Annotated in this window: 54 protein-coding genes (1 of these 54 running past the window's edge); 41 read left to right on the top strand and 13 right to left on the bottom strand. The window is 43.7% G+C overall.

Features of this window, described 5'->3' with window-relative positions:
- Window positions 1-1,214, top strand: partial view of a beta-galactosidase gene (locus I579_RS03315; RefSeq protein WP_010754957.1) — the 3' portion only. 826 nt of this gene lie to the left of the window's left edge; 1,214 of the gene's 2,040 nt are visible here — the last part of the coding sequence; its start codon lies off the left edge, out of view; it ends in the stop codon at window positions 1,212-1,214.
- 34 nt (window positions 1,215-1,248) lie between these two features.
- Here the strand turns inward: I579_RS03315 and I579_RS03310 are convergent, their stop codons facing one another.
- Window positions 1,249-1,926: a prepilin peptidase gene (locus I579_RS03310; RefSeq protein ID WP_010754956.1), complete on the bottom strand. Its 678-nt coding sequence runs from the start codon at window positions 1,924-1,926 to the stop codon at window positions 1,249-1,251.
- Between the two features lie 98 nt (window positions 1,927-2,024).
- On the opposite strand from I579_RS03310, the gene I579_RS03305 reads away from it, so the two are divergent.
- On the top strand, window positions 2,025-2,735 hold the full coding sequence (locus tag I579_RS03305) for a DUF5105 domain-containing protein (protein WP_010754955.1): 711 nt from the start codon (window positions 2,025-2,027) through the stop codon (window positions 2,733-2,735).
- Window positions 2,736-2,876: 141 nt separating this feature from the next.
- Window positions 2,877-3,344, top strand: a complete 468-nt coding sequence (locus tag I579_RS03300; protein WP_010754954.1) for a Dps family protein — start codon at window positions 2,877-2,879, stop codon at window positions 3,342-3,344.
- Between the two features lie 50 nt (window positions 3,345-3,394).
- Here the strand turns inward: I579_RS03300 and argH are convergent, their stop codons facing one another.
- Both argH and I579_RS03290 read right to left on the bottom strand, forming a co-directional pair.
- On the bottom strand, window positions 3,395-4,774 hold the full coding sequence (argH, locus tag I579_RS03295; protein ID WP_034810909.1) for an argininosuccinate lyase: 1,380 nt from the start codon (window positions 4,772-4,774) through the stop codon (window positions 3,395-3,397).
- Between the two features lie 150 nt (window positions 4,775-4,924).
- A complete protein-coding gene (locus I579_RS03290) occupies window positions 4,925-6,139 on the bottom strand; it encodes an argininosuccinate synthase (protein WP_010754952.1) in 1,215 nt (404 codons plus the stop codon).
- A 346-nt stretch (window positions 6,140-6,485) separates the two neighbouring features.
- Here I579_RS03290 and rplM point away from each other — a divergent pair, with 346 nt between their 5' ends.
- Window positions 6,486-6,932, top strand: a complete 447-nt coding sequence (gene rplM, locus I579_RS03285) for a 50S ribosomal protein L13 (protein WP_302373343.1) — start codon at window positions 6,486-6,488, stop codon at window positions 6,930-6,932.
- Between the two features lie 15 nt (window positions 6,933-6,947).
- Window positions 6,948-7,340: a 30S ribosomal protein S9 gene (gene rpsI, locus I579_RS03280; protein ID WP_010754950.1), complete on the top strand. Its 393-nt coding sequence runs from the start codon at window positions 6,948-6,950 to the stop codon at window positions 7,338-7,340.
- Window positions 7,341-7,701: 361 nt separating this feature from the next.
- Here rpsI and I579_RS03275 read toward each other — a convergent pair whose 3' ends face one another.
- A complete protein-coding gene (locus tag I579_RS03275) occupies window positions 7,702-8,865 on the bottom strand; it encodes a site-specific integrase (RefSeq protein WP_010754949.1) in 1,164 nt (387 codons plus the stop codon).
- 255 nt (window positions 8,866-9,120) lie between these two features.
- On the opposite strand from I579_RS03275, the gene I579_RS03270 reads away from it, so the two are divergent.
- Window positions 9,121-9,696: a tyrosine-type recombinase/integrase gene (locus I579_RS03270; protein WP_010754948.1), complete on the top strand. Its 576-nt coding sequence runs from the start codon at window positions 9,121-9,123 to the stop codon at window positions 9,694-9,696.
- A 16-nt stretch (window positions 9,697-9,712) separates the two neighbouring features.
- Here I579_RS03270 and I579_RS03265 read toward each other — a convergent pair whose 3' ends face one another.
- From I579_RS03265 to I579_RS03240, 5 genes are all read right to left on the bottom strand, one after another.
- A complete protein-coding gene (locus I579_RS03265) occupies window positions 9,713-10,627 on the bottom strand; it encodes a hypothetical protein (protein ID WP_016249771.1) in 915 nt (304 codons plus the stop codon).
- A gap of 860 nt (window positions 10,628-11,487) precedes the next feature.
- Window positions 11,488-12,306 (bottom strand): IS3 family transposase, encoded by an 819-nt coding sequence (locus tag I579_RS03260; RefSeq protein ID WP_233419256.1) that lies wholly within the window; start codon window positions 12,304-12,306, stop codon window positions 11,488-11,490.
- Between the two features lie 194 nt (window positions 12,307-12,500).
- A protein-coding gene (locus I579_RS03255; RefSeq protein ID WP_129316744.1) for an IS3 family transposase occupies window positions 12,501-13,642 on the bottom strand; the annotation gives its coding sequence in 2 pieces (ribosomal slippage) (window positions 12,501-13,414 and window positions 13,414-13,642; 1,143 coding nt in all).
- 106 nt (window positions 13,643-13,748) lie between these two features.
- Complete coding sequence (locus tag I579_RS03245; RefSeq protein ID WP_010754555.1) at window positions 13,749-14,003, bottom strand: transposase; 255 nt, start codon at window positions 14,001-14,003, stop codon at window positions 13,749-13,751.
- 283 nt (window positions 14,004-14,286) lie between these two features.
- A complete protein-coding gene (locus I579_RS03240; protein WP_010754945.1) occupies window positions 14,287-14,856 on the bottom strand; it encodes a DUF1697 domain-containing protein in 570 nt (189 codons plus the stop codon).
- A gap of 240 nt (window positions 14,857-15,096) precedes the next feature.
- On the opposite strand from I579_RS03240, the gene I579_RS03235 reads away from it, so the two are divergent.
- From I579_RS03235 to I579_RS03230, 3 genes are read left to right on the top strand one after another with little or no spacing between them, the layout of a single operon-like run.
- Window positions 15,097-15,597 carry an ABC transporter ATP-binding protein gene (locus tag I579_RS03235; RefSeq protein WP_272866945.1) on the top strand — a complete coding sequence of 167 codons (501 nt, stop codon included), beginning with the start codon at window positions 15,097-15,099 and terminating at the stop codon, window positions 15,595-15,597.
- A 3-nt stretch (window positions 15,598-15,600) separates the two neighbouring features.
- The gene (locus I579_RS13065) at window positions 15,601-15,792 is read left to right on the top strand and encodes a hypothetical protein (RefSeq protein WP_272866944.1); all 192 of its coding nucleotides are present in this window, start codon (window positions 15,601-15,603) and stop codon (window positions 15,790-15,792) included.
- Window positions 15,785-16,537 carry an ABC transporter permease gene (locus I579_RS03230; RefSeq protein WP_010754943.1) on the top strand — a complete coding sequence of 251 codons (753 nt, stop codon included), beginning with the start codon at window positions 15,785-15,787 and terminating at the stop codon, window positions 16,535-16,537. The genes I579_RS13065 and I579_RS03230 overlap by 8 nt, the downstream gene beginning before the upstream one ends.
- Window positions 16,538-16,613: 76 nt before the next feature.
- Here the strand turns inward: I579_RS03230 and I579_RS03225 are convergent, their stop codons facing one another.
- Complete coding sequence (locus I579_RS03225; protein WP_010754942.1) at window positions 16,614-17,579, bottom strand: aromatic acid exporter family protein; 966 nt, start codon at window positions 17,577-17,579, stop codon at window positions 16,614-16,616.
- Window positions 17,580-17,906: 327 nt separating this feature from the next.
- Between I579_RS03225 and abc-f the strand changes: the two genes are divergently transcribed.
- Window positions 17,907-19,364, top strand: a complete 1,458-nt coding sequence (gene abc-f / locus I579_RS03220) for a ribosomal protection-like ABC-F family protein (RefSeq protein ID WP_010754941.1) — start codon at window positions 17,907-17,909, stop codon at window positions 19,362-19,364.
- A 7-nt stretch (window positions 19,365-19,371) separates the two neighbouring features.
- Here the strand turns inward: abc-f and I579_RS03215 are convergent, their stop codons facing one another.
- Window positions 19,372-19,548 carry a helix-turn-helix domain-containing protein gene (locus tag I579_RS03215; protein ID WP_306452668.1) on the bottom strand — a complete coding sequence of 59 codons (177 nt, stop codon included), beginning with the start codon at window positions 19,546-19,548 and terminating at the stop codon, window positions 19,372-19,374.
- A gap of 15 nt (window positions 19,549-19,563) precedes the next feature.
- Between I579_RS03215 and I579_RS12870 the strand changes: the two genes are divergently transcribed.
- The 18 genes from I579_RS12870 to I579_RS03125 all read left to right on the top strand — a co-directional run bounded on the left by I579_RS12870 (window position 19,564) and on the right by I579_RS03125 (window position 40,927).
- Window positions 19,564-19,734, top strand: a complete 171-nt coding sequence (locus tag I579_RS12870) for a hypothetical protein (protein WP_161999446.1) — start codon at window positions 19,564-19,566, stop codon at window positions 19,732-19,734.
- A gap of 163 nt (window positions 19,735-19,897) precedes the next feature.
- Window positions 19,898-20,851 (top strand): oxygen-dependent tRNA uridine(34) hydroxylase TrhO, encoded by a 954-nt coding sequence (trhO, locus tag I579_RS03205; RefSeq protein WP_010754939.1) that lies wholly within the window; start codon window positions 19,898-19,900, stop codon window positions 20,849-20,851.
- Window positions 20,852-20,987: 136 nt separating this feature from the next.
- The gene (locus I579_RS03200; protein ID WP_010754938.1) at window positions 20,988-22,844 is read left to right on the top strand and encodes a heavy metal translocating P-type ATPase; all 1,857 of its coding nucleotides are present in this window, start codon (window positions 20,988-20,990) and stop codon (window positions 22,842-22,844) included.
- Between the two features lie 124 nt (window positions 22,845-22,968).
- Window positions 22,969-23,256: a hypothetical protein gene (locus I579_RS03195; protein ID WP_010754937.1), complete on the top strand. Its 288-nt coding sequence runs from the start codon at window positions 22,969-22,971 to the stop codon at window positions 23,254-23,256.
- Between the two features lie 15 nt (window positions 23,257-23,271).
- Entirely contained in the window at window positions 23,272-23,508 is a 237-nt protein-coding gene (locus I579_RS03190; RefSeq protein ID WP_010754936.1) for a heavy-metal-associated domain-containing protein, read from the top strand.
- Between the two features lie 52 nt (window positions 23,509-23,560).
- On the top strand, window positions 23,561-24,220 hold the full coding sequence (locus I579_RS03185; protein ID WP_010754935.1) for a Crp/Fnr family transcriptional regulator: 660 nt from the start codon (window positions 23,561-23,563) through the stop codon (window positions 24,218-24,220).
- 477 nt (window positions 24,221-24,697) lie between these two features.
- Window positions 24,698-26,215 carry an extracellular solute-binding protein gene (locus tag I579_RS03180; protein WP_010754934.1) on the top strand — a complete coding sequence of 506 codons (1,518 nt, stop codon included), beginning with the start codon at window positions 24,698-24,700 and terminating at the stop codon, window positions 26,213-26,215.
- A gap of 314 nt (window positions 26,216-26,529) precedes the next feature.
- Window positions 26,530-27,192 (top strand): DUF1961 family protein, encoded by a 663-nt coding sequence (locus I579_RS03175; protein ID WP_010754933.1) that lies wholly within the window; start codon window positions 26,530-26,532, stop codon window positions 27,190-27,192.
- A 2-nt stretch (window positions 27,193-27,194) separates the two neighbouring features.
- On the top strand, window positions 27,195-27,860 hold the full coding sequence (locus I579_RS03170) for a YesL family protein (RefSeq protein ID WP_010754932.1): 666 nt from the start codon (window positions 27,195-27,197) through the stop codon (window positions 27,858-27,860).
- Entirely contained in the window at window positions 27,835-30,330 is a 2,496-nt protein-coding gene (locus I579_RS03165; RefSeq protein WP_010754931.1) for an exo-rhamnogalacturonan lyase family protein, read from the top strand. The genes I579_RS03170 and I579_RS03165 overlap by 26 nt, the downstream gene beginning before the upstream one ends.
- On the top strand, window positions 30,330-31,277 hold the full coding sequence (locus I579_RS03160; RefSeq protein WP_010754930.1) for an ABC transporter permease: 948 nt from the start codon (window positions 30,330-30,332) through the stop codon (window positions 31,275-31,277). Before I579_RS03165 ends, I579_RS03160 begins: the two co-directional genes overlap by 1 nt.
- A 12-nt stretch (window positions 31,278-31,289) precedes the next feature.
- Window positions 31,290-32,168, top strand: coding sequence for a carbohydrate ABC transporter permease (locus I579_RS03155; RefSeq protein ID WP_010754929.1), 879 nt, complete (start codon window positions 31,290-31,292; stop codon window positions 32,166-32,168).
- 22 nt (window positions 32,169-32,190) lie between these two features.
- Window positions 32,191-33,006, top strand: a complete 816-nt coding sequence (locus I579_RS03150) for a polysaccharide deacetylase family protein (protein ID WP_010754928.1) — start codon at window positions 32,191-32,193, stop codon at window positions 33,004-33,006.
- A gap of 13 nt (window positions 33,007-33,019) precedes the next feature.
- A complete protein-coding gene (locus tag I579_RS03145) occupies window positions 33,020-35,227 on the top strand; it encodes a response regulator transcription factor (RefSeq protein WP_010754927.1) in 2,208 nt (735 codons plus the stop codon).
- 72 nt (window positions 35,228-35,299) lie between these two features.
- The gene (locus I579_RS03140; protein WP_010754926.1) at window positions 35,300-37,939 is read left to right on the top strand and encodes a beta-galactosidase; all 2,640 of its coding nucleotides are present in this window, start codon (window positions 35,300-35,302) and stop codon (window positions 37,937-37,939) included.
- A gap of 301 nt (window positions 37,940-38,240) precedes the next feature.
- Complete coding sequence (ahpC, locus tag I579_RS03135) at window positions 38,241-38,804, top strand: alkyl hydroperoxide reductase subunit C (RefSeq protein WP_010754925.1); 564 nt, start codon at window positions 38,241-38,243, stop codon at window positions 38,802-38,804.
- A gap of 9 nt (window positions 38,805-38,813) precedes the next feature.
- Entirely contained in the window at window positions 38,814-40,340 is a 1,527-nt protein-coding gene (gene ahpF, locus I579_RS03130) for an alkyl hydroperoxide reductase subunit F (protein WP_010754924.1), read from the top strand.
- Between the two features lie 131 nt (window positions 40,341-40,471).
- The gene (locus I579_RS03125; protein WP_010754923.1) at window positions 40,472-40,927 is read left to right on the top strand and encodes a hypothetical protein; all 456 of its coding nucleotides are present in this window, start codon (window positions 40,472-40,474) and stop codon (window positions 40,925-40,927) included.
- A gap of 50 nt (window positions 40,928-40,977) precedes the next feature.
- On the opposite strand, the gene I579_RS03120 is transcribed toward I579_RS03125, so the two are convergent.
- Complete coding sequence (locus tag I579_RS03120; protein WP_010754922.1) at window positions 40,978-41,982, bottom strand: acyltransferase family protein; 1,005 nt, start codon at window positions 41,980-41,982, stop codon at window positions 40,978-40,980.
- Between the two features lie 86 nt (window positions 41,983-42,068).
- On the opposite strand from I579_RS03120, the gene I579_RS03115 reads away from it, so the two are divergent.
- The 13 genes from I579_RS03115 to pknB all read left to right on the top strand — a co-directional run bounded on the left by I579_RS03115 (window position 42,069) and on the right by pknB (window position 55,704).
- Window positions 42,069-42,941, top strand: a complete 873-nt coding sequence (locus I579_RS03115) for an alpha/beta hydrolase fold domain-containing protein (RefSeq protein WP_010754921.1) — start codon at window positions 42,069-42,071, stop codon at window positions 42,939-42,941.
- Window positions 42,942-42,961: 20 nt separating this feature from the next.
- Window positions 42,962-44,623, top strand: a complete 1,662-nt coding sequence (locus I579_RS03110; RefSeq protein WP_010754920.1) for a patatin-like phospholipase family protein — start codon at window positions 42,962-42,964, stop codon at window positions 44,621-44,623.
- A gap of 22 nt (window positions 44,624-44,645) precedes the next feature.
- A complete protein-coding gene (locus tag I579_RS03105; RefSeq protein WP_010754919.1) occupies window positions 44,646-44,861 on the top strand; it encodes a YdbC family protein in 216 nt (71 codons plus the stop codon).
- Window positions 44,862-44,878: 17 nt separating this feature from the next.
- The gene (locus tag I579_RS03100) at window positions 44,879-45,763 is read left to right on the top strand and encodes a YicC/YloC family endoribonuclease (RefSeq protein ID WP_034810945.1); all 885 of its coding nucleotides are present in this window, start codon (window positions 44,879-44,881) and stop codon (window positions 45,761-45,763) included.
- A gap of 156 nt (window positions 45,764-45,919) precedes the next feature.
- On the top strand, window positions 45,920-46,201 hold the full coding sequence (locus I579_RS03095) for a hypothetical protein (protein WP_010754917.1): 282 nt from the start codon (window positions 45,920-45,922) through the stop codon (window positions 46,199-46,201).
- A gap of 135 nt (window positions 46,202-46,336) precedes the next feature.
- Window positions 46,337-46,951 carry a guanylate kinase gene (gene gmk / locus I579_RS03090; protein WP_010754916.1) on the top strand — a complete coding sequence of 205 codons (615 nt, stop codon included), beginning with the start codon at window positions 46,337-46,339 and terminating at the stop codon, window positions 46,949-46,951.
- Window positions 46,952-46,955: 4 nt separating this feature from the next.
- Window positions 46,956-47,261 carry a DNA-directed RNA polymerase subunit omega gene (gene rpoZ, locus I579_RS03085; protein WP_010754915.1) on the top strand — a complete coding sequence of 102 codons (306 nt, stop codon included), beginning with the start codon at window positions 46,956-46,958 and terminating at the stop codon, window positions 47,259-47,261.
- Between the two features lie 201 nt (window positions 47,262-47,462).
- A complete protein-coding gene (gene priA, locus I579_RS03080) occupies window positions 47,463-49,877 on the top strand; it encodes a primosomal protein N' (RefSeq protein WP_010754914.1) in 2,415 nt (804 codons plus the stop codon).
- 25 nt (window positions 49,878-49,902) lie between these two features.
- Complete coding sequence (def, locus tag I579_RS03075; RefSeq protein WP_010754913.1) at window positions 49,903-50,394, top strand: peptide deformylase; 492 nt, start codon at window positions 49,903-49,905, stop codon at window positions 50,392-50,394.
- Window positions 50,387-51,340 (top strand): methionyl-tRNA formyltransferase, encoded by a 954-nt coding sequence (fmt, locus tag I579_RS03070; protein WP_010754912.1) that lies wholly within the window; start codon window positions 50,387-50,389, stop codon window positions 51,338-51,340. The genes def and fmt overlap by 8 nt, the downstream gene beginning before the upstream one ends.
- The gene (rsmB, locus tag I579_RS03065; protein WP_010754911.1) at window positions 51,333-52,730 is read left to right on the top strand and encodes a 16S rRNA (cytosine(967)-C(5))-methyltransferase RsmB; all 1,398 of its coding nucleotides are present in this window, start codon (window positions 51,333-51,335) and stop codon (window positions 52,728-52,730) included. Before fmt ends, rsmB begins: the two co-directional genes overlap by 8 nt.
- 17 nt (window positions 52,731-52,747) lie before the next feature.
- On the top strand, window positions 52,748-53,488 hold the full coding sequence (locus I579_RS03060; protein WP_010754910.1) for a Stp1/IreP family PP2C-type Ser/Thr phosphatase: 741 nt from the start codon (window positions 52,748-52,750) through the stop codon (window positions 53,486-53,488).
- Window positions 53,485-55,704 carry a Stk1 family PASTA domain-containing Ser/Thr kinase gene (gene pknB, locus I579_RS03055; RefSeq protein WP_010754909.1) on the top strand — a complete coding sequence of 740 codons (2,220 nt, stop codon included), beginning with the start codon at window positions 53,485-53,487 and terminating at the stop codon, window positions 55,702-55,704. Before I579_RS03060 ends, pknB begins: the two co-directional genes overlap by 4 nt.
- Before the next feature lie 160 nt (window positions 55,705-55,864).
- Here the strand turns inward: pknB and I579_RS03050 are convergent, their stop codons facing one another.
- Complete coding sequence (locus I579_RS03050) at window positions 55,865-57,379, bottom strand: helix-turn-helix domain-containing protein (RefSeq protein ID WP_010754908.1); 1,515 nt, start codon at window positions 57,377-57,379, stop codon at window positions 55,865-55,867.
- Window positions 57,380-57,671: the final 292 nt, after the last annotated feature.

Genomic DNA, 57,671 nt, shown 5'->3' with positions numbered 1-57,671 from the left:
GCTGGGATTGTTATCCGGCATGGCACAATGACTGGGAAACCACGGCGGACTTGGCTAGTAAAGTTGGTTTTATCGACGACTTGTACCGCAGCTTGAAGGATCAACCGTTTTTACTGATGGAATCCACACCGAGTGGGGTCAATTGGCACCCGGTGAACAAGACGAAACGGCCGGGGATGCATTTGTTGTCCTCCATGCAACACATCGCTCACGGTTCAGATAGTAACTTGTACTTCCAAATCCGCAAATCTCGTGGCTCGTCGGAAAAATTCCACGGAGCGGTAATCGACCACGACAATAGCAGTGACAATCGGGTGTTCCAAGACGTGAAAGAAGTCGGCGCCTTAATGGAAAAAATCCAAGGGGTCAAAGGCGGCGGAAAAAAAGCCAAAGTCGCCATCTTATACGATTGGGAAAACAACTGGGCCCTAGACGATGCTCAAGGCTATGCCCAAGGGACCAAGCGGTATCCTCAGACATTACAAGAACACTATCGCTACTTCTGGAACCAAGACATTCCCGTCGATGTGGTGACTCCCCGGTATGATTTGTCCGGTTACGATTTGGTCGTAGCTCCTATGTTGTATTTGTTAAGTGAAACAGACATGAGGGCGCTAAAAGAGTACGTGGCAGCCGGAGGGACATTGGTGAGCACCTATATCACCGGAGTAGTCAATGAAGCGGATTTGACCTATCTCAATGGTTGGCCCCAAGCTTTGCAAGAGCTCTTTGGCTTACAAGTGAAAGAGACCGATGTTTACTATCCGAAAGACCACAATCGGATTCAAACGGCTACTGGGGACTATGGCGTAAAAGACTACGCGGCACTCATTGAGGTGCAAGACGCGGAAGTTTTGGCCCGGTACCAAGAAGGCTTCTATCAAGGTGAAGCTGCGGTTACCCGTCATCATTTCGGTGAAGGGGATGCGTACTTTATCGCACCGCGCACGGAACAAGCTTTCTTAGATGAATTTTATGGACTACGCACGAAGGAACTGCACTTGGCCAATCCTTTAGTGGTCGCGGGCAATCCGGATGTTTCCATTCAAAGCCGCAAGCAAGCAGGCCGCACGTATCATTTCGTGATGAACTTTTCCGAAGAGGTGCAAGAAGTGACCTTGGCACAAGAGCTGCAAGATTTGTTAACAGGAGAAACAATGCCTAAGACCTTGCACTTACAACCTTATCAAGTCCGGGTTTTAGTAGCGGAATAACTAAAAGACGTTCGGGAATTTTCCCGAACGTCTTTTACTGAAGCAAAACCAGCCATAAGCCGAATGTGAGAAAGGGGATAAAAGGGAGTTCTTTTTGCTGGCGATGTAAGAGCGCATTAAAGAAAAACGCGATGAGTCCGGCACAACAGGCCACTAATAAGACTAAGGCGAACCGTTGCAAAGGAAGCCAAAAACTCCAGGCTAAGAGTAACAGTAAATCGCCAGTGCCTAATTTTTCCCGTAAGAACAAGTAGCACAAGCCGGCGAGTAAAAGGCAATAGAGCAACGACAGCCAATAAACCTGGCCTCCGCTTACGAAATAATAAAGGCCTAAAAACACGGCCCCAGGATAAAACAGCTTAGGCTCCAAAATCAGGTAAAAGCAGTCGGCCAAAGCCAAGGCTAGACTCAAAAAAAGCCACAATAATCCGTGCAGAGAGTGAGTAGTGAGCGGGTAGCTAGCCAGTAACAGCCCGCCGGCAAGCTCTGCCCAAAAGCAGCTAGCCGGGATTTTTCCTTGGCAATGACGACAGCGAGCCTTTTGCCAGAAAAAGGATAGCAAGGGGATTAATTCATACCAGGCTAAAGGGGTCTGGCATATTGAGCAATGGGAGCGGGGGAAAAGTAGAGAGTCTCCTTTTGGCAAACGCTCTGCTGTAACACAGCAAAAAGAGCCTAGACAAGCCCCGATTAAAAACCGTAATAGTACCATGACGTTCCTCCTTATTTGCTAAAAGGTACGCGGTTTTTAGTCGAAACTGGACAAGCGCTCCGAAATTCTTGATAATGGAGCAAAGGGAGGGAACCGAAATGAAAAAACGCTGGATACCCCTATTGTTGATCGGACTCGTGGTTTTCTTGGGCGGTTGTGCGAAGGCAATCCCCACCAAAGAAGCGGCAGCGCTCTTTGTGGATCGACTGATCTACCAAAAAGAGACCGAGAAATTCGAAGCGAACTTTAAAGACGGTGCCAAACTAACGGAGACATTTGAAGAACAAGAGCAGAGTTTTCAAGAGAATTTTACGGCGGGCTTATTAAGCACGGACAGTGGCCTTTCCCAAGAAACTGCCAATGAGATTTCGCAATTGGTGATGAATCAGGTCAAAGAAAAGACTAGCTACACCATCGACGTGGCCGAAACTGACAATATCCGCAATGTTACGTATCACGTGAAAGGCCTGGATTTTGTGGCTTTAATGAGCCAAACGACCCAAGCAATCACGGCACAGATGTTAAAAGACACAAGCCTTGCAAAGGATGAAGCAAAACTGGCTCAGGCGTTAGTGACTCAATTGAAGACTGCACTGGCCGATGCCCCGGTGAAAAGCGAGGCTGTGGATGTACTGTTGGAGATGCGGCCTGAAAAAGGCAAGTGGACCCTAGTGGACGGGCAACAAGAACAATTGCAAAGTCTCTACTTAGCCTTTGTAGCCGGAGTCAAAGATGAGAAAACTTTAAAAGCAGATTGGGCGACGGCGCAAGAAAAACTCGCTGAGGAGTTGGCCAAAGAACTCCAATAAACCTAGATGAAGGAAGCAGAGTCAATGGGTTACAAAATTTCTGCCCGGGAGGAGTTCTCGTGAGGAAGTGCACATTATTGTACTTTTTCCTAGTTTCGTACTACCATAAATGTGTAGACCAAATAGAGGAGGAATATCGGAATGAAATATGCAAAGACCAAAGAAATTTTGAATCAAGCAGTTGCGGATTTAAGCCAAATGTCAATGGTGATTCACCAAACACACTGGTACATGAGAGGACCAGGCTTCTTGACTTTACATCCAATGATGGATACCTTCATGGATGATATCAATGACCAACTGGACGAAATTTCAGAACGCTTGATTACATTGGACGGCTCTCCTTATTCTACTTTGAAGGAAATGGCTGAAAACACCAAAATCAAAGACGAAGTAGGTCGTTGGGATCGTGGGATGGAAGAACGCTTGGCAATCTTGGTAGATGGCTATCGCTATTTGACTGAATTGTACCAAAGCGGAATCGACGCTGCCGGTGATGAAGGGGACAATGTCACAGAAGACATGTTCATCGAATTCAAAGGTGCAACTGAAAAACGCATCTGGATGCTTCAAGCACACCTTGGCAAAGCACCAGAAATCGACCAATAAAAGCTTTAAAAGCCCTGTCTGGCAACTGCCGGACAGGGCTTTTTTTTTAGTTATTCTTCTGTTAATTGCTCCTTGGCTTTTTGAATCTGCCAAGCCACTTGGTCAAAGCCGGTGCCTCCTAGTGAGTGCCGGTTTTTCACAGCGTTCACGGAATCGAGTTTTTCATAAATATCCTCTGCGATTAACGGCGTGATGGCCTGGTATTCCTCCAAGGGGATGTCTTGCAAGTAGCGGCCTTTTTGGATACCGTCGATGACTAGCTTGCCGACGATTTCGTGAGCTTCTCGGAAAGGGACTCCTTTAGAAGCCAAGTAATCTGCCAGTTCCGTAGCGTTGGAGAAATCCTTTTCCGTGGCTTCTTTCATCTGCTCGGTGTGGACGGTCATGGTATGAATCATGCCGGACATGATTTCCAGACTGGTCAAAATCGTTTCCGCCGTGTCAAACATGCCTTCCTTATCCTCTTGAAAGTCTTTATTGTAGGCCAAAGGTAGACCTTTCATTACGGTCAAAAGACCAAAGAGATTGCCATAGACCCGGCCGGTTTTCCCCCGAATCAATTCCGCCATATCCGGATTTTTTTTCTGGGGCATAATGGAGCTGCCGGTGGAAAAGGTGTCGGTCAGTTCCACAAATTGAAACTCATGGCTGCACCAGAGAATCAGTTCTTCACAAAAACGGGAAAGGTGCATCATTAAAAGCGAGGCATTGCTTAAAAACTCCAAGATAAAGTCGCGATCGCTCACCGCGTCTAAGCTATTGCTGTAAACTTGCGCAAAGCCCAGTTCTTTGGCAGTGTATTCCCGGTCAATCGGAAAAGTCGTCCCTGCCAAGGCCGCTGCTCCTAAAGGGGAGACGTCGGTACGAATGAGATTTTCTTCAAAGCGGGTCTGGTCCCGTGTGAACATCTGATAGTAAGCCATGAGGTGATGACCAAAGCTAATCGGCTGCGCGTGTTGCAAGTGGGTATAGCCAGGCATCACCGTGTAGATATTTTCTTCGGCTTTATCCACCAAGACTTGACGCAAGGTGCTGATTTTTTCTATCACGGCTGCTAAGGTGTCCTTTAAGTACAAATGCATATCTGTGGCCACTTGATCGTTACGACTACGGGCAGTGTGGAGTTTGCCGGCCACCGGTCCGATTTCTTGGTGAAGATACGTTTCCAAGTTCATATGGATATCTTCGTTTTCAATGGTGAAAGTCAGTGCCCCTTGCGCTAATTTGTCTTGTAAAATCAATAAGCCACGAGTGATTTCCGCCGCTTCATCCGGAGTGATAATCCCCGTATGCCCTAGCATTTTCACATGAGCCAAACTGCCTGTGATATCTTGTTTTGCCATCTTCTGATCAAAGGGAATCGAAGCCCCGAAAGCATCGATCCAAGCCTCATTTTTCCCATCAAAACGGCCGCCCCAAAGTTTTGCCATCTTTTTCACCCCATCTATAAAAATGTCTGTCGATTCTACTTCTAGTATAACGAAAAAAGGGCAGTGACAGCGAAGAAAAACTGTCTCTGCCCTCATTTATAAGATCCTCACGTGTGGCTCGCTGTACACACCATCAGGAAACTATCTGATTTATTTGACCAAGTTTTGTTCTTGGACTTTACTTTGCACTTCCGCATGAACTTTGGAAGGCAAGCCGAATAATTTGATGAAGCCCACTGCGGCATCTTGGTCAAAGGTATCCGCAGAAGTGTAGGTCGCCAAGTTTTCATTGTAAAGGCTGTTTTCTGACTTCCGACCTTCCACGATAGCATTGCCTTTAAAGAGTTTCACCCGAACCACACCATTCACGTATTTTTGGGTTTCTTTCAAAAAGGCGATCAAAGCATCGGTTAAAGGATTGAACCACAAAGCATTGTAAATCACATCAGCCAATTGGTTTTCAATCGTTGGTTTAAAGTGGGCTAATTCCGTTACGAAAGTCAAATCTTCCAATTCTTTATGAGCTTTCATTAAAGTCATCGCTCCAGGACATTCGTAAACTTCCCGAGACTTGATTCCCACTAGACGATTTTCCACGTGATCGATCCGACCGATACCGTGTTTCCCTGCCAAAATGTTTAACTCGTCGATGATTTCATAGAAGCTCATAGCTTCCCCGTCCAATGCCACGGGAACACCGGCGTCAAAGGTGATTTCCACCATGTCTGGCACATCTGGTGTATCTTCCAACTCGGCGGTAATCGCATAAGCACCTTTTGGCGGCGCCGCCCAAGGATCTTCCAAGATGCCACATTCGCAAGCCCGACCCCAAATATTTTGGTCGATGGAGTAGGGATTGTCCAAGTTAGCGGGAATTGGCACCCCTTTTTCCGCAGCGTAGGCGATTTCTTCTTCCCGGGACCATTTCCATTCCCGAACCGGCGCGATAACTTTTAAATGAGGATCGAGTGCCGCAATCGCCACTTCGAACCGGACTTGGTCATTGCCTTTACCAGTACAGCCGTGGGCCACCGTGGTTGCACCAGCCGCATGGGCCACTTCGACTAATTTTTTCGCGATTAATGGACGAGAAAGGGCGGAGACTAAAGGATAGGACTGTTCATAGAACGTATTGCCTTGTAAAGCGATTAAGGCGTATTCATTGGCAAATTCTTCCTTGCAGTCCAAGGCGTAGGACTCGATGGCGCCTACTTGAATCGCCTTGTCTTTGATAAACTGCATGTCTCGACCTTCACCAATATCCAAACAACAAGCCACTACGTCATAGCCTTCATCTACTAACCATTTAATGGCAACGGAAGTATCTAAGCCGCCGGAATATGCTAAAACTACTTTTTCTTTCATATTTATACACCATCGCTTTCGCTCGTTTATGATTAACTGAGCTCATCTTACCAAATATTCATGCATTTCGCAAGAGAAAAATAAATAAATATACATAAAATTTGTAAAAAGAGCGAAATTCATGCATCAATCCTCGGAATGGACTGCTTTTTGCATAATGAGGAGATCAACGAAAAAGAGCAGTTACTATTGTAAGAAAAAGCATTGGATTCAAGGAAAAGCAGAAGAATTTCGTTGACTTTGCTTCACAAGCAAGGTATTATATTAAATGGTATTGTTTGCCCCACGAAGAGCCCCGGAAACTCAAGTGTATGTCAAACATTCGAAATTGAAATTGGAGGAAAAAATCTTGCGTACAACATATATGGCCAAATCTGGCGAAGTAGAACGTAAATGGTATGTCGTAGATGCAACTGATGTTCCTATGGGTCGTCTTTCTGCAGTCGTAGCATCTGTATTGCGCGGTAAAAACAAACCAACATTCACCCCTCATGTGGATACTGGTGACAATGTCATCGTAATCAATGCAGACCATGTAAAATTAACTGGTAATAAAGCAAGTGACAAAATTTACTACCGTCACTCTAACTTCCCTGGCGGATTGAAACAAATCTCTGCTGGCGAATTGCGTGCTAAAAATTCTCGTCGTCTGATCGAAAACTCTGTTAAAGGCATGCTTCCTAAAAACACTTTAGGCCGTGCTCAAGGCATGAAACTTCACGTCTATGCAGGCGCTGAACATCCACATGCAGCTCAAAAACCAGAAGTTTTGGATATCACAAACTTAATTTAATAGGAGGGAATTTCATTGGCACAAGCTCAATATATCGGCACTGGCCGTCGTAAAAATGCAGTTGCCCGGGTACGTTTGGTACCAGGTACTGGTAAAATTACTGTAAACAACAAATCTGTTGAAGAATACATTCCCCACGCTGACTTGCGTGAAGTCATCAACCAACCATTTGGCGTTACTGAAACCAAAGGTGCTTATGACGTAAACGTAAATGTTAACGGTGGTGGCTACGCTGGACAAGCCGGTGCGATCCGTCACGGTATCGCTCGCGCTTTGTTACAAGTAGATCCTGATTTCCGTTTGGCTTTGAAACGCGCTGGCTTACTTACTCGTGATGCCCGCATGGTTGAACGTAAAAAACCAGGGTTAAAAAAGGCAAGAAAAGCAAGTCAATTTTCAAAACGTTAATCCTTATTACATCAAGGATTTCAAGGCATCATCCGTTTGGATGGTGTCTTTTTTTAGCTAAATTCCTTGAAAATTGGGTCTATTTTACAGACCCTTTTCTATGTAAACTGTTTTCCATACTTGGAAAAATATGTTATTTTTAAATTTTATTTAATTCTAATATTTACTATTTTTATAGTAGTGTTAGGTAATGTGTCTGCATAAATTTGTTATACAATAATGGATTTTGGTTTTGGGACGTAAAACATGGTATTTTATGTGTCTTACGTTGATTTAGCATGTATAGTAAGTCTTTAATAGGTGAACGGAGAATTTATTTTTGTTGAACTAAAAAAGAAACTAATTCGTATGAACTAGCTTCTTAGTTATCTAAATATAAAGCAAGTTTATTTGCTGTTTCTCGTTTTGCATGAGTTGTAACATGAGTGTAGATTTTTAAGGTTATATCACTATTAGCATGTCCTAATCTGTCTTGGACTTCTTTCAATGTTGCTCCTGCCTCGAATAACAATGAACAATGAGTATGCCGAAACCCATGAATTGTAATTTCTCTTATTTCTTTATTTTCTTTAACAACAGTTTTCATACATCTATTAAGGTAATCTGGGTCAAAAGGTTGGTCTTTTTCATTCTTCAGTGGGATATCTCTTGTAAATACTAAATGATTGTCCCTAACATTAATATAGCGTGACTGTTGTTTTTCTTTCCAAGTCATTAAAATATTATAAGTGGAAGGGTCGATGCTTATTACTCTATTGCTATTTTCATTTTTAGTGTCTGATACGTAAGCAATGCGTTTAATCATCGTCATTGATTTATTTACGATAATACTGTCAGCTCGTATATCAGACCATCTTAAAGCCATCAGTTCGCCTTTCCTCATTCCCGTAAAAGCCAATAATCGAAAAGCTGTAAACCACATATAATCATAGTTCTGCTCCAATACATCTAAAAAATTATTCAATTCATTCTTATCATAGTAATTTTCGGTATTACTACTTGTCAATTCGACAGTATTAGCAATATTCATTCGAGATTTATTTATCTTTGGCATTGTGCATAATCGCATAGGATTTTTTTGAATTAAATCTTTTTTTAGGGCTAAATCAAGAATTTGCTGGGTGTATCCCTTTAAAGCTTTGTATTTATGATATTCTTTCGCCCACTTATTTAGTATTTGCTGACAAAATTCTGTAGTTATCTCATCAACATATTTTTTACCAAAAACGGGCAATATTTTTAATCTAAACAAATCAATTGTTCTGTTGTATGTAACCAATCGGACGGAATCTTTGTAATCGATTATCCATTCGTTATACATATCTTGAAATGAGATTTGAATGTATTTTTGTTCAGATTCTATTTTCCCTTCGATTTCTGCTAATTTTTCTAATGCTTGTTTTTTTGTTGAAAATCCAGACTTTTTAATATACTTTTGTTTTCCATTATAATCTAAGCCAAGGAAAATTCTGAATTTATAAGCAGTTTCTCCATTTTTCTTGATATATTTGTCTACTCTAGCCAATATAATCGCTCCAATTCTTCAGAAGTGTGCAGCGATTATACCTCGTTTCAGGAAGGATATCTAGAATGCTCTACAAATTTGCCCTCCTTTATTAATGATGCTATAAAGGTCCTTGAAATGGATACTTTTTACATTAGTATCCATCATGAATCCTATTGTATCAATGTTTTATTTTTGATTTATAGGGAGATGGATACTTATAGTCTAATTCAATAGAAAAGTATCCATAAATAATACATGTTAGGGAGGTAATACATGGGACAAAAAATGATTAATGTCAAACCAATTAAAGACAAAGAATTATTGAATCAATTTGGTAAAGAACTAAAAAAGGGAAAACATGGAAAAAGAGATTATCTGGTTATGGCAATTGGTATAAAAACAGGATTACGGATTTCAGATATATTGAACTTAAAAGTATCTGATGTGAAAAATAAGATACAGACAGAAATTGTTGAAATAAAGACTGGTAAAAAAAGAACTCTTCATCTGAAATCATTAACATCAAACATTATTGATTATTTAAATACAGAACATAGTGCGGAATCTGAGTGGCTATTTCCAAGTCCAACAGATAGTAGTAGACAGTTAGCCAGTCATCAGTATTATAAAATCCTACAGAAAGTTGCAGATAATCTAGGGTTAGATTATATTGGCACACATACACTTAGAAAAACATTCTCTTATTTCTTTCTAAAACAGAATAAGGGTGATATTGTTACCCTGATGAAGATTTTAAATCATAGTAGCCAAGCAGTAACTTTGCGATACGCAGGAATTGAAGAAGAAGATATAAAAGCTAAACTTGAAGATTTTGACCCGTTTAAGTAAGTAAAAGCACAATCATTTAAGATTGTGCTTTTTGCTTGACTCGTTTTAATTGAATAGTATTATACTTTTCCTTATTCAAATAACTCTGAAAATACAAGACATCTGCATTATCATAATCTGCTTTGTCATTAGAAAGATAAATGGTATCCTTAGAGTTTTTGTGCAAGGTTAAATAATAGAAGAAGTCAACTACAGAATAAATTGCTCGTAATGTATATTGATTATTTTCTTTCACAAAATAACCAAGGGTATTAGAATCATTCAGATAAATCAAAATATCATCCCGAATAAGTGTGGTATTATTTTCCAAGTTTCTAAATGAGACATCTGCTAAGTTGGATTGTATGGCAGGGATATACTCTTTATTAGGAATAGCTAATATATCTACAGTATCTATAGAAGTTGTATAGTAGCGTTTTTCTAGCATATCTGAAAAAGAAGCTACTCTAATTGGGAATTTAGTCAATTCGTTGATGATAAATTGACTAAAATACTTTCTATCTTCTTCAGAAGATAATTGATTGAACCGGTTATTTGCAAGTTTTTTTATAGATTTATCATTTTTATAGTTATATTTACCTGAAGCAAATACTGAAAGATAGAGCTGTTTATTTTTATCTAGGGAATCAATTACTTGAATTTTATTGGTATACAAGCCAATTGAAACCAAATATTGAACGACCATTGACTGCAAGTCTAAATCCTTCATATGTTTCAAGTCATATTTATCAACATAATAAAAATGTTTATTTAATTTTCCTTTAGAAATGATTTTATTCTTTTTTAAGGTCTTTAATCGTGCCTCTAAGCTGATGCGATTGCATTGCAAGAGCTTAATCAAGGTGTTCTCATATATTCCGTTTGATTGGGTAATGATGTCTACCAATTCCTCAGAATCAATAGCCCGATTGTTTACAAAAAGTGTGTTCATATTCACTCCCTCCTATTGTGTTATCAATTTTATTTTTTAAAATTATCCATTCTCATAACTATCCATAAGTAACTCTAAACTCATAATTATCCATTCTCATTTCTATCCATCATTAAGTGGTTGTATTTGAATACAAAATTTTTCTATTTCTTGCTTAGGTAGCCACTTTGAAAAATTCATGGAGGTTTCCATTGCGATTTTTCCGAATTCACATCAAAATTGGCATAGTTTTCAAAAAGTTCTCACAAAAGTTCTCATTTTGTTGTCATCTATTTTTTTGGAAAAACCTCTTTTTTAGGGTTGATGGAGGGTTTAGGTAGGGTATGAAAATTAATAAATGTAGGGATTATGAAGGGGTTCATAATTTAGTAAAGTATCCCTGACTTCCAAAAGTATCCATCTCATAACTATCCCTTTTCAAAACTATCCATCTACTATTTTATCATCTAAAAGTAGGGGATGGAAATTTGAACGTTGTGTGTAAATATATTTAACTATAAAAAAAGTGTGTGATAAAAAAATCCTTAACAAAATTTGTTAAGGATTAATATTTTACTGAATGAACATAGTTAAATTTAGATTAAGCATTTCGCTTACTGACGAATAATTTTAAAATTATTTCCGAATTGTTCGATATAAAGACCTTCTCCATATTTAGTTGAGATTTCTGTATATTGACCAATTACAAAAGTATTCTCCATGTTATGGTTTGTTGTAGTTGCATCATATCTAGACAAGGTGTTTGGTAGATAAAATGTTTGAACTAAATTCTTATTGGTAAAAGCATTATAGCCTAAAAAAGTTACACCTTCAGGAATTGGATTTGAGTCAATATCTTGGACACATTTTAGTAGAGACGGTTACGCCATTTTTTCTTTTGCTAACTCTTCAAACTCCTGAGGGGTTAGATAGTGAATCGAGCTGTGAATTCGATTCCGGTTATAAAATCCTTCAATGTAACTAAATAGTGCTCGATTCGCTTCTTCGAAGTCTGAGTAAGTCGTCGTGTATACTTCTTCTTTTTTCAATGATGCATGGAAGGACTCAATTCCTGCATTATCATAGGGTGTTCCTTTGCGACTATAGGAATGTCTTATTTTATTGTTTTCAAGCCAACTTTCCACTTCGATTGCTGTATATTGACTACCTAAATCGGTGTGTAGAATCATTCCTTCTGGAATGTGGTACCGTTGTTTCGCTTGATTGAGTGTTTGTAACACACAATCGACAGTCATTCGCTTAGAAAATGTATAGCTAATAATCTTTTTCGTGTGTAAATCCATAATTGAAGATAAGTAACACCAACCATTTTTCTTAGTTGGAATGTAGGTGATATCAGCTACCCATTTTTCACAGATAGTTTTAGTAGAAAAGTCCTGATTTAAGATGTTCTCTTTTAAAACAACCGGCTGAACAGACCGTTGAGGTCTGTATTTCTTAACCACAATTGACCTTAGATTTAATTGTTTCATCAATTTTTGAACATGCTTAAGAGATACTGAAATTCCTTCTTTTAGCAACACTTGATGGATTTTTGTTGCACCATATCTCTGTTTATGATCAAAAAAGATCGTTGAAATCTTCTTTTTCAATTGGTTATTTCTGACTTCTGTAGCTGTTAACGATTTATTTTTATAAAAATAGTAGACGCTCCTAGGAATTTCTAATAACCGACACAACAAAGAAACAGTGTAATCTGGATTTGAGTCAATACCTCGGACACGATTTGTGAGAATTTTTTCGAGATTCCAGCGGGTTAGTATCTCATCGTTTCGACCAGCCGTCAAACCAAAACCGTTTGACCGCTGATCGAAGCGATGAAGTTGAAGCCCTGTGGAAATCTCGCAAAAAAAATGTAGGTGGTAGCTAGGAACTAAGCTTGCAATGCCAACTCTTCCATCTGATTTGGTGTTAAATAATTAATACTACTATGGATTCGCTTGCGATTGTAAAATCCTTCAATGTATTGAAATAACGCTAAATGAGCAGCTTCAAAGTTTTCATACGCTTTTGATGGATAGACTTCTTCTTTTTTGAGTGAGGCGTGAAACGATTCGATACCGGCATTGTCATACGGACAGCCTTTACGACTAAAGGAGTGCCGAATGTTCAATTCTTTCAACTTTGCCTCATAGGCTTCGCTAGTGTACTGAGAACCCAAGTCTGAGTGGATGATCAAGTTCTCGGAGGGCGTGTGGTTTAAGAGCGCATGGTCAAGGGTTTCGATAACCAGTTCTTTCGTCATCTGCTTGCCAAACTTCCAACCGATGATTTTCTTTGTGTGAAGATCTTGGATGGTGGAAAGATAGGTCCAGCCATCTTTTAGGGTATGAATATAGGTAATGTCTGTCACCCATTTTTGATTGATCGACGTAGTGGTAAAATCTTGGTTTAACAGGTTTTTACGTCCTTCACTTTTAACTTTTGCTTGTTTGCCAGGCTTGTACTTCTTGAGGGTGATTGAACGCAAGCCTAATTTTCTCATCAGTATTTGTACTTTCTTTAGGGACAAGGTCTCGCCACGGCCAACAAGAATCTTATGAATTTTGGGCGCACCATAGATACCCTTGTTTTCAAAGTAGATTCCTGAAATCAAGCGGTTTAAGCGTTTGTTTTCTGATTGGCGCTTGGAAGGCTTCTTTTTCTTCCAGTCATAGTAGCTGGATTTCGGTGCTTCCAAAACGGTACACATTTGTTTTACGTCATGATCATGAACATTTGATTGAATAAATTCGAAGACATCACTCATTTTTACTTTTGAGCGAATATGGTTAAAGCCTTTTTTAGGATAGTGTTTTCCTCCTGCATGCGGGCCATTTCCTTTTTCATTGCTAGGATTTCTGCCTTAGTCATGCCGGTTGCTTCATTCTTTGTATAAAGCTTCTTCCAACGATAAATCGTTTGTGTAGCGATACCATATTGCGCTGCCAGTTCCTCGACCGATTGGCCAGACTGGTTTAAATCTAAGATCATCTTCTTAAAGTCTTCATCAAATTTTTTCTTGGCTTTTGCCATCGTGGACACGTCCTTTTCTTAGTAGTTAGATTCTACCAAATCGTGTCCATGAAATCATCCTAACATCAATCCTTACACCATTTTTCAATGAATCGGACAAGTGACTTCAGGTCTTTCGAGAGAATATGGCTGCGGCTTTTTTTAATATTTCAAGTTCCTCTTTCAAACGAGCATTTTCTTTTCTCAAATCAGCCGCTTCTTTTCCGGTTAGTCCTGTGGACGGATCAGGTAAGTATAAATTCTTCCACTTATAAATCGTCGCTTCAGCTAAGCCATATTCTTTCGCCAACCCTCGAACAGAACGTCCAGTTTGATTTAGTTCAACAATCATCTGTTTAAAATTTTCTTCATATCGGGTCATAAAATCCATCCTCTCGTAGATAAGTTTAATTTATTTCTGTCTCTACGAAAAGATGTCTAAGATTTGATACTAACACTATTTTATCAAAATTGGGGGCGCAGTTAGTTGAAGAAAACGTATTACAGATTGGGACGCGAGTTTTGCCGGAAGTGATTTTGGGCTTGCAGTTGAAAGAATGATTTCCGAAAGAGTAAATCAAAGAAAACAGACGTGAAAGCAATGCACTTATTTAGTGAATTGCTTTCACGTCTTTGATTTTTAGTGGTTATCGCCAAAACTCTGGCTAGCTATTTTTATCATCTGTAAGCATTTTTGTGGCTTCCTCATATGTTTTGCTGAGGGTATTGGCGTTGCGAATGGTCATAAAGGGGGAAGCCTCGTGTTTCAGGAGTTTGCGATACTGGCTTTTGTAATAGAGCTTGTGTTCGGCAAAAGCAGAGGACCAGAGGATGGTATTGTTTACTAACTGGATTTTTTCGATGTTCTCGTCTGTTGGAGGAATATCGGCAAGTAGTTGTTTTCCGGAGCGGTTTTCCAGGAGAAAAATGGCATTGTGGCGCCAGTCTTTGTTTTTATTCCACCAGCTTGGGACATTTTGCAACAAAAAGTCTAGGTCAGCATACGAAATGGAAAGAAACGAGGCGGGAACACCAGTCTTATCGGAAACGATGGTGGCAATCTCAGCGTCAGTGTGCTTACTTTCTTCGGCATCAAAGAGGATGACGCCGGTGTTGCCAATGGTCTTTAGCGTTTGAAAGTTCATGTCTTGAAAGATGCTTTTGAGCGCGGTCATTGCCAGTTTGTTTTTACCCCCAACATTTAAGCCTCGGAAAAAGCCAATGCGCAAAATCATATCACCACTCCTTATCTAGCCTGGTTTTCTGGCTGCTGTAAGGTTCACTATAGCTAGAAAACCATGATTTGAACTTGAGTGTAGCACAAAAAGCGCGAAAGGGAGTGGCGATTGACCTCGGGAAATATCTTATTGGAAAAGATGCAATTCCACGTTTCAGACAGTGATTTCTGGCTAGGATTAAAAATTAAATTCATCGGGATTTGGACCGCTACGTAAGCCTTCGTCCAGGGTGTGAACTTGCAAGTGGCACCAGGATCGGTGTTTGCCTTGCTTGGTTCCAATGGGGCTGGTAAGACTACTATCATCAATATCTTGACGAGTTTACTACCAGCAGACGGAGGTAAATGCACAGTGGCCGGCTTTGATGTCGCAAGCGAGGGCGAAAAAGTCCGACAATCGATTAGTTTAACGGGACAATTCGCTGCTGTGGACGATATTTTAACGGGACGAGAAAACCTGGAATTGATTGCTCGCTTGCGGCGGGAACCAGAGCCAAAGCAAGTGGCAGACAAAATGCTGGGGGCTGTTTCTTTGGTGGCTGCCGCAGACAAGCCTGTGGGAACTTACTCTGGTGGGATGCGCCGGCGGATTGATATCGCCATGAGTTTGATTGGCGCGCCGAAAGTCATCTTTTTGGATGAACCAACTACTGGCTTGGATCCGGAAGCCCGCAATGAGGTCTACACTTTGATTCGCCAGTTGGTAGCTCAGGGAACGACGATTTTCTTAACGACGTAATACTTGAAAGAGGCGGAGATTTTAGCAGATCGGATTGCGATTTTACACGAAGGCACAATCGTAGTGAATGGAACGTTTGACGAGCTGAAAGCTTTGTTCCCGGCGCCAAAAGTGGAATATGTAGAAAAGCAACCAAGTTTGGAAGAAATTTTCTTGGCCATTGTTTCAGGAAAAGGGGAGAAACATCATGATTAAAGATACTATAGTTTTCACAAATCGTACCTTAAAGCACATTACCCGCTCGGCGGATACGATTATTACCACGGCGTTGATGCCGATTTGTTTCTTATTGCTCTTTGTCTATGTTTTTGGCGGGGCCATTAAAGCAAGCATCGGCTCTGGTACTTATATCAATTACTTATTGCCAGGAATTTTGTTAATGACTGTCGCTTCTGGGGTTTCTTATACTGGGTATCGGCTATTTGAAGACAAGCAAAAAGGGATGTTTTCTCGCGTGAAATCCATGCCCATCCACAGTGCTTCTTTCTTGTGGGGCCATGTGATTACCACCTTGATTGCCAACACGATTTCCTTGGTAATTGTCTTAGGAATCGCCTTTCTCATGGGTTTTCGGACCGGGGCAAGCTTGGCCGATTGGCTGGTGGTATTGGGACTGTTGACCTTGTTTAATTTGACTTTTACTTGGTTGATGATCGTGCCGGGGCTGATGGCAAAAACCATGACCGGAGCAAGCGCCTTGGCGTATCCATTGATGTTCTTGCCATTTTTAAGCTCGGCTTTCGTACCCACGGAGACCATGCCTGCAGGCTTACGCTGGTTTGCGGAACATCAACCGATTACGCCAATTACGGATACCTTGCGCAATGCTTTTACGGAACAACCTTTGGGCAATGGCGCTTGGAGTGCTGTCCTCTGGCTGGTGATTTTGTTAGGGATTGCTTTTATCGCGGCCAATCGACTTTATAAAAAAGTGGCGTAACAAAATGAGAACAAAGAAAAACCGAGCTACTTCCCCAAATTTCAGAGAAGTAGCTCGGTTTTTTCGTTGGGAAAGATTAGATTCGTTCTTCCTGATGCTGGGTGTAAAAGTCAGCCTTGATTTCCATAAAGGCTTCGAATAATTGCAAAAAATGAAAGAGGCGCGCCCGATTTTCGAATTCTTCTCGAGTTTGGGGTAATGGCATGGTGCGATAGGATTCGTAAACTTCGGCGATTTTGTTCAAGTTTGTTTGGCCATCGTTTTCCTCGACAAAATGATCCGCCGTATACAGCAAAATATCGCGAATCTGCTTGGATTGCAAAGGTTCGATGGTAGTTTTTTCCAAGAGCTGAAGCATATCTTTTAAAAAGTTAGACTGTAAACGCCGCATTTGGAAGTAATCCAAGTAATAACTGTCCCGGGCAAGCCAATGATTCTCCATTAGCAGTTGCGCTTCATGGCTGCTTTTTTGGATAAAGTCGTGAATTTGCAAGCAGTCCTTTAATAGGTGGGTTTCACTTTCCGGTTCGGCTAAGGAGTCCGCCATTTTCTCGAGAATGTTTTTAAAAAGAGACTCGATAATCAGCTGATTTTCCCGGACGTTTTCTTCGCGATTGGGCATGTATAAATTAAAGAGTAGGGCAAAGCCGACGCCGAGAATCATCAAGGCGAATTCATTAGTAATCAGCTGCCAAGAAAGGTCTTGCTCAATCAAGTAGTGAGTCACCAAAACCGAGCTTACCGAGATGCCCTCCGAGAGTTTGAAATAGACGGCACTAGGAATAAAGAGTAAGAGGTAAACTCCGAAAGCGACAGCATTGAACCCGATAAATGTAAAGCAGAGATAGGCGATAGCTGTCGCTAAGGCCAGGGAGAAGAGGCGAGAAATCCCGGTAATCAAAGAAGAGTGCTTGGTGTTGGTCAGACTGAGTAAGGCGATAATCGCTGCGGCGGTAGGGTAAAGCAGTTGCAACTGGCTCGCCACAAGTAAGGCCAAGGCCGCGCTCAAAGCAGTTTTAACTGTGCGTAATCCGATGCGCATGAAGAACCTCCTAGATGTAATAATCTAAGCATAGCATGTTCTTGCGGGTTTTAGAATGAGAAAAGCACGGGAGCGGTAATGTCTAAGCTTGCGACGAAAAACTCTTCCATGATATACTGGTTGAAACCAATGTAGGAGGAAATGTCATGACCGCATCTATGAAATTACGCATGAGTCTTTTGAATCGTTAAGTGCATACACATTCAAAAGTCTAGGTAAGCTTAATTTTCAAGGGCGGAGTATGTCCTTTTCCAGTCACAAGTGGGGATAGCTGATAGGCTATGCCTTTTTTTGTGCGTTTTTTTCCTAGCAGAAAGGAATCCTACTATGGAACTTGCAATCAAATTAAAGAATATTCAACAAAGCTTTGGGGCCAAAGAAGTACTAAATATCCCAGAGTTAGCTATTTATCAAAATGACCATATCGGTATTATTGGGGACAATGGTACCGGAAAATCTACCTTATTGCGTCTATTGAAGGGCAATCTAGCGCCAGATGCAGGTGAAGTTCAACGAAAAATTGATTTTCGTTACTATCCTCAACAAGCGCCATTGCCAAAGAATTTGGCGGACTTAGATGGGGAATTAAGCAGTCGCTTGGCCTTGCCTAATCATTTGGAAGGGCTTAGTGGTGGGGAACAGAGTAAGTTTCGCTTGGCTGAGATTTTATCTACCTATGAGTTAGGTTTATTACTAGATGAGCCCACCACCCATTTAGACGAGGCAGGTGTGGAACTCTTGGTAGAAGAACTACGCTATTATTACGGTACATTAGTCTTTGTCAGTCATGATCGACGTTTGTTAAATCAATTGGCCACGAAAATCTGGGAAGTAGCAGAAGGCGGTGTCACTGTCTACTCGGGAAATTACGATGCGTACCGAGAACAAAAGGAAAGTCATACTCTTGCTTTAGCGAAAGCTGGGGAACAATACCAGAAGGAAAAACAGCGTTTGGAAACGGCGATTGAGAAAAAGAAGGTCCAAGCCATTAAAGCCAACCAGCTTTCCGCAAAAAAACGCAAAAAAAATATTCGTCCAGACCGACTTTCTTCATCCAAGCAGAAAGATACTGTTCAGAAAAGTTTACAAAAAACGGCTAAAGCCTTAGCCAGTCGTTTAGATCAATTAGAAGCGCCAGATGCACAGTCTCGCCAACGAAAAATCCACTTCCCATCGAGTCAGATGTTGACCTTACACAATAAATATCCTCTGTCAGGAACGAATTTTACACTTCAAAAAGGAAACAAACTTCTTTTAGAACGCTGTGATTTTCAATTTGGTCTTGGAGAGAAAATCGCTTTGGTAGGTGATAATGGAGTGGGTAAAACTTCCTTTTTGCAGGCATTGATTGCTGGTGACGAGCGTTTGACTCGTTCTCCGAAAGTCGTCTTTTCTGTTTATCAGCAGTTGGCCTATCGACTAAAGGGCAAAGAAGCACTATTAACATATTTAATGAAGGAAACAGATTATCCAGAAAAATTGGTGCGGAGTATTTTGCATAATCTAGGCTTTAGCCAGATAGAAATCAATAAACCCCTTGATGTACTAAGTGGCGGGGAAGCTACCCGCCTGCAATTGGCCCAAGTTTTCGTCCGTCCGGCCAATATCTTGGTTTTAGATGAACCGACGAATTTCATCGACTTGTCTACTATAGAAGCTTTGGAAGAGTTGATTCGTGCTTATCCGGGAACTGTGCTCTTTACATCTCATGACCGCGCCTTTGTAGAGCAAGTAGCTACCAAGATTTACGAATTAAAAGATCAGCAGTTGCTAGAGGTTTTATAAAGAAATTTTAGAATACGGAGTCTGTGTCTTCTGCCTGATATTCCAAAATATCTCCCGGTTGGCAGTCCTGTGCTTTACAAATGGTTTCTAAAGTAGAGAAGCGGATGGCTACGGCTTTTCCGGTTTTTAACTTAGAGAGATTCACATTGGTGATGCCGACTTCTTCAACCAAAACTTGCACCACGGGGAAGAGTGTGCTATGAATAGCAAGGATGATTTTGAAGATGAAGGCGGTGGAAAGATGAACGCAAAAGAAAAAATGCAGGCTTTGATCGAAAAGAAACAAGGTGGCGGTAAGTCGCAACAAAAAGATACGCCAAAAAATGATCGTCGGAATATGCGTAAAGGACCGCATATCTATCAGAAATAAGTAAACGAATGTAGCAAAAGGACAAGGGGAAAATCATTCTCCTTGTCCTTTTTTTGTCCTTGAAAGGCCAGTCTTTGTACACTTTTCAACAAGCAGAAAACTCGATTGAAAAAAGCTTGCCACCTATACTGAAGGGTATAGATTAGCGTAAAGGATGAGAAAAATGGATTATCGCGTACTACTTTTTTATAACTATACCCCGATTGCAGATCCGACGGCTTTTGCTAAGGAACACTTGGCTTTTTGCCGTTCTTTGAATCTAAAAGGCCGGATTTTAGTCGCTGAAGAAGGCATCAATGGCACTCTTTCCGGTACGAAGGCGGAGACGGATGCCTATATGGCGCAGATGAAGGCGGACAGTCGCTTTCAAGACACTCAGTTTAAAATCGACGAGGCAGAAGCCCATGCCTTTAAAAAACTTTTTGTCCGCCCTCGAAAAGAACTGGTGGCGTTGAACTTAGACGAAGATATCGATCCTCGGGAACTGACCGGCAAGTACTTGTCTCCCGCGGAATTTCGGGAGCGACTGTTCGATGAGGAAACCGTGGTTTTGGATGCTCGCAATGACTATGAGTATGATTTAGGTCATTTTCGTGGAGCAGTCCGGCCGGATATTCGCAATTTCCGTGAACTGCCAGGCTGGGTGGCAGAACACAAAGACTTGCTAGTGGGGAAAAAGATTGTGACCTATTGTACCGGGGGGATTCGTTGTGAGAAGTTTTCCGGTTGGTTATTAAAAGAAGGCTTTGAAGATGTAGCGCAACTACACGGGGGCATTGCCACCTATGGCAAAGCGCCAGAAACTAAAGGCGAGTTTTGGGAAGGGGCTATGTATGTTTTTGACGAGCGGATTGCCGTGGAAATCAATCAAGTGAACAAGTCGATCATCGGCAAAGATTGGTTTGATGGTACGCCCTGTGAGCGCTATGTGAACTGTGGCAACCCAGCTTGCAATCGTCAAATCTTAGCTTCAGAAGCAAATCAAGAAAGATACTTAGGGAGCTGCTCGCCGGACTGTCGCCATGCAGCGAACAATCGCTATATCCAGGAGCAAGGCTGGTCGGCAGAAGAAGTAACTCGCCGGTTAGCGGCAATTGGAGAAGTCCCAGTAGCGTAATATCAAAATATCTGTGAGTAAGGCACGGCTAGTTTAGCGGTGTCTTTTTTTGCGGAAAAAAACAAAACTTGATGGCGGTCAATTTCTTCTGGGGCGTTCCTCATTATACTAAGGGCGTAGATGAGGAGGAGTAAAAATGCAAAAACAGATCATGAGTCATAAAAATCAAATTGCTTTAGTGAATGGGATCTTGGTGGTAGTGGGCTTTGGCGCACATTTCTTACTGCACAATGAACCTTTAGAAGTGGGGGCCTTTGTCCTAGCGTCTATTCTTGGGGTCTTGCCTATTGCCTTACAAGCCTATCAAGCTCTGCGGGTCCGGGTGGTGAGTATTGATCTTTTGGTGACGATTGCAGTGATTGGCGCCTTTGCCATTCAAAATTTTGAAGAGTCCGCGGTAGTGACCTTTCTCTTTTTGTTTGGGGCCTACTTAGAGCAGCGGACATTGAATCAAACCCGGTCTGCCATTAAAGAGTTGACGGAATTGGCGCCGGAAAGTGCGCTATTACAAGTGGCGGAGGGCCAATACGAAGAAGTCGACGTGGATGAGGTAGACGAGGGGGATGTGCTTTTAGTCAAAACCGGAGCTAAAGTGCCGGTGGACGGCCATGTCTTAAGAGGGGAAGGCCACATCAATGAAGCCAGCATCACCGGTGAATCACTACCGGTGACGAAAAGTGTGGGCAGCGATGTTTTTGCCGGATCGATTTTGGAAAATGGCACCTTGGAAATTCAAGCGGATAAAGTCGGGGAAGATACGACTTTTGGCAAAATCATCGAGTTAGTGGAAGAAGCCCAAGATTCAAAATCCGAAGCCGAGCGTTTGATTGATCGCTTTGCTAAGTATTACACGCCGATTGTGTTGCTTTTGGCGCTGGTAGTCTGGGCCTTTACCCGTAATCTGGAACTGGCGATTACAATTTTAGTGCTGGGCTGTCCTGGGGCATTAGTCATCGGGGTCCCTGTGTCCAATGTCTCCGGGATTGGCAATGGTGCCCGTCACGGGATTTTGCTAAAAGGTAGCGAGGTGATTAATCGCTTCAGCCAAGTGGACACCATGGTTTTTGATAAAACAGGCACGTTGACCATAGGCAATCCAGAAGTAGCCGACTGGCAGTTTTATGGTAACGAGGCGGAGAAAAAGCAAGTTTTCGCTTTTCTTGGCAGTATCGAAGAAGAATCAGATCATCCTTTAGGCAAAGCCGTGCTGAATTGGCTAGGGAACTTTGACAAAGTACCCGTGACAGAAACTAAAGTGGTCAAAGGTGGCGGGGTTACAGCAACAGTCGCCGGGCGTCAAATCGCTGTGGGAAATCTCGCCTTAATGGCACAAACCGGGTTGACCGTATCCAAGGCCATCGAAAAAGACGCTCAGAATTTTGAAGCCAAAGGCAATTCCTTAGTAGCCTTGGCTGTGGATGGGCAATTGGTGCTACTTTTAGGGATTCGAGATCAATTACGTCCGGGAGTCAAAGGGGTTTTAGGCCAGTTAAAAGAACTTGGGGTTAAAAATCTGGTCTTACTTTCCGGGGACAATCAAGGCACGGTGACTTTAGTGGCAGAGGAGCTGGGCCTGACGGAAGCCAAAGGGAATATGCTACCGGAAGACAAAGCCAATTACATTGAACAATTGCAAAGCCAAGGACAAGTGGTGGCTTTTGTGGGGGATGGGGTCAATGATAGTCCATCCTTAGCCCTTGCAGATATTGGCATCGCCATGGGCAACGGCACCGATGTAGCCATTGAAACTTCCGATGTCGTCTTGATGAACTCAGATTTTGCGCGCTTGCCACACGCTCTTGGCTTAACCAAAGCGACAGCACGGAATATGAAGGAAAACATCGGGATTGCTATTGGCGTGGTGCTAGTGTTGTTGGCCAGTCTAATTTTCAGCAATTGGATGAATATGACCATTGGGATGTTTGTCCATGAAGGCAGTATTTTAGTCGTGATTTTAAATGGGATGCGTCTTTTGCGCTACAAAGTAAAATAAAAAGCAAAAACTTGATAGCTATCAAGTACTGGAGTGCCACCGGTGACTATACTAAAAGTGTTAAAGGAAGTGGACAACAAACAGGAACCGTCCATTTCCCTATTAAAGAAAGAAGGAATCAATTATGTCAGCAGTTACTTATTTATCCAAAAACGCAGAAACCTTAGCTTTGTATACCACGGCCATCACCAGAGCCCATGGGAAACACCATCCAGAAGTCTTCGATGTCAAAAAAGTCTATGGCGAGCTAACCGACAAAATTGCCAATCAAGGGGAAAAAGCCGATCTAACACCAGAATTTGATGAATTGCGTAAGCTGACCCAAGACTTTACCATCCCCGCAGATGCTTGCCCAACAATGACGAAGACGTATGAAATGCTAGCCGAAGCCGCTCAATTGAATCAAAAGTAAAAGGAGGAGTTCATCATGGCAAAAGCAATTTTAAATTTAGAAACCTTGGCTTGCCCAACTTGTATGCAAAAAATCGAAAGTGGTGTCAAACGCATGGCTGGGGTGGATAGCGATAGCGTCAAAGTACTATTCAACGCTAGCAAATTGAAAGCTACTTTCAATGAAAAAGAAACGAGTTTAGCAGCGATTCAAAAAACAGTGGAAGACCTAGGCTATCCGGTTTTAAAAGCCGTGGAAAAAGCAAGTTCCTAACGCTTTTTTTAAGATGGTGATAGGATAAAGAAAAACGGTGGAGGTGAAGTCGATGACAGAAGAACATCTATGTGTTTCGCTAGTTCCTTTGTTTAATCATCTGGATGTGGAAGATCAGCAAAAGGTCAATGCTTTGACCCGTCATCGGGTGGTGGCAAAAGGCGAGCAAGTCTTTTCTCCTGAAGGGGAGGCCCAGTTGGTAATCGTGGCCCGAGGAACACTGAAAGTCTATCAACTTTCCGCCAGTGGCAAAGAACAGCTCTTGCGCATTGTGGAACCGGGAGGCTATGAAGGGGAGAATCAGCTTTTTGGAGCATCTAATACCGCAAGCTTTGGAGAAGCCTTAGTGCCTAGTGAAGTCTGTGTCTTACGGCAAGCCGACTTCACCAAACTTTTGGAAGACTATCCTAAGATCGCTTTGAAACTACTAAAAATCAACGCAGAAAAAAGCTTGCGCACGGAGCAACAAGCCCAGTTTTTATCCATGGAAAAAGTCGAGGAACGCTTAGCTGCCTATTTACTGGATTTGAGCCTAGTGGCCGACAGTGAGGAAATCACCTTGCCTATGAAGATGAAAGAACTAGCGGCTTTTTTGGGAACCACTCCAGAGACCTTGTCTAGAAAGTTTAAGCTATTGGAAGCACAAAACTTGATTCTCCGGGATAAAAAACAGATTACGATTTTAGATCAGGATGGATTGGAAGATCTTTAGATTTGAAGTATGGGCCGCAACTTGTAAGAGTTGCGGTCTTTTTTGTCGACTGTTCACTGAAAGTGGCTACTTGTTTACGATAGAAACAAGACTTTAGGTTTCATTTAGCTTTCTTTTACACTTTTGGCTTTTTCCCATCATACTTTCTTCAAATTTCTTGAGTATTCTATATCCATACCAACAAACAACCCTAACACTTTTTCATTTTCTCCTCCCCTCGCCGCCTGACCAGCGGCGAGTTTTTTTGTTTTCCAGACTTTGACAGTAACAGATAGATATGATAAGTATAACTAGCGGAAAGTGCAGAGCTTTTTTTATTGACAAAGGAATTTAATCTATTTAAAAAACGCTTACATACCAACAGTTTCCACATTTTAGCAAAAACAGTCAATTGCGGGAAATCGGGTCCTTCGTTATGATTTCCTTGTTGAAAGCGGTTGTAAAACCGTGATAATCAAATTTCGAGGAGGAAATAAAGTGAAAAAAAGTTTAATGCTTTTTGGTGCAGGGTTGCTTTCGCTTACCCTGTTATCAGCTTGTGGCAAGAGTGAAGAAACAAAGGCGGCGGATGCTAACACCATTACCATGTTGGCACCGTACATTGAAACGGAGCCCCCATCAGATGACAATGAAATCATCAAAGGGCTGGAAAAATATACTGGGAAAGAGATCGATATCAGCTGGGCTCCGAACACTTCTTATGAAGACAAAATGAACATTACATTGGCTTCCGATGATATTCCCCAAGTCATGGTTGTACAACAAAAATCTGGTGGCTTTATTAAATCTGCCGAAAACGGCGCTTTCTGGGATTTAACGGATTATTTGAAAGACTATCCAAACTTGTCTCAAGCCAATGAAGACATTTTGCGGAACTCATCTGTAAACGGCAAAGTCTACGGGGTCTTCCGGAAACGGGATGCGATGCGTACGGCAGTCATGGTACGTCAAGACTGGTTGGACAATCTTGGTTTAGAAATGCCTAAATCCATTGATGATTTATACAACTTGGCCAAAGCCTTTACAGAAAACGATCCTGATGGCAATGGTCAAAATGATACGTATGGTTTGATTATCCCGCAATGGCCAGGCTCTATTAACACAAACAGTCCTTATGATGTATTAGCGACTTGGTTTGGTTCTGGCAATGCTTGGGTTGAACAAGATGGAAAATTAGAACCTTCCTTTACACAACCGGAATATTTGGAATCAATCAAATACGTGAAAGATATGGTAGATAAAGGTTACGTGAACAAGGATTTTGCGACATTAGCAGCGGATAAATGGGACGAACCATTTATCAACGGCCGTGGAGGCATCATCATCGATACCTACTCTCGGGCAGCGTCTATTAGTAATAAGTTGACTCAAGCTGGCGAAGAAGATTTTGTGACTTTCACTGGGAACTTGACGGACAATGAAGGCCAAATGAACGCATTACCAACAGATGGGTACTCTGGTTTCTTAGCAATTCCGAAAGCTAGTGTGAAGACGGAAAAAGAATTGAAGGAAGTCTTGACTTTCTTGGATAAATTGAATGATGAAGAAGCTCAAATCTTGTTGAATAACGGGATTGAAGGTACGAACTTCAAGGTTGTTGATGGGATGGCAGAAGCAATTAAAGGGACTACTGAAGCAGATGCATTGAATAATGCGGTGAAAGGTTATTCACAAATTGGCATGAATGTGACTGCTGAAGATAAGTATTACAAAGCAAAACCAGAAACTGAAACAGCAATGAAGAGTTATGAAAAACGTTTGTCTTTAATGGAAGCAGACGAAGAGTTTGCGGTATACAATCCAGCGGCTTCTTACAATACGCAAACTTACGTTACCAAAGGGACCCAATTGAACCAAATCATCAGCGACGCTCGGGTACAATACGTGGCAGGTCAAATTGATGAAAAAGGTTGGGAAGATGCCGTTCAATTATGGCATGATCAAGGTGGTACCCAATTGGTGAAAGAAACCAACGAACTACACGAAAAAGAATAATCCGTTAAAGAGGCTGGAGATTCATTCAGCCTCTTTTTCTGTCTTATTTCAGCTAGCAGAGGATTTTTTAAAAGCCTGAAATTAGCCGGCGATATTCAAAGGTAAGTAGCAACTAGTCTTTAGTAAGTGATCAGTACGAAAGTGGTTGACCTGTAGTTTTGCGACAATTGTTTTTCTTCAAGAAAAATCAATTAAAAACGCTTACATATCAGCGGTTTCTGCGGATTTCAAAAAAAGTCAATTGTTAGAAACCCAGGTCAAGACTATTATGAGTGTACAAAATTGAAACCGTTTTAGTAACGAAGGGTGATCGCATGAAACAATATCGTTTGATTTATGAAAATCCACTCCAAACACCAGAAGATGTTGCAGGATTCATCACAGAAGGGAATCCTAAAATCTCCTTTGATGGTGGCTTGGTATTAACCAATGGAGATGATGAAAGTTTGGGAGATTATGCCCACTTTCTTTATTGGGTGCCACAGAAATTTCCAGATCGGATACGCATTGAGTGGCAATTTAAGCCATTGGAGGAACCGGGATTGTGTATGATGTTCTTTTCCGCCATGGGGCAGGAGAAAGATCTGTTTGATCCAAGTTTGCCAGAGCGTAATGGGTATTATCCCCAATATCATTCAGGGGCGATTGATGCGTATCATATCTCCTATTATCGCCGGAAATATGCTACAGAACGCTGCTTTGAAACGTGTAACTTACGCAAGAGTCATGGCTTTCATTTAGTCGCTCAAGGTGCAGATCCTTTGCCGGGAGTCGCAGATGTCCTAGAGTTTTATCAATTAGCCATCGAAAAAGATGGTAATCATGTTCGTTTTTGGATGAACGATTTATTGTTGTTTTCCTATGAAGAAGATGGAGCTTATGGACCGGCCTTAGCTGAGGGGTACATTGGCTTTCGTCAAATGGCTCCAATGAAAGCTTGCTACAAGGACTTGAAGGTCTATCAAAAGGAGGAGTAACCGTGAATTGGAAGAAAATTTATGCTTCTGCGGAACTGATTTTTTACTGTTTACGCATTAATCTCTGCGTTTTGTTAGGAATCTTGATGGGGGGTGTGCTACTAGGAATTGGCCCGGGGATTCAAGCCGGGTTTCATTTGGCAAAGCTGGATATTCGCAAACAAGGCGTGCCGGTTTTACGCACGTACTTATCCTACTACAAGGAGAACTTTTGGCGTAGCAACCGAATCTTTGGCCCAATTCTATTGATTTTCGGTCTACCTACCGTTATGGTTCAACTTTTTGTGGTAACGGATTTAACCATTAAAGGACTGGTACTCTACATCATCAGTCAATGTATTCTGATTACGGTTGTAATGACAATGTTTGCCATGTATGAGTTTTACGAGATTCCGGCAAAACGGTATTTCGGCTTTTCCTTGAAATTTTTGACCTATCAACCTGTAGGAAGCTTATTGGGCCTGTTGTGGTTTGGTATTTGTAGCACCGTTACGTTGCTATTACCGGGTTTGTTACCCTTTGTAAGTATTGGTATTTGGATTTATGGAACTATGGGATTGTATTTGAAATTCTTTGAAGAAAATGAACAAAAAGTAGCCGCTGCGGCTGTAGAAGAGACAAGCGAGATGGAGGAAGCAACAAATGGGATTGAAATGGTTAAAAGATAGTCCAAAAGTCATTCGAGGAATGAGCTTTGGTCATCCTTGGCATAAAGGGGAATTAGCTGTTGCTGAAGTAGCCGAAAAGGACTTTTACTTAGGAGAAACACCATTACAGACGAAGGTTATGGCGTATTGGCCGGATGGTTCAGTGAAGTGGACCGGTCACAATGGCGTGGTTTCCTCAGAAACTGAACTGAACTTTCATCAAGGAGAGCAACTGGAACAACAGGCAATCGCCAATGAAAAATACAACGGAATTTATTTTGATAATGGTATCATCAAAGGCTTCTTCCCGAAACACGGGGAAGGCATCAATCTTTTGGACTGGGTACAAGTATCAGGAGAAAAACGCCTGACTAATTTGCATTTACTTTTACAATACCAAGGAAAGAAATATCGCTCTCAGGTAACGGGTTTGAAGTTAGAAGAAAATGGCGGAGAAAAAGCCGTCATAAAAGTAACCGGAGAAATCCACATTCAAGGTCAGTGTGCCCAAGAGTTCACTCTGCGTTTTCGTATTTATCGAGGACTGGCCAAACTGGAAATCATCCACACGGTAGTCATCATCAAAGGATTAGCTTATGAAGGTTTAGGCTTGGAATTCACCACAGCACTTACCGGCGAAAAGTGGAATCGACAAGTGAAATTCGTCGGGGATGATGTATACAGCGAACCGGCGCAATTATTGCTTTCCCGCCGCTTTTATGAAAATAATCCAAATTATCACTTACAAGCCCAAGGGGAAATCGTAAAGCTAGATGCAGAAGACGAACCGATGTTGCTTCACGGGAAAGAAAATGCAATTTGGAACAACTTCCGTGTAGTTCAAAGTACGCATCGCTCATTTGAAATGGCGAAGCAAACTGGTAAGGATTACTGTTGGTTGCCCATGGGAGACGGGGCTCATTACTCTGGTACCTTGTATGCCGGTGGAGAAACTGGTGGGGTTGCTTGTAGCTTGGAAAACTTCTGGGAAAAAGCTCCTTCTGAAATCGAAGTTAGTGGATTGAGCCATGATCAAACGAAACTGACTACTTGGCTTTGGTCTCCAGAAGCTGAAGCGATGGATTTTCGTCATTATTCTGAACGGGATCACATGCTTAGTGGGTATGAAGGTATGGAGGAAATCCGCTCCACCCCGGTGGGCATCGCTAATACTTCTCGAATCTGGATTGACCTCTTTTCCACTCCTGCTAGTAACGAAGAACTCCTTGCCTTAGCAGAGGAAAATCAGCAACCGGCGCAAATTGTGGCGAACCCTGAGGATTATCGTAATACTGGAGTCTTCGGTTACTTCAGCTTACCGGATAAGAGTAATCAGACCAAAACCATGTTAGAAGAGCAAATGTTAGCTTTACGCCAGTTTTATTTAGCTGAAGTGGGGCAACGGAGCTGGTATGGTTTTTGGAACTTCGGTGATGTGATGCATACCTATGACCGCTTCCGCCATCAATGGCGCTATGATTTGGGCGGTTACGCTTGGCAAAATACCGAGCTCGTGCCAAATATGTGGTTGTGGCTAGACTTTCTTCGCACAGGGGATGCCGAGGTGTACTACTTCGCTGAAAACATGACTCGTCATACTTCTGAAGTGGACCAATATCACGCTGGAGAATACAAGGGACTAGGATCACGACACAATGTCTTACATTGGGGTTGTCAAGCCAAAGAAGTCCGCATTTCGATGGCCGGGTTACACCGCTATTATTATTATTTAACCGGCGACGAACGCATCGGAGAAATCATGGAGCAAGTCAAAGACAACGAAGAATACGCTTTTGATGAGTTACCGCCAATGCGAGAATTCATGGAAAGAGACGGTCAGAAAATTCCCGTCCGTGTCGGCCCCGACTGGTCAGCTTTGGTTTCAAACTGGTTTACCCAATGGGAACGTACTGGCGATCAGGTCTACTTGCAAAAGATTTTGACAGGAATTGATTGCTTGAAACGATCACCAAATCGGCTGCTTTCTGGTCCGATTACCATGTTTGATCCAGAGAAGAAGACGCTGGATTATCTAGGGACTGGTTTGACTGGAGGCTATCACATGGTCATTTCCTTTGGGGCACCCCAAGTGTGGACGGAGCTGGCTATGAACTTAGAAGATGACGAGTGGTCGGACATGGTCGCTGAGTTTGGCTGGATGTACAGTCTGTCACCAGAAGATAAGGAGCACTACTCGGAAGGCTTATTGAAAGAACCAAACTTCTCTTGGCCAATGTTTGCTACGACGATGATGGCTTATGGGGCAGTTCAGCGAAACGATCAAAAAATTAGCCAACGGGCATGGGATTTACTTTTACAAAACGATCTATCTGGCATGGCGTTACCAGTAGCAGACTCCCGACAAGCAGTAGCCACTTGGCAAAAGGTGTCAGAAATGCCTTGGATTTCTACGAATGTGGTTTCTCAATGGTGCTTAAACGTGATTTGCTGTCTTGATTTAATCGGGGATGAAATGAAGGAGGAAAACTAATGGAAACAACAATCCGTAAAACGACTAAGAAAAAAAGTGCCTTGGGGAGTTTTATGCGGCATTTTAAACAAAATAAATGGCTATACTTGCTGACAGTTCCTGGGATTTTGTACTTTGCAATCTTCAAGTACGCTCCGATGTATGGGCTGATTATCGCTTTTAAAGACTATGTGCCTTTTGCTGGAATCAACGGTAGTCAATGGGTCGGCTTACAGAACTTCCGGGATTTCTTTAGCAACCCAGACTTTTTCCGGATTCTTTGGAACACGTTAATGTTGGCTTTCTTAAACATCTTTTTCTCTTTTCCAGCACCAATCGTCTTGGCATTGTTGTTAAATGAATTACGCAGCAAGGTCTTCCAACGTACTGTCCAAACCTTTGTCTATGTGCCACACTTTTTATCTTGGACCATCGTGGTTAGCTTGTGGTACATCTTGTTCAATGTGGACCATGGGGCGGTAGCAAACTTTGTCGCTTCCTTAACAGGGAAAGAAATCGATTTTCTTTCGGATCCAGCATGGTTCCGGCCGATGATCGTCTTGCAGTCGATTTGGAAAGAAATCGGTTGGGGCACCATTATTTACTTAGCCGCATTGTCTGGTGTCGATCAAGAGCAATATGAAGCAGCCATCATGGATGGTGCCGGACGCTTCCGTCGAGTATGGCATATTACGTTACCAGCGATTCGTTCTACCATTATCATTATGCTGATTATGAAAGTTGGCTCAATTTTAACCACGGGCTTTGACCAAATTTACTTGATGACCAACCAATTGAACCGTACCGTAGCGGATGTATTCGATACTTACGTCTACATGATGGGGATTACCAATGGGGCATATAGTTATTCCACAGCGGTAGGGCTATTCAAATCAGTTGTCGGTATCATCTTAGTCTTTGGTACGAACAAGCTGGCAAAACGCTTTGGCGAAAGCGGCTTGTATTAAGGAGGAAACCCCATGAAAAACATGCACAATACCACAGCCGGAAAAGTTTTCGATGTCTTTAATTTCATCTTTTTAGGCTTAATCGGGCTGATTATGATCATTCCTTTTATTTACGTTGTCGCGGGTTCATTCGCTACTGAATTGGAATTAACTACCCGTAGCTTCTTCTTGTGGCCTAAAGAATTTACTTTAGAGTCTTACAAGTACATTTTTTCCACAAATACTTTTGTTCGTAGCTTGTTAGTCACGATTGGGGTAACGATTGTCGGGACGCTAGTACAATTGTTTTGTACCTTCACTTTTGCCTATCCATTGTCTCGCCGGCACTTGCAAGGGCGCAATACTTTATTGAACTTAGTAATCTTCGCTATGTTGTTTTCCGGTGGGATGATTCCAACCTTTATCGTCATTAAGAACTTAGGATTAATCGATACCTACTGGGCGTTGATCTTGCCGATTGCTATTAATCCATTTAACTTAATGATCATTAAAAACTTCTTCCAAGAATTGCCTGTGGAACTAGAAGAGTCGGCAAAAATGGATGGCTGTACTGAAATTGGGATTCTCTGGAAAATCATGTTACCACTATCAAAACCGGTAATTGCTACTTTTACATTGTTCTATGCGGTGGGAATTTGGAATGACTTCATGAGTGGTTTGCTGTACATTAACGACGCTGCTAAATGGCCGATCCAATTACTCTTACGCCAAATTACTATGGCTTCCAGTGGAGCCAATGCTCTTTCTAGCATGGATCCAAACTATGTGCCACCAGAACAAGGGGTTAAATTTGCTGTAATTATCGTGGCCACTCTACCAATCTTGATTTTCTATCCATTCTTACAAAAACACTTTGCCAAAGGGATGCTCGTGGGCTCCGTGAAAGGGTAAAGAAAAGAGGCTAGTAAAAAAAATGAAGCAGTACTATTTGTGTTATCCAGGAGGAAAATTTAAGGCGTTAACCATGAGTTATGACGACGGTCGCACCGAAGACCGTCGTCTCATAGAAATCTTTAATCGTTGGGGACTAAAAGGCACCTTCCATTTAAATGGTGGGCGTTTTCCCGACGCTTTCGGGGACAAGGCAGATCATGATCGGATTTCCATGAGTGAAGTTGCGGATTTATATCAAGGGCATGAGGTAGCTTGTCATACTCTGACGCACCCAACGATTGAGCGTTGCCCATTACCTCAAGTGGCTCAGGAAATTTTGGAAGATCGTAAAGTATTAGAAAGTCTGACTGAGTATCCAGTGCAAGGGCTGTCTTATCCTAATGGGTCTTTTACCCAAGAGATTATCGATTTATTGCCTGCTTTGGGCATCGAGTACAGCCGAGTGGTAGGCAGCCACCATCACTACGGCTTACCTAAGGATTGGTATCGGTGGCAAGCGACTTGTCATCACAACCATGATTTGTTAAAACATGGAGCAGAATTCATCGGTTTGGAAAAGAAGCAGTACCTATACTTAATGTATGTCTGGGGACACAGCTTTGAGTTCAGTCGTGATGACAACTGGGCTCTAATGGAGTCTTTTGCAGAACAAGTTGGCCAGCGAGATGATATTTGGTATTGCACCAATTTGGAATTTAAACGATACATGGACGCGGGCCGTCAACTCATTTATACTGTAGACGGAAGTCAGGTGCTCAACTTGTCTCAACTACCGGTCTGGATTTCGGTGGATGGAGAAATCATTCAGTTGAACAGTGGCCTCAATCGAATCTAGAGGATGAAGAGATATGAAGCTTTTGAAAAAAGGCGGCTTACAAAGGCGGATTCAATTGATGAGTCTATGGATTGTCTTGCCTTTGCTAGTAGTGGCATTGGTGCTACATGCCTATGTTAGTGGCCCTTTGCAGAAATCCTATCGCCAAGCGAACAATCAGCAAATCGCCGGAGTAGTAGACAATATTAACCAACAGCTTTCTCAGTTAGAAATTAGCCTAAGCGTTTGGGGACAGTCTTATGAAAATCGCTTTAGTGAGCAAATCACAGCGGATACAGCCTACCAAACATTGAATCAAATCTCAGAGGAACTGTTTTATTTAGCGAATAGTTCAAACTATGTAAGCAATGTAAGGATCTATTCCTTAGGGAAGGATCCTTTTGGTTTGGAAAGTGGTGGGACCTTCCAACTAAGTGAGAAACAACAAAAAAAGGCGCTTAAAGATTTCAAGATAGCAGATAACAAACTCTATCGTTGGCAAATCGCTGAAAATGGGCATCTAGATTTCGTTCAAAACATTAATACCAATAATCCCGATACGCCCTTGGTTTATCTCGTAGCCACGTTGGATGCCAAGTCCATGTTGAAGTATTTCAATGCGACACAGGTGCCCAACAGTGGTGTGGGGATCGCTTTTGACAAAGGGACTATCATAACCGCTGGTGATTCAGCATTACGTACCTATTTGAAAGAGAACACGCCAGCTGCTGGCTCTTGGGTGGAACGCATCAATGGAGAAGAATACAGTGTGATGGCTAGGGAAAACGCTCGACTGAATCAAACTTGGACCTTTTATTCCTTAGTACCATTGAAGGCGGTTACTGGCCCAATTACCCATTTGGCAAATGTCTTGTTGATCTTGAGCACCATCTTTATCGCAGGCGTATTGGTACTTAGTCTTTATCTCGCAGGTAAACAATATCAACCTATTCAACAAACAATGGAACGCTTGTTTGGCGATGATAATTGGCAAGCCGAAGATGAATTGCAGTTTTTAGTCGATCGTTGGAATCAAATGGACCAAGAAAAAGATAAACTAGAACGACAGACTCTCCGCTTGCAAGATTCGGCTAAACGGCAAGTAATGCAACAATTAGTCGAGGGATATTACGGTTATTTACAAGAGGTAGAACTGCGCCAACACTTGATCCAAAAAGGTTGGGACGTGAACTATCAAGGCTATCGTATCCTCTTTATCCAGGTCAATGAGCTGATCACTCCTCAGCAAGCGGTACAAGAAGATCACTACACTTTCTTCGCTATTGAAAACATTGTCAACGATTTGACGAGTATGTACTTTGCGGATGGGACGATTTTAGCTTTTGACCAGATGCAGATTACGCTGGTGGCCATGATGGATGATTTGGAGTACCAAGAATTCGTGACTGCTTTGACGAAGCAAATTAATTCGGTGATTCGGCGTCATTTGACGATTGTGATTTCACCTTTAGAAAACCAGTTCCGCTTAATACCAGATTTGGTGGAAGAGACGCAGCGATTGATTACGCACCAACATCTGTTATTAGAAAATCAAGTGCTAGTAGAAGAGACCCGAGATAAGCAGTTACCAAAGTATCCTGTGACCCAGGAAAAATTGATGATTACCGCACTGAAGAGTAGCTACCAAGAGGAACTCTACAACAGCACCGCAGCCTTTATCAAACAAGCCTTGGTGAAAAATGATCGGCAATACGCCGTCTTATTCGTGATTAATCGTTTGTATGATCAAGTGGAATATGAACTTAGCGAAAGTGGTATCGTCTCCAGTGAATATTTAGGGAAAACCGTATTATTGGAACGGATTCAACGGATTTTAAATCCGGAGCAAGTCACCGACTTTCTCTTCCAACATTTCTTGAAGCCGGTCTCGTTACTTTGGCAGGAAAAAGTCTCGAATTCTTTCAATGAGACGATTCAAGAAGTCGCTAATTACATGCAAAAGGAATTTACCAATGAGCAGATGTCATTGGAGTATGTGGCAGACCAGTTTGAATTGGATCCAATCTTTTTAAGTAAGGAATTCAAACGAGTGAAACACGTTACGTTTATTGATTATTTGACCAATATCCGTATTGCTGAGGCCAAGCGTTTGTTAGTAGAAACAAATCAACAAATCAGTAGTATTGCGGAAAGCATGGGGTACAATCCTAGCTATTTCAATCGGCTCTTTAAAAAAGTAACGGGGATGACCCCAGGGCAATACCGCAAGGGCCGAGGATAAACACGATAAAAAGGCCAGGTCATTGACCTAGCCTTTTTTCATAATCACAATGTAAGAAAGTAGGAGAAAGTGATGAAAATATTACTCGCTGGGGATTCCACTATGGCTAGTTACGGAGAAGAGTTTGCTCCCTTGTCAGGGTGGGGCCAAGCTTTGGCTCAATTGCTACCGGTAGAGGTACAGAATTTTGCCAAAGCCGGGAGCAGTACCCGTTCTTTTATGGAAGAAGGTCGCTTTACGAGATTGTTGGAGGTGGCAGAAGCTGGAGATGTAGCACTGATTCAATTCGGCCACAACGACCAAAATCCCAAAAACGGCGTTTCCTTAAATGAATATACTATGAGACTGCAAGAAATGGTTACTTTGTTAAAAGAAAAGTCAGTTATTCCGATTCTCTGTACGCCGGTGGAACACCGAGTTGATGGCACAGGACAAGTTGCGGAGACCTTTGCCCCGTATAAAGCAGTTTTACGTCGATTGCAAAAAGAACATGACTTGGCGTTGTTTGATCTCAATCGGTACACGTATTTTTACTATCAAAGTTTAGGAGCTGAAAAAGCTAAGGAGTTGTTTCTGTGGCTAGGAGTCGGCGAACATCCAAATTATCCTGCAGGTTCCATGGACGATACTCATTTTTCCGCCAAAGGAGCACAAGTGGTAGCGGAATATGTGAAAAAACGCCTGCGTCCTTATTTGACTGAGGAATTGTTTACAAAGACTTATTATGGGGCGTGCATGTATCCTGAAGTGTGGCCGGAAGAAGTTTTCGCCAGCGATGTGGAAACCATGGCGAAACTAGGAATGAATTTTGCACGAATTGGGGAATTTGCTTGGAAGGACTTCGAACCGCAAGAAGGTGTCTATGATTTTTCACTATTGGAGCGTTCGCTTGATTTGTATCAAGCGCAAGGTATCGATGTTTGTATGTGTATCCCAACCCCGACCCCGCCTCGCTGGTTTACGAAGAAATACCCTGAGTCTTTAGTGAAGAATCAAGATGGTACGGTGATGGTTCATGGTTCCAGACAACATGTTTGTACCAACAATCCGGATTTTCGCCGGCATGCATATCGGTTGACGCAAAAACTTGCAGCTTTCCTCAATCGTTATGACAACGTGGTCTTGCTTCAGTTGGACAATGAATTCAAATGTCACGTGGACTTATGCTACTGCGACACTTGTCAGAAGCGATGGCCGCAGTATCTCGCTACTCAGTATCAAACCGTAGAATGGCTCAATCAAAGCTGGGGAACCAGTGTGTGGAGTGAAGCCTATGACTCCTTTGAAGATGTGGTGTTGCCTTGGCGCACACCTTTCTTGCATAATTCTTCTTTGATGAATGCCTTTCGCCGTTTTACTGCCGATACGTTAAACGAATTCGCCCATGATTTGTGTCACTTTATCCGTATGGAAACGGCGATTCCGGTTACCCACAATTCTGCGTTTGGCTTTAATTTGCAAAACGATGATCTCTTTGGTGATTTAGACGTGGCAGGGTTTGATACCTATGCACCACCAACGGATTTTCCCGCGTATACCCTCAACTTGGATCGCTGGCGCAACGTGAAGGACACTAGTCAAGAGGTGTTCTTGTTGGAAACTTGTACGGCTAATGCCGGCCATTTGGAAAACTATGCTACTCCACGACCTAAAGGGTTTGTTACTAGTGAGCTGTTTATCGGTCTGGCGGGAAACTTAAAATCCTTTAATTTTTGGTTGTTTAGAGGCCATCGCTATGGCGTGGAACAGCCCCACAGTGCGGTCTTGACGGCTTGGGGAGAACCGGATAGAGGCTATGAGGATGTGGTGAAAGCCGGAGAATTGCATCAGCGTATGGCACCATTACTTGCGGCTTCCAAATATGTGAAAGCTAAGGTAGCAGTTCTTTACTCGGATTATGCGAAACGCTTTTACACTATCGATAATGGTGGCTATTACGACTATCGTGGTTTGTTCACTGACCTGTATGGTAGCTTAATACGCAAAGGGGTCAGCGTGGAAGTCATTCAAGAAAGTAGCTCTCTTGCAGAGTATCAAGTGCTCTTTGTGCCGTTTCTACGCTGGGTTAGTCCACAAGTTTTACGTAAATTGCAAGCTTTTGTTCAAAAAGGTGGGAAACTGATTCTAGGACCAATGACTGGTGATCGCACAGAAGAGCTGACTTGGCCTGAACATAATGGGTTAGATAATTTAGGAGAATGGCTAGGGTTGTCTCAAATTCAGCAATTTTCTGTGAAAGGTATCGAGTTTTTGGGGGCTTATGCTACACATCAAGAACAGTTGGATCGGTTGGTGACCACCTTTGTTGGGGATGATTCTTGGGAAACCTTGGGACAAACCAGCGATTCCAAAGCGACTTTTATTGGAAAAACGCAAAGAGGCAAGGGAAGTATTTTGTACATCGGTGCTTTACCCGAAAATTTGCAGACTAGCCCGATGTGGGATGCTTTTTGTTGTCAAGAAGTCCTACCGTTTGAATCGGATCGTGAGTTTCTTCAGATTGGAAAAGGTTTGATGAAATATCGCCGAAAAACGAAAGATGGCGTTCAAATCTATATAACCAATTTCGCCATGGAAGAAGCGAGCTACCAATTGCACATTCCAGCAAAAGAACTTCTGACCGATCGAGACCTTGTTTGCGGCACGCAACTCCTGGCGCCTTATGAGTGCCAGATTTTAGAATGGACGTCGCTTGGGGAAACAAACTCCTAAAGTAATTGAGTATTTTTCTCAATAATAAAATCACGATAAAAGTAGAAGACAGCAAGTAAAGTTATTTTTTATTCTTCATGATTCATTAGTTTTAAAGTAATGTGAAAGATTATTGAGAAAAAAGTGTCGGAAAATCACAGCTGACACTTTTTTCTTTTGTGCAAGAGGGCACATTCCTTTACAGTAGAATCCGTTTTAATTTATAATCAATTTAATTAATTCTTAGTATTTTTATAGAATTAAGCACTATATTTTCAATTACGAGAGTTCATTCTCAATAAAAAAGCAAAGGGGTAAGATTATGTCATTGATTGGAAAAGAAATTGAAGCATTTCAGGCGAACGCCTACCACAAAGGGGAATTTATCGAAGTATCAGACGAAAATTTCAAGGGTAAATGGAGTGTTCTGTGTTTTTATCCAGCAGACTTTACCTTTGTCTGCCCAACTGAACTAGAAGATTTGCAAGAACAATACGGCGAATTGCAAAAGTTAGGTGTAGAAGTCTACTCATGTTCGACCGATACCCACTTTACTCATAAAGCATGGCATGATACTTCTGAAGCCATTGGCAAAATTGAATACATTATGATTGGGGACCCAAATCACAGCATCGCTCGTAACTTCGATGTTTTAGACGAAGAAGCTGGGGCAGCGCAACGGGGCACCTTCATCATCGATCCTGATGGCGTGGTTCAAGCAATGGAAATCAATGCGGACGGTATCGGCCGGGACGCTAGCGTATTGCTAGATAAAATCAAAGCAGGTCAATACGTGCGGACTCATCCAGGGGAAGTTTGTCCGGCAAAATGGAAAGAAGACGGGGAAACATTGAAACCTAGCTTCGATCTTGTGGGGAAAATCTAAGGAGGCACCATGTTAGATAACGAAACGAAAGCACAACTTGCGCAATATTTGGAACTTCTAGAAGGAGATATCCAATTTTTAGCCAGTTTAGGGACGGATGAAAATTCGAAAAAAACCGGCGAATTTTTAAATGAAGTAGCGGCCATGAGCGATAAAATCACGGTAGCGGTAGCGGATTTGCCTCGTACGCCAAGTTTCGAGGTCAATCCGGCGACCGGTAAGAGTGGCATTACTTTTGCTGGACTGCCATTAGGCCACGAGTTTACTTCATTTATTTTAGCCTTGTTACAAGTAGCGGGACGACCACCGAAAATAGAGCCGGAAGTCGCGGCTCAGATTAAAGCCATTGACCAAGAGCTACATTTTGAAACTTATGTCAGCTTGACTTGTCACAACTGTCCAGATGTGGTGCAAGCACTGAATATTATGGCAGTTTTAAATCCGAAAATTTCCCATACGATGATTGAAGGCGGGATGTACCAAGCCGAAGTCGAGGAAAAGAAAGTCATGGCGGTGCCTACCGTCTTTCTTGGTGGAGAAGAATTTGCCAGTGGCCGCATGACCATCGAACAATTAGTGGAAAAAGTAGCGGGACCGCTAGATGCCAGTGCCTTTGCGGATAAAGACGTATTCGATGTCTTAGTAGTCGGCGGTGGACCTGCTGGAGCCAGCAGTGCGATTTACGCGGCTCGTAAAGGCATTAAAACCGGGATGGTAGTCGATACATTCGGCGGTCAAGTCATGGAAACCCTCGGCATCGAAAACTTGATTGGCACACCTTATACCGAAGGACCGAAACTAATGGCTCAGGTAGAAGAACACGTGAAACAATATGACGTGGACTTGATGAAGGGCCAACGGGTACAAGATATCCGTAAGACGGACTTGGTGGAAGTCGAGTTGGCAAATGGTGTAGTCTTGCAAACTCGCACGGCTATCCTTGCTACGGGAGCCCACTGGCGAGACATCAACGTTCCCGGGGAAAAAGAATTTAAAAACAAGGGAATCGCCTACTGTCCGCATTGTGATGGACCATTGTTTGCCGGAAAAGAAATCGCCGTTATCGGTGGTGGAAACTCTGGGATTGAAGCGGCAATTGACTTAGCCAATCTAGCAAAACATGTTTACGTTTTGGAATTCTTGCCAGAATTAAAAGCAGACCAAGTCTTGCAAACGAAGCTAGCTAGTCTGTCGAACGTCACGGTCATCACCAATGCTCAAACCAATGAAATCAGTGGTGGCGATCAAGTAGAAGCTCTAAATTATACTGACCGGACTACACAAGAAAGTCACACTTTGGCTGTCTCCGGCGTGTTCATCTTAATCGGCTTAATGCCGAATACTGAATGGCTACCAGAAACGATTGAAAAAAATCCTCGTGGGGAAATTGTTGTAGATGGCCATGGGGCTACGAATGTACCGGGAATCTTTGCGGCAGGAGACTGTACCAACAGCGCCTACAAGCAGATCATCATTTCCATGGGTTCCGGTGCGACGGCAGCCTTAGGAGCATTTGATTATTTGATTCGTGAATAGTCTTGGAGTAGAGGAAGCAATTTTTGCTTCCTCTTTTTTATAAAAGTTTTTAGCCTTTAGTATCGGACTTGTCTTTTAGGTAAGAAAGACGTATGGTCATTCTAAGAACGAATACAAGAGAGGTGTTTACCATGGATTGGTTTCAAAAAATCGGTGAGGGTACTGGGGCTTTAGCCGGTGGGGTGATTGGCGGAGCGTTTAACCTGGCTGCCGAATTGACTCATGCGCAGCTTTTGCAAGAAGCGGGAGCCGAGGTTTTTCAAGGAAATAAAAACGCCGGAAAATATGCCGGGCAGACTCTAGATGGAGTGATTGACACTGCGGCGGGGTTTTTCACGAAAAATGACCACCAACTGCATCAAGGAAAAGAAAAGTTGGCGGATGTTGCACGCACTACCCTGAATGGCATTGGAGATACCTTTGGCTTTGCTCAAGAACAGATTACGGAAGCCTATGAAGGTGGCAAGGAAATGGACACTCAACGCTTGAAACAAGTGGCGCGGAATACCGGCAAAGCACTCTTGGTTTCTAGTGCGGTGCTAAGTGTCTGGCAAGTGGGCAAAGGACTGAAATTTAAAGTGAAATAGTTTTATGAATCAAAAAAATGCTAGACGAGTAGGGAATAAGCACCTTTCGTCTAGCGTTTTTCTTTGTTGGGCATGATAAAGTGAGTGACTCGCTGGAGGACTAGCTGCAATTGTTTGGTGACGACAGGCCGGCTTAATAGCCACAGGATCAGGAGGCTGCCACCAAAGAGCAAGCTTAAGTGGAGCACAGGATTGGTGATTTTTTCTGTGAATTCCACCAAAGGAGCCACTAAGTACACATGAAGCAAGTAAACGGAAAGGGTGCGTTGGCCCCAAGTTGTATAAAAGCGGTGTTTGGCTTGGCCCAAAGTCAAGAAGACAAAGATAAAGGCGAAGCTTAGAGCATACAGGTAAATATCTGCCGGTAATGTTTGCCACAAAGGCAATTCGAGCAAGGCGTAGGCTCGATCCCCCCAGAGAATCTCGGCGGGAGTACCACTTTTAACCCAGAAAAAGGCCGTTATTAAACCGATGACAAGGACCAATATACTCAGCAGCCGCCGGTAAGGAAAGTGGCGGATTTTTTCGATATGCGCTGGCGTACAATAATAGCCGGCCAAAAAGAAGGGTAGAAAGCCAAAGGTGCGAGCCATGGCCATATAAGTACCAAACTCCGTCAAAAAGCCAGATAAAGCTCCGACGATTAAACTCAAAATGAAAACGTGACGCACGCGGATCAAGTCTGGTAATAAAAGCCGCCAGCCGAACATGCAGTAGAGATACCACAGCGTCCAACCGGGGTTTAAGATTAAGATCTGATCGATTTTACCAATGGCCAACATGATCAAGCTGAGAATCAGGTTTAATAAGAGGTAGGGCAAAAGAAACTGCCGCACCGCTTGTTCCCGCCCCCGCTGGACATTTTTTGAGAAATAGCCGGAAATAAAGATAAAGACAGGCATATGAAAAAAGTAGATAAAGACGTAGAGGAATTGGGCGAAGGGAAAGCTCAGGCGAAAATACTCCAGAGCGTGACCGAAGACCACTAAAAAAATTAACAAGCCTCGAATATTGTCAAAGGCCAAATCACGACTTTGCTTTGAAATAATAGACACTTCCAGTTCAAGTAAGGTATGCTTGGAATAATCAAGTTAGTCTCATCATACCATGTTTTTTATTGAAGCGGGAGGAGTTGGTGGAGATGCGTTTTTCGGCACAGTTTGTCAAACAAGTTTTTAAAGTAGTAAATATGAAAAAACTGGTGGGCGCCAATATGGTGACTCCGCCAAAACGCCGGGATTTTACGACGCGGCGCTTAGAGCGCAGCGAGTGGCCGAAGAAGACCGAGTTGATTCAAGACTCTCCTTTGATTACTCTTTTTCCCCATCATTCTACCAAGCGTCATGTGTTTTATCTCCACGGTGGGGGCTATGCGTTAGAGGCCTCACCTTTTCACAAGGAAATTCAGGAGGGAATGGTGGCGGCAGGCTTGAAGGTCAGTTATTTTGACTATCCGTTGGCACCGGAAAATACTGCAGAAATCACCTTGAGTCGCACACTGGAAGCCTTTGGGCGCTTGAGCTTTTTGTATCCTGACGATCGCTTTTACTTTTTCGGGGATTCTGCAGGGGGCGGTTTGGCGTTAAGCGTGGCACAGCAGTTGCGGAATCTGAATCAACCCCATCGACCCTTGAAATTGGCCTTAGTCTCTCCGTGGCTGGACTTAACTTTACAAGACCCCCGGGTGGCGGCCTTGCAAGCAGAGGATGTCTTATTGGAGCGAGACCGCTTGGCAGAAGCCGGGAAAAATTACGCGGGGAACTTTTCCTTAGAGGATCCCCGGGTCTCACCGTTGTTTGGGGACATGAAGGATTTAGGCGAGCTGTTTGTGATCAGTGGTACCGCAGATATTCTTCATCCGGATGTCTTGTGTCTGCAAGAACGGGTGGCAAAAACGACGGGTACGCACTTGCATTTAGAATCTGTGCCGGGGATGATGCATGATTTCGTGGTCTATCCTTTAAAAGAGTCAGAACCTTACCGCAATCAAATTCAAGAATTTTATTTACAGTAACCTGTGCAAGGAGGCGCGATATGGACGTAAAGAAAATCTATCCCAGCCACTTTTTGCAAAACAATAGTGCTTTTCGTCATAGCAAGCTGGTTCTGCCTTTCTTTCATTCCCATTCGCGGGGGCAAGAACAGTACTTGCAACAAATTAAGACGGGGCAGAGCTATTACCTAGAGGCTTTTGGTCATAAAATCTTTCTCGTGATGGTTGAAGAATTGCGCCAGTCGCTACAAGTGAGCAATCTCTTGGTCACCGAAGAGATCACTTGGACAGAACTCGTGGCTATTTTGGATCGCTATGCCCGCAGTCGCTTTGTGAAGAAACTGATTTTGACCTTGGAGACCACCGCTACCAATGAGGCTTGGTTATTGAGTCAAGGGTTTCAAAAACAAGGCAACGGCTATGAAAAAGAACTCGTCTATCATACCGGGCTAGTACTAGGGGGTGGCGGTGCCCGAGGTGCTTATGAAATCGGAGTCTGGCAAGCCTTAAAGGAATTAGAAATCTCCTTGCCGATTGTTACGGGAACTTCCGTGGGGGCGCTGAACGGGGGCTTAGTCTTAGTGGGGGATGTGGACGAGGCCAAGCAACTGTGGTTGGATTTGTCCACGGATCAGGTCTTGCAATTTCCTCAAGCGGCCGAGAGTATCACTAGCTTGACCACACTTTTACAGCAGATGCGCTCATTGACTGTGACGGCATTACGAGAAAATGGCGCCAGTACCGAACCTTTGAATCAAATCATTCAAAATGCCTTGGATGGGGAAAAAATGCAAGCTAGTCCCAGTGAACTCTATATCTGCACCACTCATCTGCCTGACTTTGAGGAACGGGTAGTGCATTTTGATAAGGACCATCCCGAAGAAAGTCAGGCTTGGCTGATTGCCTCGGCTTCCTTTTACCCAGCCATGCGGGCGAAGGAAATCGAAGGTGAATACTACATGGACGGAGGCTATCGCAATAATTTGCCTGTGGATGTAGCTTTGCAACAAGGGGCTACCGAGTGTATCTTGGTGGATGTCAAAGGTCCTGGCTTTGTGAAACGTTGGGAGCCGTCTTTGGCGGTGGCGGAGTTGCCTTTGCATTCGCCCTGGACATTAGGAAGCTTTTTGGTTTTTGATCGGGAACGCTCGCGGATTAATTATCACTTGGGCTATCAAGAAACGATGAAATACTTTGGCCGGTACAGCGGCTTTTGGTATACTTTTGCTGAAAATCACGTATTTCAGGATAAGTGGCAACAGTTTTGCCGCGCTTTGCGCAAAGCCCAGAGTCCACTGTGGCAAGTCATCAAAGAGCCGAGCTTTTGGCAAAAACTGTCCAAAGAATATCAAAAAGAAGTGAGTTTTGAAACGGCAGGCCAGGCTTTTGCGGAATTGGCAGGAGTCTTGTTGAATGTAGCGCCAGATGCGGTATATCAAGAAGCAGACTTTATCTTAGCGCTAAAAGCGGCTTACGAGGCGTTGGCTAGTCCCGTGACTGGCGCTTTGTCCATGGCAGAGTGGCTTCACTTGTATCGGGAGCGCCTAGTGCTGTGGTCCGATGGCCGGCAATTTATCTACTGGTTAAACAGTTTTCAAAATGACTTGGCACCCACAAAACCATTACTGGATTTAACTCCGGTGAAGGCGGTGGCAGGGGCATTTTTAGCAAAAATAGTAAAAGAACTATCCCAAGATAAGTGAGAAGTGAACAGGAGGAAGAAAGATGGCAGACTTTCAATACGAAATTTTAGAGGAAATAGCCGTTTTATCGGAGAATCCCAAAGGCTGGCGCAAGGAATTCAACTTAGTCAGCTGGAATGGCCGGCCGGCGAAGTTTGACATTCGGGACTGGGCCCCTAACCATGAAAAGATGGGCAAGGGAGTCACCTTAAGCAACGAGGAATTCGAAGCTTTGAAAAGTGCTTTAAAAGAGATGTAAAGGAGACGAGTCGTTTGTTGAAAAGTATGACAGGCTTTGGTCGTGGCGTTGCGGAAAATCAGCGCTATACCGTGGAAGTCGAGATCAAAAGCGTCAATCATCGTTTTTTAGATATTCAATTACGCAGTCCGAAACAAGTGAATGCCTATGAGCAGGAAATACGGAAAATCATTAAGGAACGCTTGCCTAGAGGTCGGGTGGATGTCTTTGTCACCGTGAAAGAAGTCAGCGATGCAGGTAAAGAAGTCGCGATTCACTGGGATTTGGTGGATCAGTTGGTCGAATCATTGCAAAAAGAAGGCCAAGCTCGCTATGGGGTAGTAGACCTCGAGCCCAAAGTCATTTTGGAGCAGATTGTGACGTTACCGGACTTTGTGGAAATCACGGAAGCAAAAGACGACGATGAGAGCTTAGGGGAGTTATTGATTGCAGCGGTGACGACAGCGGCAGAGCAAAATGCAGCCAATCGAGCACAAGAAGGACAAGCCTTGGCAGCCGTCATGGTAGAAAATCGTGAGCAAATCGCCACTGCCTTAGCTCGCTTACAGTCTTTTGTGGCCTTGTATCAAGGGGAATTCAAGGAACGATTTGAAAAGAAATTGCAAGATTATCTTCAGGAAACCGTGGATCAAGAACGTTTGTTAACGGAACTAGCGATTCAATTGGAACGAGGAGACATCCAAGAAGAAATCGATCGTTTGGCTATTCACTTGCAAAACTTTGATCGCTTGTTGGCAAAAGACGAGCCCGTGGGCCGGGAGTTGGATTTCTTGATTCAAGAATGCAATCGGGAAATCAATACCATTGGTTCGAAGTCGAGTGCCATTGAAATCAAAGAACTAGTCGTCTTAATGAAAACCACCGTAGAAAAAATTCGCGAACAAGTTCAAAATGTCGAATAAGCTTTGAAGCAAACTCCCCTAAGATCAGTCGCCAGTTGGTCTTAGGGGAGTTTTTTGTCTGGCCTTGTCTTTGATGCCAGTTTTACCAATGGTTATTCTTCGTCAAAAGCGCAGCCCCCAGTTATAATGAAGAAAAGTGACAAAGGAGCGAGGCAGATGAAATACTATGATGTGACATTCCACGGCGTTAGTGGGCGAGCAGTGATCAAGCGGACGGTGCCTTCTGACAAGGAACCTTTCGATGCGTGGCAAGATGCCTGTACCAAAGTGACCGAGGAAGAATTGCAACTATTGGTAAATGACGCTTATGTGGTGATTGCTCGGAAGTTATTGGCGCGAATCGACATTGAAGAGGTGAAAGATCCCATTGAAGAAGCCCAGACACGGAAAGACGAGTTGACCAATGTGATCAACACTTTGTCCAACATGGGGTTTTAAGCCTTCAAAAGTAAAGATTCTTTCCGGGATTGCAACAGGCCCTTGAAACTTTCGCGAAAAAAGTGCAAAATAGAGAAACAAGTATAGACTAAGAGGCAAGGCACGTCGCTTTGTTTCATAGGAAAGGACCGAATTATGTCAGATCGTGGGTTGTTGATCGTGTTATCCGGACCCTCAGGTGTAGGAAAAGGCACCGTCCGGAAAGCCATTTTTGAAAGTGACGATAATGATTTTCAATATTCCGTATCCATGACTACCCGGCCAATGCGGCCAGGGGAAGTCGAAGGGGTAGACTATTATTTCCGCACCCGGGAGGAATTCGAAGCATTGATCGCATCCGGCGATATGTTGGAATATGCCGAATATGTGGGCAATTACTATGGCACGCCCTTGCCTTACGTGGAAAAAACCTTGCAAGAAGGCAAAGATGTCTTCTTGGAAATCGAGGTGCAAGGTGCCCGGCAAGTAAAAGAAAAAGTACCTGATGGGGTGTTTATCTTCCTGACGCCACCGGATTTGCATGAATTAAAAAACCGTATCGTCAATCGTGGCACGGACGCCATGGAAATCATCGAAGAGCGTATGAAAGTCGCGCGCGAAGAAATCGAGATGATGGCGCTCTATGATTACGCCGTGGTCAATGACGAAGTGCCAAAAGCGGTCACCCGGATTAAAAACATCATTGCCAGCGAACATTTTCGCGTGGATCGGGTAATCGGAAAATATATCAAAATGTTAGAGGAGATGTAAGCTTATGATGTTAAAACCTTCAATCGATAAGTTGTTAGACCGGGTGAATTCCAAATATTCTTTAGTTATCTTAGCCAGCAAACGGGCCCATGAATTGGACGCTGGATCAAAACCAACTTTGGAATCTTTTGAATCCGTGAAAAGTGTTGGTCAAGCTTTGGAAGAAATAGAAGCGGAAACCGTCATCAATGATCCTCATCCTGAAATCAAACGGGCGCGGATTAAATTGCAAGAAGACGAACGGAAAAACCAAGAAGAGTTAAAAACCAAAGAATTGGAAACCCGCATTCGCAAAGAACAAAAAATCTAAGCAGTCCACTGAGACCGCTATAAATGCCAAAAGACCAGAAGAGCTTTCTATGATCATAGAAAATTCTTCTGGTTTCTTGCTGACTACAAGCAAAAATAAGATTGTGACAGAAAAGCCCGTCCTAGAGCGGATTTCCCGCTACAGACAAAAGGACGTTTTTTGGGTACAATAATAGAAGAAAAATTTTCGAGGAGGGATACTATGGAGGAATACGCTGAGGTGATTGTCGACGTACCGGCCATGCAAACCGATCAGCCATTTACCTATCGCATCCCTGAAGATTTACACGGCTTATTGAGTGCGGGAATGCGAGTGGAAGTACCTTTTGGCAAAGGCAATCGCCACATTCAAGGCTTTATCATGAGCCTTTTTACCGGAGAAAAGCAAGAGCAGACAAAAGACATCACCCGGGCTTTGGATTTGGAGCCGGTTTTAAATGACGAGCTCTTAGCCCTAGCCGATTACATGAAAGAAACCACTTTTGCTTTTAAGATTACTTGCTTGCAGACGATGCTCCCTAGTGTGATGAAGGCAGAGTACCAAAAGACTTTGGTCTTACAAGATGCTGAAGCTGCCAAGGAAGCTGGAGTTAGGGAGCTCTTTGATGCGTCAGGGGAGTTGGACTGGTTGGCCGCTCAGGCTACGGGAAAACTCGGAACCTTACTTTCTTTGCGCCAAGCCGGAGCCGTAAACCTACGCTACGATGTACATACGAAAAATAAAGTCAAAACCACCCGCTTAGTGACGCCGCTGCTCTCACCAACAGCTGCCGAAGAAGCCCGGGGAGAACTAAAGAAAACCGCTTTGCGCCAAGCCCAGCTTCTGACCATGTTGGCGACAACCAAAGCGAGTCTGCCGGTGAAGCATTACAAAGAGCAAGGAATTTCCACCAGTGTACTGAATCAAGGGGCAGAAAATGGTTGGTTACGTTTCACAGAAGTCGAGACTTACCGGGACCCTTACGCCCATCGTGAGTTTGCCCAGACTCATGCGTTAGAGCTAAACGGGGACCAGCAGGTGGCAGTTCAAGCGATTCAAGCAGCCGGGGACGCCAAAGAAGCTCGGACCTTTTTATTAGAAGGAATTACCGGAAGCGGCAAGACGGAGGTTTATCTGCAAAGCATCGCCCAAGTCATTGAAGCCGGCAAGAGTGCCATTATGTTGGTGCCGGAAATCGCTTTGACTCCGCAAATGGTGGAGCGTTTTAAGAGCCGTTTAGGGGATGCGGTAGCGGTACTTCACAGCGCTTTGTCTCAAGGTGAGCGTTACGATGAATGGCGCAAAATCGAACGAGGAGAAGCCAAAGTCGTGGTAGGTGCCCGCTCAGCAATTTTTGCTCCTTTACAAGACATCGGCTTGATTATCGTGGATGAAGAACACGAAGCGACGTATAAACAAGAAGAAACGCCCCGCTATCACGCCCGAGATTTGGCCATTTGGCGAGGAAAGTACCATCACTGTCCCGTAGTTCTCGGCAGTGCCACACCTTCTTTGGAATCTCGGGCCCGGGCGCAAAAAAATGTCTACACATTGCTGCGCCTGCGGGAACGAGCAAATCCTGAGGCTAATCTACCCACTGTGGATATCGTGGATATGAAGGCAGAATACAGTCACAAAAATCCCGGGAACTTTTCCCAAGTCTTGAAAGAAAAAATTGCCGACCGACTAGCCAAAGACGAGCAAATTGTGCTGTTGCTTAATCGCCGGGGCTATTCTTCCTTTGTTATGTGTCGGGATTGTGGTCACGTGGTGGACTGTCCTAATTGCGATATTTCTCTGACTTTGCACATGGACGTCAAACGCTTGCGCTGTCATTACTGCGGTCATGAAGAAGCGATTCCCCAGAAGTGTCCTGAATGTGGCAGTCGCAAAATCCGCTATTACGGCACGGGCACGCAAAAGGTCCAAGAAGAACTCCAGGGATTGTTTCCAGAAGCCAAGATTTTGCGCATGGATGTGGATACGACCCGCAAAAAAGGAGCTCATGAACGGATTTTGCGGGCCTTTGGGGAGAAAAAAGCTCAGATTTTATTGGGCACTCAGATGATTGCCAAAGGACTGGACTTTCCCGACATCACCTTAGTCGGGGTGCTTAATGCGGATACCGCTTTGAATTTACCGGATTTTCGCGCCAGTGAGCGAACGTTCCAATTACTAACTCAAGTGAGTGGTCGTGCCGGACGCGCCCAAAAAGCTGGGGAAGTTTTGATTCAAACCTTTAATCCAGAGCATTACGCGATTCAGTTGGCCCAGCGCCAAGATTACGAAGCTTTTTACCAACAAGAAATGTTTATTCGGCATCAAAGCGGCTATCCTCCTTATTACTTCACGGTGAAGATCACGGTGAGTCATGAAGAGGAACAAAAAGCGGCGCAAAAAATCTTTGCTCTGACCAATGAATTAAGTAAACAGCTTTCCCCACAAACCATCTTTCTCGGGCCAACCCCAGGAAATGTGGCTCGAGTAAAAAATCGTTATTACTATCAATTGATTTTAAAGTATAAAAAAGAACCCCGCTTACAAGGCGCTTTGGAACAAATTTTGGTGGCCAGTCAGCAAGATTTGCGCCAAGGGCTCTTAGTCTCTATTGACAATGAACCGATGAACTTTATTTAGAAAGCACCTAGGAAAAGGAGTAACCATGATTTTACCTTTAGTATTACACCCGGATGAGCGCCTGCAAAGCGTTACCCGGCCGATTCAAGAAATCACAGAAGAAGTTGAAGAACTGCTGGATAACTTGCAAGACACCATGATTGCCCATGACGGTGTAGGACTGGCCGCTCCTCAAGTAGGAAAAAATCTACAAGTAGCCGTGGTGGAAGAAGAGGATGGAGAGATTATCGAATTGATCAATCCCCGCATCGTCCAAGCTACTGGGGAGACCATCGACGTGGAAGGTTGTCTCAGTATCACCCACGTGTACGGCACAGTTGCCCGGGCGAAACGGATTCTGGTACACTATTACGACCGAGAGGGAGACGAGATGGAGCTGGAAGCCTATGATTATTTGGCTCGCGCCATCCAACATGAAATCGATCATTTACATGGCGTCTTGTTTACGGAAAAGATGATTGAACGAATCCCTGAAGAACAGTTAGAAAGCTATATGGAGGGAAATGAAGATGACTAAACTTGTATTTATGGGAACACCGGCTTTTTCCGTTCCTATTTTGGAAGGTCTAGTGGAGGCCGGATATGAAGTTCTAGCCGTGGTGACCCAGCCGGATCGCCCAGTTGGACGGAAAAAAACGATTACCCCTCCGCCTGTAAAAGTTGCGGCGGAAGCGCTGGGCTTAGAAGTCTTGCAGCCGGAAAAAATCAGTGGCTCAAAAGAAATGGAACGCATCATTGAGCTTGCGCCAGATTTATTGATCACGGCGGCATTCGGCCAGTTTTTACCGGAGAAATTACTTCAAGTGCCACAGTTTGGTGCAATCAATGTTCATGCCTCTCTTTTGCCGAAGTATCGTGGGGGCGCACCGGTGCATTACGCCATTATGAATGGGGATCAAGAAACCGGGGTTACCATTATGGAAATGATCAAAAAAATGGATGCCGGCGGGATATATAGTCAAGCTCGCTTGCCGATTACTCAAAAAGACGATGTAGGGACCATGTTTGAAAAGCTCAGCTTGTTAGGTCGTGACTTGTTATTAGAAACTTTGCCTCAGCTTTTAGCAGGCGAATTGGAAAAAGAACCCCAAGACGAAGCAGAAGTTACTTTTTCCCCTAATATCACCCGGGAGCAAGAAGCCGTGGACTGGACAAAATCCGCTCACTTAATCGACTGCCAAATTCGGGGCATGCGCCCTTGGCCAATCGCTTTTACCACTTATCAAGGGGCCCGATGGAAACTCTGGGGAGCGACTCCTTTAGCAGAAACTACTGAAGCGGCTCCCGGGACGATTATCCACAAAGGAAAAAAAGAATTGTGGGTAGCTTGTGGCGAGGGTACCGTTTTAGCCATTGAGGAATTACAGCCGGCTGGTAAAGGTCGTCAAAACATCCAAGCCTTTTTAAATGGCGTTGGCCACCAAGTGACGGTGGGAGAAAAGTTGGGAGTAGCAAATGACTGAAGCAAATCAAAATAGAAAAAAAGCCCCAAAGCAGCCTAAAAAGGCTCATCCTTTAACCAGTTCCGCTCGCCTAGCTGCTTTAGAAGCCCTAGAGCGCGTGGAAAAAGGTGGCGCTTATTCGAACCTCTTGATCAATGAAGTGGTGAAGCGGGGGCAATTAAATGAAAAGGATCGCCGGCTTTTGACGGAAATCCTTTATGGAACCATCGCCCGCCAAATGCTTTTGGATTATTATTTATCACCGTTTTTGAAAAAGTCTAAGAAAGTCGACACCTGGGTGCGATTATTGTTGCGCTTGTCGGTTTTTCAGATGGTGTATTTGGACAAAGTACCGGATCACGGTATTATCAACGAAGCGGTGGAAATCGCCAAGTTCCGAGGCAATCCCGGTGCGGCGAAATTCGTCAATGGGGTCTTGCGCAATGTTCAGCGTCAAGGCTTGCCTAGTCTTGAGGCTATCAAAGACCCAGTGGAACGCTTATCGATTGAAATCAGTATGCCCCGTTGGCTGACGGAAAAACTACTGGCTCAATTAGGGGAGGACGAAACTCGCAAACTGGGGCTTTCCTTATTGGAACCAAGCCATGTTTCCGCCCGGGTGGATACTCGCTTTATCTCTCGGGAAGCGGCAATCGCAAGCTTGGCCGAAGAAGGCATCGAAGCGGTAGCCAGTGTGGTTTCCCCTTATGGGATCGTCGCGCAAAAAGGATTTTTGGCCGGCAGTCGCTTGTTTAAAGAAGGCAAGCTGACGGTGCAAGACGAAAGCTCCATGTTGGTGGCACCGGCCTTGCAAGTAGCAGCAAACCATGAAGTCTTAGATGCTTGTGCCGCTCCCGGTGGCAAGACCACCCATATCGCTACTTTTTTGGATAGTGAAGTCGGTGGCAGTGTCACAGCCTTGGATATCCACCAGCAAAAGGTTAAACTGATTGAAGAAAATGCCCAACGGCTACACGTGGAAGAGGTGGCCTTTCCCGAACAGCTGGATGCCCGCACGGTGTCTGAACATTTTCGCCCGGCATATTTCGATCGGATTTTAGTAGATGCTCCTTGTTCGGGATTGGGCCTAATGCGTCGTAAGCCGGATATTAAGTACCAAAAACGTCCGGCAGACTTTGAGCGCTTGCCAACGATTCAACGGGAAATTTTGGACAGCGTAGCACCTACCTTGAAACCTGGAGGACTTTTGGTGTATAGCACTTGCACGATTACTCCTGAGGAAAATCAACAAGTAGTCAACGGCTTTTTAGGGGATCATCCGGAGTTTCAATTACAACCGATTGCCGTTAATGAACTGGTACAAGAAGCAATTGTCGGGGAGATGTTAACCATTTATCCCCAACGTTTCATGACCGATGGCTTTTTCATCAGCTGTCTGAAGAAAGTATAACGAGGTGAAGAAATCAGATGGAAATCGTATTTCGTTCCGATATTGGACAAAAACGCAGCAGTAATCAAGACTTTGCTGGTGCCTTTGAAAATCAAGGGGGAATCCCGTTATTGATTCTGGCAGATGGCATGGGAGGGCATCAAGCCGGAGATCTGGCCAGTCGCTCCACTGTGGAAGACATCGGCCGCTTGTGGCAGGCAACCGACCTTCGTGAAGAAGAAAGTACCGCGTCTTGGTTGGTGCAGACGATTCAAGAAGAAAATCGCGTTATTTACAACAAAGGACAAGAGCACATGACGACTACCGGCATGGGGACGACCATTGTGGCCTGTGGCGTGTTTGACAAGAGTTACACCATCGCCCATGTGGGAGACAGCCGGGCTTACTTGGTACGGGAAGGACAGCTGACCCAGTTAACCGAGGATCATTCCTTGGTTAATGAATTGGTACGCCAAGGGGAGATCACGAAGGAAATGGCAGCCGTTCACCCTCGCCGCAATGTCCTGACCCGTTCCGTGGGGATGCCCGGGGATGTGGAAGTGGACGTGACGGAAATCCCAGCTGAAGCCGGAGATATTTTGCTGATTGCTTCTGACGGCTTGACCAATATGGTGCCAGAAGCCGATATTTTGACTGTCTTGCAAAATGGGCAATCCTTGAGCCAACGAGCAGAGGAATTGGTCAAACGAGCCAATGATCAAGGCGGCGTGGACAATATCACCGTGCTACTCTGTGAGCGAGGAGGTCATGAAGCATGATCGAAATCGGTAAAAAAATCAGTGGTCGCTATTTAATCATTGGCAATATCGGTTCCGGTGGCATGGCCAACGTTTACTTGGCCCGGGATTTGATTTTGGATCGAGAAGTCGCAGTCAAAGTCTTGCGTTTTGACTTCCAGAACGACCAAGCCGCCATTCGTCGCTTTCAAAGAGAAGCGTTAGCGGTCACAGAACTGGTGCATCCTAATATTGTCTCTGTCTATGATGTAGGCGAAGAAGATGGCATGCAGTACTTGGTTATGGAATACGTGAAAGGGATGGACTTAAAACGCTACATTCAGACCCGCTATCCGATTCCCTATTTAACTGTGGTGGAAATCATGCAACAAATCCTTTCCGCCATCGCTTTGGCCCATGATCACCGGATTATTCACCGGGATTTAAAGCCCCAGAACATTTTAATCAATGAAGACGGCGTCGTAAAAATCGTGGACTTCGGCATCGCCATCGCCTTGTCGGAAACCTCGATTACCCAGACGAATTCCATGTTAGGCTCCGTGCATTACCTTTCGCCGGAACAAGCCCGGGGAAGCATGGCTACCAATCAGTCGGACTTATATGCTATCGGGATCATCTTGTATGAGATGCTGACGGGTAAAGTTCCTTTTGACGGCGAGTCTGCCGTGACCATCGCTTTGAAGCATTTCCAAGAAGAGATTCCTTCTGTACGGATATACGATCCGAATGTGCCTCAATCCTTAGAAAATGTCGTATTACACGCCACGGCGAAAGAACCTGCCGATCGCTACAAGACCGCTGATGAGATGAACCAAGATATCTCCACGGCGCTTTCACCAGAACGGCTCAATGAACCTCGCTGGCAACCTCATTCCATGTTAGATGAGACCCGGATTTTGACCCCGGTGGAAGCAGAGGAAATCACCTCCCAGACCGGGCCGGTGACGCCTATTCCTAGTGAGCCAGCAGCTCCTGTTGAAGAGGAACCTGCTAAAAAGCCGAAGAAGAAAAAATGGTGGCTGATTCCGCTAGTCCTCGTAATCGCAGCCATGGGTGGTTTGGCCTACGCTGTCTTTGGGGGTGGGCAAGATGAAATCACCGTACCGAATCTGGCGAATATGACCGAAGCCGCAGCTCGGGAAAAATTGACTGCGGTGGGCTTAAAGCCCGCGGTGGATGTCAAAGAAATCCCTGACGATACCATTGCAGAAGGCCGCGTGGTGAAAAGCGATCCAGCGGTGGGAGATGTGGTGAAAAAGAAAGCCGAAGTTACTTTGTATTTGAGTTCCGGTAGCAAAAAAATTGCCATGGACGATTACAGCAATCAGACGTATAAAGAAGCCCACGACGCTTTAATCAAGCTAGGGTTTAAGGAAAGTAACATTTCTTCTACTACTGAGTACAGCGATAGCGTGCCAGAAGGGGAAATCATTTCCCAAACTCCAGAAAAAGGGGAAGAAGTCGTCCCTGATGAACAAGAAGTCGAATTCGTCGTTTCCGATGGTGTGGAACCGATTGAGATGGACAACTATCTCGGCTGGGACCAAGGGGATGCCTATAGTGATTTGACCACTCGAGGGATCAGCAAAGACGATATCCAAATCGAAGAAGACTACAGTAGTGACTACCCAGCCGGCACTGTCATGAAACAATCTCCAGGAGCCGGTAAGGAAGTCGTGCCAGGTTCCACTGCGGTGACCTTGGTCATCAGCAAAGGTCAAAGTGAGCTGACTTTGAAAAGTCTGAAAGGACAGAGTGTTAGTGAAGCCCAGAGCTATTTGGCTGAGCAAGGATTAGTCCAAGGGGATACCAGCGAGGAGTATTCTGATGATGTCTCCGAGGGCCAAGTCATCCGCACTAGCCCGGAAGCCGGGAGCAAAGTTGCAATTGGCTCCACTGTCTCTTTTGTCGTTTCCAAAGGCAAAGAACCAGCGCCAGAGGAAAAAGAGTACACGGTGAAATACTCCGCAAGCTACGTAACCAGTGGGACTACCCAAGACAGTAGCACGAGTACGGAATTGCCAGCCCAGACTGTGAAAGTTTGGATTGTCGATCATAAAAACAAGGACAAAAAAGAAGTGGACAACTTCACCTTGAAATCTGCTAGCCAACAACATACGGGAACTGTCACCGTAACGGTAGTGGAAGGAGAAAGTGCCACGATTTATTACCAACGAGACAATGGCTCAATCGGTGAACAAGCAATCACCGGCGATACTACGATTACGATTCCTTAAAAATAAGAAGCCAGACCCGCCAATTAATTTTGATTGGCGGGTCTTTTTTTAATTATTAAAGCCATAAGCCTGATTTAAAGGTATTTTATTGATTAAGGTGTAAGATGAATTATTTTATGAAGATAGAAGCAATCGAATCATAAAAAGAAACCCTCGACAATCATGGATTGTCGAGGGTTTTTGCATGGAAAAGACCACCTTGATTCAAGGCTTTTTGGTAATAGACCTCCCATAATGCTTGGAATAGCTGGGTCTGACAGTTGATTTCTTGGGTCAGATCCATTACGAAGTAGGGCTTTTGCAGGTTTTTCGGCAGTAGATTTTCAAAGGTAGTAACGAAAAAATCATAGTCTTCATCCGATGAGGTGATAAAGCTCGCCTCAATAAAAGCGAACTGGCGCAATAAATTACGTACTAATTGTTGGATGTAATAATCCGGGGATGTCACGATGCCCACCTTGAGCAAGCAACGCTGAAAACAGTCCTTATAATTGGGAAACAAGGCATAGCTACAGTCTTCCACAAACGCATTGATTCCATGGGCCAGCCAAGGGTAACGTTGGCGCTTGGCGATTTTCGTGAAGAAACGCTTCTGCTGGCGCCGCATATCTTCAAATAAAGGTCGCTCCGTTGTAGGAATATGCCGGGTCAACTCCGAAATCAAAGGCAAATCCCCGGGAAAGAGAAAATGGCGGAGCAAAGTCGTGTAAAAATTAATCCGCCACAGGCTAAGTCTAGGATAATCTGCAGCTTCAAGATGGACCATATCTTGAAAAAAGTAGTCCTCAAACTCTAGCGCCAGCGCTTTAAGCGGATTTTCCTTAGGGAGCTGATGGAAATAGCGTAGCAGCTGCTGTCCCCGGAAATCCCGTGCTTCAAAATACAAAGGGGTCAAAAAGAACATCGCCGTTAAACTGTGTAGGTGTAATTTTCGTTGGCTACGGTCAGAGATAAAACGACCGTACCGCGCTAATTCCCGGGAAAAACCAGGGGTCGCTAAATCTGGATAAGGGCGCTCTGCTAGCCAATGCCCCTGTTCATAGCGCAGCCGGTGAACAGCTAGTAGCAAAGTGATTTCTTTAGGATGCATGAACTGGGTAAATTTCACCGTCAGTATTTGGGCAAACTCTTCCTCCCCGTCCATTCTGCCTACCACGCGCTTCAAGTCTTCCCCGTGATGGCCTAACCACAGATACGTTGTGTAAAACAAGCGCAAAGAAACCTCGGGGCCTACTAATTGCATTTTGCTTGCCCGCACTTGTAAGCCAAAGCGCTGCAATAAATCTTTTAACGGTCGCAGTTTACGCAGGGGAGTGGACTGACTGAGGAAATGCCGGTCACAAAAGTTAGCAAAGGTATCTTCCGGATGAGTTAAGGTACGCAGGACAAATTTATAAGGGAGCGACTGACGAATCAAGTATTGGATGTAGCTATTGTGATGATAAGCTTCCGGGCACCAGTGGATTTTGCGATCCCGGTCCACAAACTCATAGCCAGAAAGATCTCGCAAGTCTTCATTGATCTCGGCAATCAGTGTTGCCGCGGTTCGATGAGAGAGGACTAGGCTACAGCAAATCGTATTAATCGAATAGCATCCCTCCGGCTGGCGCAGGAAAAACTTCATGACGGCCAATTTTTGCCCCATAGCATCCTCAATTAGCAGTGTATGAAGCATATTGTTCCCTCCTTATGAAAATACAACGATATTTTTCTTGTTAAATTTGTTTTGCTCTCATAAAATACGCGGCTTTTTGAGAATTCTACGAAAATTGTAGATTTTTTTAATGAGCAGAGAATGCCGTTGTAACATGGATTTTGCTGTGATAAATGGTTTTTATATGGTGAGATTCGGAACTAATCGTTTATCATTAGATTAAAATATGATAATATATAAATGGAGTTATGAGTTTATGGTGTGAAGGAATTATTTTCTTGTCAGTGGTGGCTTAAAAGAAAAAGGAGGCGGT

Source organism: Enterococcus asini ATCC 700915 (assembly GCF_000407365.1).
GTDB classification, from domain to species: domain Bacteria; phylum Bacillota; class Bacilli; order Lactobacillales; family Enterococcaceae; genus Enterococcus_C; species Enterococcus_C asini.
Note: the sequence above shows the minus strand (reverse complement) of the source record. Positions and strands in the feature narration are given on the sequence as shown.

Bases quoted from the DNA above. Each gene is read 5' to 3' on its own strand.
- I579_RS03310 (WP_010754956.1), bottom strand. From the start codon at position 1,926: ATGGTACTATTACGGTTTTTAATCGGGGCTTGTCTAGGCTCTTTTTGC.
- I579_RS03305 (WP_010754955.1), top strand. From the start codon at position 2,025: ATGAAAAAACGCTGGATACCCCTATTGTTGATCGGACTCGTGGTTTTC.
- I579_RS03300 (WP_010754954.1), top strand. From the start codon at position 2,877: ATGAAATATGCAAAGACCAAAGAAATTTTGAATCAAGCAGTTGCGGAT.
- argH (WP_034810909.1), bottom strand. From the start codon at position 4,774: ATGGCAAAACTTTGGGGCGGCCGTTTTGATGGGAAAAATGAGGCTTGG.
- I579_RS03290 (WP_010754952.1), bottom strand. From the start codon at position 6,139: ATGAAAGAAAAAGTAGTTTTAGCATATTCCGGCGGCTTAGATACTTCC.
- I579_RS03270 (WP_010754948.1), top strand. From the start codon at position 9,121: ATGGGACAAAAAATGATTAATGTCAAACCAATTAAAGACAAAGAATTA.
- I579_RS03265 (WP_016249771.1), bottom strand. From the start codon at position 10,627: ATGAACACACTTTTTGTAAACAATCGGGCTATTGATTCTGAGGAATTG.
- I579_RS03245 (WP_010754555.1), bottom strand. From the start codon at position 14,003: ATGACCCGATATGAAGAAAATTTTAAACAGATGATTGTTGAACTAAAT.
- I579_RS03240 (WP_010754945.1), bottom strand. From the start codon at position 14,856: ATGATTTTGCGCATTGGCTTTTTCCGAGGCTTAAATGTTGGGGGTAAA.
- I579_RS03230 (WP_010754943.1), top strand. From the start codon at position 15,785: ATGATTAAAGATACTATAGTTTTCACAAATCGTACCTTAAAGCACATT.
- I579_RS03225 (WP_010754942.1), bottom strand. From the start codon at position 17,579: ATGCGCATCGGATTACGCACAGTTAAAACTGCTTTGAGCGCGGCCTTG.
- abc-f (WP_010754941.1), top strand. From the start codon at position 17,907: ATGGAACTTGCAATCAAATTAAAGAATATTCAACAAAGCTTTGGGGCC.
- I579_RS12870 (WP_161999446.1), top strand. From the start codon at position 19,564: ATGAATAGCAAGGATGATTTTGAAGATGAAGGCGGTGGAAAGATGAAC.
- trhO (WP_010754939.1), top strand. From the start codon at position 19,898: ATGGATTATCGCGTACTACTTTTTTATAACTATACCCCGATTGCAGAT.
- I579_RS03200 (WP_010754938.1), top strand. From the start codon at position 20,988: ATGCAAAAACAGATCATGAGTCATAAAAATCAAATTGCTTTAGTGAAT.
- I579_RS03195 (WP_010754937.1), top strand. From the start codon at position 22,969: ATGTCAGCAGTTACTTATTTATCCAAAAACGCAGAAACCTTAGCTTTG.
- I579_RS03190 (WP_010754936.1), top strand. From the start codon at position 23,272: ATGGCAAAAGCAATTTTAAATTTAGAAACCTTGGCTTGCCCAACTTGT.
- I579_RS03185 (WP_010754935.1), top strand. From the start codon at position 23,561: ATGACAGAAGAACATCTATGTGTTTCGCTAGTTCCTTTGTTTAATCAT.
- I579_RS03175 (WP_010754933.1), top strand. From the start codon at position 26,530: ATGAAACAATATCGTTTGATTTATGAAAATCCACTCCAAACACCAGAA.
- I579_RS03165 (WP_010754931.1), top strand. From the start codon at position 27,835: ATGGGATTGAAATGGTTAAAAGATAGTCCAAAAGTCATTCGAGGAATG.
- I579_RS03160 (WP_010754930.1), top strand. From the start codon at position 30,330: ATGGAAACAACAATCCGTAAAACGACTAAGAAAAAAAGTGCCTTGGGG.
- I579_RS03155 (WP_010754929.1), top strand. From the start codon at position 31,290: ATGAAAAACATGCACAATACCACAGCCGGAAAAGTTTTCGATGTCTTT.
- I579_RS03150 (WP_010754928.1), top strand. From the start codon at position 32,191: ATGAAGCAGTACTATTTGTGTTATCCAGGAGGAAAATTTAAGGCGTTA.
- I579_RS03145 (WP_010754927.1), top strand. From the start codon at position 33,020: ATGAAGCTTTTGAAAAAAGGCGGCTTACAAAGGCGGATTCAATTGATG.
- I579_RS03140 (WP_010754926.1), top strand. From the start codon at position 35,300: ATGAAAATATTACTCGCTGGGGATTCCACTATGGCTAGTTACGGAGAA.
- ahpC (WP_010754925.1), top strand. From the start codon at position 38,241: ATGTCATTGATTGGAAAAGAAATTGAAGCATTTCAGGCGAACGCCTAC.
- ahpF (WP_010754924.1), top strand. From the start codon at position 38,814: ATGTTAGATAACGAAACGAAAGCACAACTTGCGCAATATTTGGAACTT.
- I579_RS03125 (WP_010754923.1), top strand. From the start codon at position 40,472: ATGGATTGGTTTCAAAAAATCGGTGAGGGTACTGGGGCTTTAGCCGGT.
- I579_RS03115 (WP_010754921.1), top strand. From the start codon at position 42,069: ATGCGTTTTTCGGCACAGTTTGTCAAACAAGTTTTTAAAGTAGTAAAT.
- I579_RS03110 (WP_010754920.1), top strand. From the start codon at position 42,962: ATGGACGTAAAGAAAATCTATCCCAGCCACTTTTTGCAAAACAATAGT.
- I579_RS03105 (WP_010754919.1), top strand. From the start codon at position 44,646: ATGGCAGACTTTCAATACGAAATTTTAGAGGAAATAGCCGTTTTATCG.
- I579_RS03095 (WP_010754917.1), top strand. From the start codon at position 45,920: ATGAAATACTATGATGTGACATTCCACGGCGTTAGTGGGCGAGCAGTG.
- gmk (WP_010754916.1), top strand. From the start codon at position 46,337: ATGTCAGATCGTGGGTTGTTGATCGTGTTATCCGGACCCTCAGGTGTA.
- rpoZ (WP_010754915.1), top strand. From the start codon at position 46,956: ATGATGTTAAAACCTTCAATCGATAAGTTGTTAGACCGGGTGAATTCC.
- priA (WP_010754914.1), top strand. From the start codon at position 47,463: ATGGAGGAATACGCTGAGGTGATTGTCGACGTACCGGCCATGCAAACC.
- def (WP_010754913.1), top strand. From the start codon at position 49,903: ATGATTTTACCTTTAGTATTACACCCGGATGAGCGCCTGCAAAGCGTT.
- fmt (WP_010754912.1), top strand. From the start codon at position 50,387: ATGACTAAACTTGTATTTATGGGAACACCGGCTTTTTCCGTTCCTATT.
- rsmB (WP_010754911.1), top strand. From the start codon at position 51,333: ATGACTGAAGCAAATCAAAATAGAAAAAAAGCCCCAAAGCAGCCTAAA.
- I579_RS03060 (WP_010754910.1), top strand. From the start codon at position 52,748: ATGGAAATCGTATTTCGTTCCGATATTGGACAAAAACGCAGCAGTAAT.
- pknB (WP_010754909.1), top strand. From the start codon at position 53,485: ATGATCGAAATCGGTAAAAAAATCAGTGGTCGCTATTTAATCATTGGC.
- I579_RS03050 (WP_010754908.1), bottom strand. From the start codon at position 57,379: ATGCTTCATACACTGCTAATTGAGGATGCTATGGGGCAAAAATTGGCC.